Below are 48683 nucleotides of genomic sequence, written 5' to 3' on the forward strand. Positions count from 1 at the left end.
AATCAAATTAATTAACAATCGATTAACCTGGCTTTAAGGCTAAAGGGGCAGTGAGATTATTAAGATATGACGTTTGACTACAATACATGTTGGTAGACGAAATAGCAGCTAACGGGACACTCGCCATGGCGGATTTAAGCGGTTTTCACCTGCCCAGTATAGCTTGATTTTATTGCCTGAAGGGTCAAATAACACGGCTTCTCGCCACAGGTATCGTTGAACAGTTGGTAGCTGGGAAAATATAACGCCTTTTGCTTGTAAGTCAGCAACCCAGTTATCGAGCTGTGCATGTTCAAAATAAATCGTGGCGCCATTAACGGCATTTTCTTCAAGTGACAGCGAAAATGTTGATTCGCCCTCTGGGCAGGCAAAACGCGCATAATGCGGTGTATCGACAATAAGTTCAAAACCGAGCGTTTGGTAAAATGTAACGGCATCACTCATTTGCGTTACCGGTAATGTTACTTGGTTTAAGTTCATTTAAATCCTTAAACTAAACTGTAGGCATGCGCTTTCAACGCATGCCTACACGTTATTTATTTGTTCTCATTAACTAAAATAACTTTACGGTGAGGGAATGGAATTTCAATATTGGCATCATCAAGCGCTTTTTTAACTTGCTCGGGTACCGAATACAAAATATCGAAATAATGTTCACCGGAACAAAACGGACGTACTAAGAAATCGACCGAACTGTTGTTGAGGGTTTCAACTTCAACAAAGGGTTTAGGGTCATTCAAAATATGTGGGTGCGCGTCTAATACCTTATTAATAACTGTGCGAGCAGCGTCGATGTTCTCGTCATAGGCGATGCCAAAACGCATATCAACACCACGTATCTCATGGTGAGAGTGATTGACAATTTTATTGCCCCAAATATCGCTATTAGGAATGATAATACGCTGGTTATCAAAGGTTTGTAAAATGGTGGTGAACATGTCTATTTCAGCCACTTTGCCGAATTGGTCGCCCGTTTCAATAAAATCATCCACTTTATAAGGCCTAAATATAAGCAGCATTACACCCGCAGCAAGGTTCGATAAGGTGCCCTGCAGTGCTAAACCAACCGCAAGCCCAGCGGCACCTAGCAGTGCAATTATTGAGGCTGTTTGAACACCAAAACGGTTTAAGACCGCAATACCGACAAATGCCAAAATGGTGTATTTAGCGACACTGCCAAAAAACTTAAACAAGGTATCGTCTAGTTGTGCATGACGATTAGAGATTTTGATGATGGCTTTATTTACTTTGCCAGCAAGCCAAATACCAATAATTAAAATGGCGAAGGCAAGTAATAGGTTGGTTGCCCAATCAAGTGCTATTGGCAGATATTGATTGAGATCGAGCTGAGCGATAAATTCTTCCATATTTTGTTAACCTAACGTTAAAAGCTATACACTAGGCTATCTTAAACGGTGCTTCAAGCGTCATAGCGATAATTTATACACATAGAAAGTTTATTAAACATTAACTTGCGGTTTGCACTTTTACATCACATAGTTTGTAAAGTAGTTTTATTCTATGTTGCGTGTTTAAAGGAAGAGGTATGTCCTATTTAAAATTAGCAATACGCTTTCGTTTAGAGCCTGGGTGTTTAGGGCCAACGGGTACTGATTACATTGAAGATTTTTGCCGATTGATAAATCGGGTTGATTTTACCTATCCGTTTGTTACCCTTGATGTGGTCCCTCGCTATGATAAAACCTTACCTGAATGGGAGTTTTTACTGAACGGTAAGTTAATTTCAGAAGAGCAAGCCGAACGTGTGTTAAGCGTAAATGACTTTACTGTCGACAGCATGGAAGAGCAGGTAGAGCAATTCCTGACCTTAAAAGTAGAGCAGTTTATGTTGTCGCTTAAAAATAAGCGTTAACACATTTCGCCGTTAAGAATCACTCGCATTCAGTTAGTCGCTTCCGTATACTGCATTTTTATTTAAGAGCCTAGGAACTTTATGAATATCTGGGTCGATGCAGATGCATGCCCTGTTGCAATTAAAGAGATTTTATTTCGTGCAGCAGAGCGTACACAGATCAACACAACCTTTATTGCTAATCACAGTTTCCGCATTCCACCGTCTCGTTTTATCAAGCGATTACAGGTAGAAAAAGGATTTGATGTTGCCGATAACGAAATTGCTAAACGTGTAGTCGCGGGCGATTTAGTAATTACGCAAGATATTCCACTCGCCGATGAAGTGATCACTAAAGAAGCGATTGCGCTCACCCCGCGCGGCGAGTTATTAACTGCAAGTAACATTAAAGCGCGTTTAAATATGCGTGATTTTTTTGATACTTTGCGTGCCAGTGGCGTTGAAACAGGTGGCCCGAGCGCGTTATCAAACACTGATAAAAAAGCCTTTGCTGATGAGCTTGATAAAGCGCTTGCAAGGCTCGGTTAGCTTTATTGTTTAAAAGGAAAGTTGCGCAGTTATGCACGATCTTACGAAAGGAAGCATTCCAAAACACATTATTTCAATGGCAGTGCCAATCGCCATTGGTCTGCTTATTCAAACGCTGTATTTCTTAGTTGATTTGTATTTTGTTGGTCAACTAGGCAGTGCCGCGATTGCCGCTGTGAGTAATGCATCAAGTGTGTTTTTCTTTGTTATGGCATTAACGCAAGTACTCAATATTGGTTGTGCAACACTAGTATCGCATGCGGTCGGGCGCAAAAAACAGCGCCAAGCCAGTCACGTATTTAATCAAACGTTAGCGCTTGCCAATTGGGCCACCCTGTTTTGTGCAGCGATAGGCTATGCATTTGGTCACGTATTTTTTGCGTTTATGACCGCCGACATTGCCACACAGGCATTAGCCGAGAGTTACTTTTATTGGTTTTTACCGTCGTTACTGCTGCAGTTTGTATTTACCGCATTAAGTGCTGCGCTGCGCGGTACTGGTATTGTAAAACCGGTTATGTCGATTTCGGTGATTGGTATTATCGCTAACATTATTCTATCGCCTATTCTGATAACGGGGTGGGGGCTTGGCATTGAGCTCGGTGTCGTTGGTGCGGGTCTGGCGAGCAGTATTTCAATGTTGCTATCGTTTGTGCTTTTGGTGCGATATTTCAATAAACAAGAGCAATATCTTCAAGTGCGCTGGTTATCGTTTGCGTTAAAAGCGAAAACGATACGCAAAGTACTTAATATTGGTTTACCGTCGGGCGGCGAATTTTTACTGACCTTTTTGTACATGTCGTTAATTTATTGGGCGCTTAGTCGTGTATCTGCTGAAGCACAAGCCGGCTTTGGTTTAGGTGGGCGTATTATGCAATCGCTATTTTTACCGGTTATGGCTATTGCCTTTGCTGCGCCTGCTATCGCTGGACAAAATTTTGCAGCGCGGAAAATCTCACGCGTATACGAAACCTTTCACATCACCGCGTTTTTAACGTGCTCATTAATGGGCATGTTAATGGTCCTGTGTTTATGGGTACCTGAGCTATTTGTTACCGGTTTTAGTGACAATGTCAATGTGGTGTTAGTTGCAGCAACGTTCTTGAGTTTTGTTGGCCTTAATTTTGTTCCTGCTGGCTATGTATTTGCTATTTCAGGCATGTTTCAAGCGCTTGGAAATACGTGGCCCGCTTTACTGAGCACCTTTGTGCGCTTGTCACTGTTTGCGATTTCAGTTATTTATTTAGTGAATCAAGACGACTTTTACATTGAACAAATTTGGTATTGTTCAATTGTTACTGTGTTTATTCAAGCTTTGGTCAGCCACCTGTTAATTCGTCGTGAATTTAATAAAAAGCTGGTTAAAGCGCCAAGTAACACGCCAGAGCAAACTTGCGCCGTGGCAAAATAAATCAGTGGTATAGCTGAAAGGGGATGCTAACCGTTGTGCTCAGCGAGCAGCTCTTTAATCGTTAACGCATCAACGGGCTTGGCAAACCAATAGCCTTGAATTAGCGAGCAATCCGATGCGGTTAACCAGTGCATCTGCGCATTGAGCTCAACGCCTTCGGCAATTACTTCAAGTTTTAAGCTTTTACTCATCGCAATAATGGCTTTGGTAAGGGCTTGGCTTTCTGCGTTATGTTCAACGTCTTTGATGAAGCTTCTATCAATTTTGAGTTTATGCACCGGGAATTTCTTTAAATAGCTGAGCGATGAATAGCCAGTGCCAAAATCATCGATGGCTATTTTTACGCCTAAATTAGCTAACATAGTGAGTTGGGCAATGGTTTTTTTATCGTTTTCAATGAGTAAGCTTTCGGTAATCTCTAAAATTAGCTTATTGCTTGGCAAGCCACTAACTTCAAGCGTACTTTTTATTGTGGCAATAAAATCATCGCGTTGGAATTGAATAGTCGAAATGTTTACGCTGATACCAGGTGCATTTTTATATTCGTCTTGCCACTTTGCTGCGGTAACACAGGCCTGTTGTAAAACAAACTCACCAATATTGGCAATCACTCCAATTTCTTCAGCAAGTTCAATAAATTGGTCAGGTGAAACAAGACCTTTGGTGGGGTGATGCCAACGTACTAATGCTTCACACGCATAAATAATATTATGTTTAGCATCAAAAATTGGTTGGTAATCAATGAAAAACTGTTGGTTATCGATTGCGGTTCGTAATTCGCCTTCAAGAGTGCGCCTTTTTTGTGCTTTTTCGTCCATTTCGGCGGTAAAAAATTGAAAGTTATTTTTACCTTTTGCTTTCGCTTTATACATGGCGCTATCGGCTTTTCGCATCAGTGTTTCAACGTCTTTACCGTCATTCGGATAAGTTGTTATTCCGATGCTAGCAGAGACAAATCCTTGAGCGTTATCAAGTTGATAAGGGGCGGCTATTGCTGCTTGAATTTTATGGGCGACTCGGTCAACTTTAAACTGATTATTATCGCTTGCGATAAGCACCGCAAATTCATCTCCACCCAAACGAGAAATAGTATCTGATTTACGTAATGTACTACTCAGGCGCGTTGCGGTTTGCTGTAAAAGGGTATCGCCTTGTGAATGGCCAAGGGTATCGTTTACGTGTTTAAAGCCATCTAAGTCGATGAACAATAGCGCCAGAAATGAGTGCTCACGCTGTGCTTTATTTAGTGCTTGCTCAAAACGATCTGAGAATAAGTTGCGGTTAGCAAGTCCAGTAAGTGAGTCGAAGTTAGCTTGCTGGTAAATTTTATTTTCTGCTGTTTTCCGCTTTGTGATGTCGCTAAACAGTGCCACAAATGCATCAATCTCACCATTATTATCACGAAGGGCGGTGATTGAAAGCCATTCATAATAAAGCTCACCGTTTTTACGACGATTACAAATTTCACCTTGCCATTGGTTATTTTCATCAAGCTGATGTTGCATATTGGCGTAAAAAGGTTCAGTTTGCAGGTCGGAACTCAGTATATCAGGTGTCTTATTCAACACTTCGTCACTGTGATAGCCTGTGATTTCTGTAAAGGCTTCATTTACTGCTTGAATTCTATAATTTTTATCACAAATCATTACCGCTTCATTGGCGGTACGAAATACAGTAGAGCTGAGTCTAAGCTGTTTCTCATCCTGCTTTTGCTTTGAAATATCATTGAGAATAAGGACATAGCCGTCTTTTTTTTGCTGGTTATTAATAAGTGGATAAAGATGTACATGTAACCAGTGTTGCTCTTGTCCTAGATTAATACGGTCAACCCAAGGGGTATTGGTGCTAATAGCGTTATCAAATTCGTCGCGAAGTTGCGTTAAATCACGTAATTCATCAAATAAGCTTCGTTTACTTGATGATAATTTTGCAAAAAGTGCACTTTCAGAGTGCTTATTTTGATAATCAATGTAACCCTGTAGGTCAGTTGTGATAATTGCGGAAGGGCTTTGCTCTACTATTTGACTGAGTTTGATACTGTATTTTTGCGCTTTTCGGGTGATGCGTAGCAAATAGGTTAAAAACAGTGCAAGCGTAATTAGTACCACTAAACCTGCAATGTAAATGGCATGTATTTTATTGTTTTTGGTCTTAATAATCGCAACTTGGCTATCAACCATTTGTTCTAAGTTTTTTTGGTATTGCCAAATTTCGCTTTGATATTGTCGTTGTGTGGAAATATCTTTAATGACCGAATAAAGCAGCGTTGCACCATGAAACTCAATGGGTATTGAATAAACTTCAACGGTTTTAATGTCACCCGTTGCAGTTTGATGGCGAAAGATAAAATAGTTACGCTTTTGTCGGTGGGCGTTTTTACGCTCTTCTGCGACTTGCTCTGCGGTGAATAAGTTAATTTCTTGAATGGTTTTGCTTTGCAGTGTTTGCGAGCTGTAGCCATAAAAATCCGCCGCAGCCTGATTGGCTTTTACAATTTTCCCTGATTTTGGTTCAATCAACAGCATCACAGCAGTGTGATCATCAAAAATCTGCTCAAATTCGGTATTGGCATATAAGAAGAGCGGGAAAAATAACAAACAAGCAAATACTACGGGCATAATTAGTTAAATTTGACTAACGACGGTACATTATTCAACTATAGTCGTAATTATTGCAATAAGTTGATGTAATTAATCGTTAACAAAAGGGGGTACGATCACGTTTATCGCAAGTTTATTGCGCTACACATGATGTAACAGCACAAATATCAAACAGATGTTGCGCCTTTGCTGATTGTGATAATAAGATATTTATAAACAGGTAAGTTACGTGTGACTAGCACGAAGGGAATTCGATGAAACATATTTTACGGCTTTGCTGTGTTTTGAGCTTAATTGGCTGTCAGCATTTTCGCCAGGCTAAACAACAATCTCAATTACTCGATAGTGTTGCTGAAATAAATGGCCGAGTTGATTATCAATCTAATGCAGATGGTGGCGAACTCGTAGTTGCTGTATTAAGCCGTAACGACAACACCTTCTCTATTGAGAATCAGAAACTACTTGATAGCAGCGGGCAGTTTAAATTCTACCTAAAACCAGGCACTTATTACGTTGCTGTATACCAAGACAGTAATCACAATTTGACCTACGACGATAGTGAAACAGGCGTTGCTTATGTTGACTCGGTTGGCATGTTACAAGCAATTACGCTTAACGATAAAGCCAAATACAAAGCTAAATCAATTCACTTCGCAAAGCCTGTAAAAAAAGGGTATGCGGTTCAATACAGTGATAATTACAATATTAATAATATCGGCAAGTTAGCGAATTTAGAGCACGCTATGTTTGATGCCCATAATGTTGATATGGGATTTTGGCGGCCGCTTGATTTTCTTGCACAAGTGGAGTCTGGTTTATTTATGTTGTCTCCGTATAACGCTAAAAAAGAGCCGCTTATTCTAGTGCACGGCATGATGGGCAACCCGCGCGAATTTTCCGCTTTAGTTGCGGCGCTTGAAGATTCTAACTATCAAGTGTGGATATTGTATTACCCAAGTGGCGTAGGACTGCATTTGGTTAAAGACTATCTGCTAGAAAGCATTGAGGTTATGCAAAAACGTTACGGTTTTGATGCGGTTTCGGTGTTAGCACACAGCATGGGTGGGCTTATTACCCGAGGTTACGCACTAAGTCATCAAGGTCATGCACGTGACTATAAAATTAACCATTTCATTACGGTAAACAGTCCGTTGTTGGGTATGCAAAGTGCCCGAAAAGGGGTTGAAAGTTCGCCCCTTGTAATTAACTCATGGCGTGATGTTGCAACTAACAGTGACTATGTTAATCAGCTGCATACTCAGACACTGCAGCCAGAAATTAATTATGCTTTGGTATTTTCCTATCAAGACGGTGTAAGTGATGATGGCGTTGTGTCATTAGCCAGTCAAATCCCGCTTAATATTCAGCGTGAAGCAAATCAAATGATGGGCTTTAATGCATCACATGCAGGGGTGTTGAAAGAGCCAAGTTTTATTCATTTTATTATGAGTACGCTGTCAAATTCAGTATCCGCTAACTGAAACATGCTATTAACATGTCGTTAAATACAGTTATTTGAGTTAAAAATAGTCTAAAGTACGCATAAATTTAACATTCTTACGTTTTAGCATTGCTTCTTTAGCGCAGTTTTTTTATAGTTTCGCCTCATTTTCAAACAACATGGACGCACATCACATGAAAATGGTGCTCTCACATTTTAATTATTGGTGTAAAGCTAAGGACGAAGCACAGCTCGCCAACGCAAAAATTGAAATGTTTGATCCAATGAGCAAAAGCCCACAATTGGATTGGGTTCCAGCAATGCAGCGCCGACGACTTAGCCACTATGCAAAAATGGCGTTGTTTGTTGCAGCAAATAGCGCCGAGAAAAGTGGTGCAGAATCGATGCCCGTTGTATTTGCATCGCAACATGGCGACTTTCACCGTACATCAAGTATTTTAAAAGATTTAGCTCACCAAGAAGTGATCAGCCCAACATCGTTTGGCCTATCTGTTCATAATGCAGTCATTGGACTTTATTCGATTTTGACGAATAATCAACAGCCAATGAACAGTATCGCGGCTGGCGAGAACACCCTGCTGATGGCATTAATTGAAGCAAGCATTCAGTTAAATAACCCGAATATATCCGAAGTACTCGTTGTGTATTGCGATCAACCACTACCAGACGATTATGCACGATTTGACGATGTGAATAGTTGTGATTTGGCGTGTGCATTTGTCGTATCTAAAGACAATGAACAGGGTATTACGCTGTCGTTAACTCCTAGCGATACGCCTAACAATACACCGTTACAGGCAAAACAGTTTGTGGAATTTTTAGCGACAAACAAAACTAACGACACGCTTGTGCTCGGTAGTCAAAGTGCATGGCACTTGCATATTGATGAGGTAACGCCTTGTTAACTAAGCTAGGACGCTGCTGGCGCATTGTCGCAACCGGTTTTTGTTTTGCGGTGTTTGGTTTAGGTGGATTGCTAGTTCCGCTAATTGTATTGCCTATTCAGTACCTTATTTATCGTGATGAAGAAAAACGCCGAAAAGCAGCGCGCTATACAGTGCATTTGCTGTTTAAGTTTTTTGTTGGCTTAATGGGCGCATTAGGAATCTTTAAATTCACTATTGCTGATCGAACTAAATTTGCCAATTTAACAGGCAAGTTAGTACTTGCTAATCACCCGACCTTGATTGATGTTGTGGTACTTATTTCACTTATTCCCAATGCAGATTGTGTTGTTAAAGCACATTTATTTAGTAACCCATTTATGCGAGGTGTGATAAAATCCACCGGTTATATAAGCAATGAAAGCCCTGAGGGCTTACTAACGGATTGTGCAGCATCACTTGCTGCGGGAAATAACTTGATCGTGTTTCCCGAGGGCACTCGTACGACACCTGGTCAAGCGTTAAAATTTAAACGAGGCGCGGCAAATATCGCACTGCGCTGTCGTGCTGATATCGTTTCGGTGTTAATTCATGTTGCACCGTCAACGTTAACCAAGTCAGAAATGTGGTACGAAGTGGCGCCTACGCAGGCTAAATTTGATCTCGCAATGACGAAACAACAATTGCAATTACCCAGTTTTGAAGCGTCGAAATTGACGCAGCATGCGCGTAGTTTTACGCGCGATATGCAGGCATTTTTTCAAGGAGAATTAGATAGCTATGAGTGATTTAAAAATTAAAATCAAGAAGCTCATTATTGAATCATTAGATTTAGAAGATATTACCGTTGATGATATTAACGACAGCGAACCACTTTTTATTGATGGTTTGGGCCTTGATAGCATTGATGCGCTAGAGCTTGGCCTAGCGATTAAAAAAGAGTTTGATATTAAAATTGACGCAAACTCAGAAGAAACAAAGCAGCATTTTGCATCGGTTGATGCGTTAGCAGCGTTTATTGAACAAAACGCATAACAGCGGGTAGGGTATGAAAACACAACAAGAAATCTTCGCAGTATTAACTGATATCTTGGTGGAAGAATTTGAAATAGATCAAGACGATATTTCGCTTGAGGCAAACCTTTATCAAGATTTAGATCTCGACAGTATTGATGCCGTTGATCTGGTAGTGAAATTGCGTGAAATCACAGGGCAAAAGATTGATCCTGAAGCGTTTAAGCAAGTACGCACTGTAGAAGATGTGGTAAACGAAGTAAGCAAGTTGGTTTCAGCGTAAAACACATGATAAAAGCAATACTGAATACAGTATTCATTGTATTATTACTGGCCTACCCAGTGCTTATTTATTTTGGCCTGCAGTATGCGAGTATTTCCAGTATTGCACCTGTTTTACTCATCGCCATTGTTGGTCGCTATGTATTTACACGGGCGGCCAGTAGCACCATGCCATGGCTTTTACCGGCAACGGTATTAGGCAGCGTATGTGTTGCATTGGCGTGGTTACTTGATAACAGCAAGGTTACTTTGTTTTACCCTGTGCTTATATCAGGCACTATGCTTGTCACGTTTGCGTATTCATTGTTCAAAGGGCCTACGGTGATAGAAACCTTTGCGCTACTCGATGAAAAACGTAAAAGCAAAGACAAGCAAAATGTAACATTACCAGAACATGTTATTGCTTATACGCGAAATGTCACCAAAGTGTGGTGCCTATTCTTTAGCATTAATATTGCACTTGCATGTTACACCATATACCTTGGAGATATTGCGCTTTGGACGCTATACAACGGATTGATTGCGTACATTTTAATGGGCGTACTAATGGCAGGTGAGTTACTTGTTCGTCATGTTGTAAAGCAGCGTCATGAGCTTGAGCATTAAATTAGTATGCATACAACCAGCCCTTCGATTTTAGATAGAGATATCTGTGCTAATGCGGTAACGGCACTTGCCAATCAATTACGCTTGTTTAAACAGCAAACCGGTGCGCAGTCTTTGGTGTTATACCATGCTGCAAGTGATGTGTTTTTGGTACGTTTGCTCGCGGCCGCACATGCAGGTTTTGATGTTATATTTCCAGCCAACGGACAGCCAGAGAATATCCAGATCGCCAGTGAAAATGCTGACTATGTGTTGGTAGATGAATTTAGTGGCGACAAACACCTTTCGCTTGACTCCCTTAGTTTCACGGAATCGTTACAGCAATCTGCCAATGCGTTAATGCTGCCAGAATCTGGAAAACTTACATTTTATACGTCGGGCTCAACAGGTTACGGTAAGCCTGTGGTAAAGTCTTGGCAGCATATTAATGCTGAGCTTACAAATTTGTGTAATACCTTTGAATTTGATTCTGATTGCCAAATCGTTGCGACGGTATCTCATCAGCACATTTATGGACTGCTATTTAAATTATTTTGGCCGTTACGTGCTAATTACACAGTAAACCTCACATTTGTTGAATTTCCTGAACAATTACGCGCGTTAGTCGCGACACAGCCTTCGGTTATTATTACCAGTCCCGCATTTATTGACCGCCTTATACGCGACAATGTATGTGTTTCAGTTAAACACAATATTGCGGGAGTATTTTCATCAGGCGGACCGCTTAGCGACAACAGTGCAGTGACCTTGTTTCAGCAATTGGGCGTTGCGGCGACGCAAATATATGGCAGCACTGAAACGGGCGGCATTGCGTATCGCCAAGTCTCTGAGTTTAAAACTGAACCATGGCAGTGCTTTGACGGTATAACGGTATCAAAGCATCAGCAGCAGCTGGCAGTTAAATCGCCTTATTTTGATGATGCAATGTTTGTCACTCAAGATTGTGGTGAGATTTTAGAAGACGGGCGCTTTAGTTTGTCAGGCCGCTTAGACCGCACCATTAAACTTGAAGAAAAACGCGTTAATTTAGATGCACTTGAGCGTGTATTAAGCGAGGATAGTGCGATTACCCAGTGTAAAGTGGTTTTGTTAACGCAAGGATTTCGCCAGCAACTTGGATTAGTTGCACAATTGTCTGCCGCTGGGCTTGGCGAATTGAATAAAAACGGTAAACTAGCGCTCAATAAGCGCTTAAAGCAAGTACTTGCTGGGCAGTTTGAGGCGGTGTGCATGCCACGTAAATTTCGTTATGTGGATGAGTTGCCAGTTAACAGCCAAGGTAAATACGTATTTGCAGAATTGGAGAAGTTATTTGACTAAGTTACAAGAATCATTACCAGAAGTACGCGCCGTTGAAGAGCAAGACGATACGGTAAAACTCACTCTTTGGGTTGACGGTAGTTTAGATTATTTTAACGGTCACTTTCCACAAGCACCGATTTTAGCCGGTGTTGTACAGTTAGATTGGGCAGTAAAATACGCACAGCAATACTTTTCGCTAAGTTCTGCGCTGGTTGATTCTGTAGAAGTATTGAAGTTTCAAGTGGTGATTGTTGCAAATTCAGAGGTTGAGCTGACTCTCACCAAGAAAAACGACAACAAATTTACCTTTAGTTTTCACTCAGAACATGGTCAGCATTCATCTGGCCGCGTAGTGGTGCACAGCTAACATTATGCACGCGTGTATTGTTATTCCAAATTATAATCATGTTGCTGTGATTGAATCGGTTCTAACGGAGTTAAGTGCCCTCGATTTACCGATTATTATGGTAAATGACGGTTCAACAGCGGATGCGAGCGCTGTCATGCGTCAATGTGAGTCTCAGTTTCCGTTATTAACGTTGATTGAACACAGTGAAAATCAGGGCAAAGGTGGCGCGGTACAAACGGGTTTACTAACCGCCGATAAATTGGGTTATAGCCACGCAATACAAGTTGATGCCGACGGTCAACACGACCTAACCGATATTCAAACCTTAATCTACCTTGGCAAAAAGTATCCCGACAGCGTCATAAGCGGCCAGCCCATATATGATGAATCTGTACCGAAAGTGCGTTTATACAGTCGTTACATTACTCATTTTTGGGTGTGGATTGAAACCTTATCGTTCAGTATAAAAGATTCAATGTGTGGCTTTCGCTGTTATCCAGTGAAAGAAACGGCGGCACTGCTGCGTGATAAGCAGCTTGGCAAGCGCATGGATTTTGATATTGAAATCATGGTGCGCCTATTCTGGCGTGGTATGCCAAGTCGGTTTATGCCAACGAAAGTTATCTACCCAGAAGGCGGTAGCTCACACTTTCGCGCATTTGAAGATAACGTGCTAATCAGCTGGATGCACACACGCTTGTTTTTCGGCATGTTACCACGCATTCCATTACTGCTTTGGAGAAAACTGCGTGGCTAAACATTGGTCGACAATGCAAGAGCGTGGTACCTTGCTTGGCATGCGCATTTTACTGGGCTTTTATCGCTTGGTTGGGCGTCGTGTATTGTGGTTAATGTTGTTTCCCGTGGTGTTTTATTTTTACTGCACAGGTAAAACGCAACGTGCGGCGAGCATCGCGTTTTTAAACCAAGTGGCTCAGCATAACAATCAGCCAGTCAAAGCTGGTTTTTGGCAAGGGTTAAAACATTTTTGCAAATTTGCTGATTCAGCGTTTGATAAAATTGACGCGTGGCTTGGCAAAATCTCACTCGACGCCATTCAATATCAAAATCATGAAGAATTTGCTGAATTACAAAAAAGTAAGCAAGGCGCCATTTTCATTGGCTCTCATTTAGGTAATTTGGAAGTATGTAGGGCGCTCAGTCAAGGCCGTTACGCAGTAACTATAAACGTTTTAGTGTTTACCCATCATGCAGTTGAATTTAATAAGGTGCTGCAACAAATCAATGCCGATGCCAAAGTAAATCTCATCCAAGTTACGGACATGAGCCCAACCTTGGCGATTTTACTGAAACAAAAAATTGATGATGGCGAAGTAATAGTGATTGTTGGTGACCGCACTAGCTCAAGCGTCGCTGGCAGGGTAAACTATTGTAATTTCATGGGTAAACCAGCACCGTTTTCACAAGGGCCATTTATTCTTGCGAGTTTACTCGAATGCCCGGTGTATTATTTATTTTGTTTAAAAGCGCATAACCGCTATTTAGTTATTTTTGAAAAAGTTGCGGATAAGTTAAAGTTTAGCCGTAAAACACGACAGCAGGATCTACAAACAACAATTCAGCATTTTTCAGATCGTCTGAGTTTTTTTGCGAGTCAGTATCCTTACCAATGGTTTAATTTTTATGATTTTTGGACTGACGACAGTAAAGTCAGCCGAGATTAGTTCGGAGTAAGAAGTGATTAATCAACAGCAAACAGGGCCACTGACATTCGGCCAAGGACCGCTTTCAATTGAAGATATTGTCGCGATAGCAAAAGGACACACACAGGCTAAGCTGTCGAATGATACCGGATTTACTCAACGCATTGACGCAGGCGTTGCCTTTTTAGATAAATTACTCGCAGAAGACGGAGTAATTTACGGTGTAACAACTGGATACGGCGATTCCGTAACGCGCGCCGTACCCCTATCGCTAGTAAATGAATTACCACTGCATTTAACGCGTTTTCACGGCTGTGGTTTAGGCGATGTATTTTCGAAAGAGCAGGGCCGCGCAATACTCGCGACCCGATTAAACTCTTTAGCACAAGGTTACTCGGGTGTTAGCTGGGATATGCTGACGCTGTTAAAAGAATACCTAAACCACGATGTTGTGCCTGTTATTCCACAAGAAGGTTCAGTGGGCGCAAGTGGTGATTTAACCCCACTTTCATACGTTGCCGGTGCCTTAGTTGGCGAACGCGATGTGTATTTTAATGGTGAAGTGGCAAATAGTGGCGATGTGATGAAAGCCCTCAACCTAACGCCGCTTACGTTAAGACCTAAAGAAGGCTTGGCGATTATGAATGGTACGGCGGTGATGACAGCTCTTGCATGTCTTGCTTACGACCGCGCCGAATACCTTGTCAAACTTGCGACTCGCCTTACGTCACTTGCGAGCTTAGGGTTAATGGGAAATTCACACCATTTCGATGATATTTTATTCTCGGTAAAACCGCATGCAGGGCAACAACAAGTGGCGGCTTGGATCCGTGACGACCTAAATTATCATACTCACCCGCGCAATGCCGACCGTCTACAAGACCGTTATTCTATTCGCTGTGCGCCGCACATTATTGGCGTGCTAGCAGATACCTTACCTTGGTTACGTCAGTTAATTGAAAACGAGCTAAACTCGGCAAACGATAACCCAATTATTGATGGTATTGGTGAACACGTGTTGCACGGAGGTCATTTTTACGGTGGCCATATTGCAATGGCAATGGATACGCTGAAAACGGCGGTTGCTAACTTAGCTGATTTAGCCGACCGTCAAATTGCGTCATTAGTTGATAGTAAGTTTAACAATGGCTTGCCAAGTAACTTATCAAATGGCGACCCAGAGCGTCAGTACATTAACCATGGTTTTAAAGCTGTGCAAATTGGCGCATCTGCATATACTGCTGAAGCGTTAAAACTAACAATGCCGGCAAGTGTATTCTCTCGTTCTACTGAATGTCATAACCAAGATAAAGTGAGCATGGGCACCATTGCAGCGCGTGACGCACTGCGCGTTATTCAATTAACAGAGCAAGTATTAGCAAGTACGTTGTTAGCGTCAATTCAAGCATTACGTATTCGTAAAGAGCGCGGCGAAGTTGATGCCGACAGTCTTGCCAATGGATTAACCGAAATGTATCAAGACATTACTGGTTATTTCCCGAATCTTGATGAAGACCGCCCGCTTGAGCGTACTTTGCGTGACACAGTCGATGCAATTCAACAGCAGAAATGGAAGTTATATGAATAGTCGAGATGCGCTATTAACTACGCAGGTTGAAATTGATGTACCGTTCCACGATTGCGACCCAATGCAAGTGGTGTGGCATGGTAACTATGCCCGTTACTTTGAGGTAGCACGTTGTGAACTGTTGCGCTTGTTTGATTACGATTATGATGAAATGGCAGCCTCTGGCTTTATGTGGCCGATCATCGATATGCGTTGTAAATACATCAAACCTGCGCGTTTTCGCCAAGTGATTGTAGTAACTGCGTATTTAAAAGAATACGAAAACCGCATAAAAATTGATTATGTGATCAGCTGTAAAGAAACTGGCGAAAAGCTTACAAAAGGTTATTCGGTTCAGGTTGCGGTGGGCATTAGTGATGGTGAAATGCAGTATGTGAGCCCGCCAGCACTGATTGAAAAACTATCAAAGGTGTTAGATGCGTAGCGCATTGTTAGTTTGTATTGCGTTTGTGGCGTTTTTTGCAAACGCAAATACCACGCTTGTTGATGCGTTTAGTGAGCTAAAGCTTGTTAATCAGAGCAAGGTTAGTGGACAATTTGAGCAACACAAAAAAATTAAAGTGTTAAAAAACAGTATTGTTTCCGCTGGTAGCTTTAGTGCCGATCAAAGCGGCTTTGTGTGGCAGCAAAAAACACCGATTGCTTCAACAATCCGCATGGATGAACAAGGCATTTACAGCAAAGATCATCGCGGAAATGAAAGCCAAATGACGAATGCTGATCTTTATATTCCGCTGCTACAAGCCTTGTTATTGCAAGATCCGGTTAAGTTGTCTGACTATTTACAGGTTCAATCGGTGGCAGATAATTGCATAAACTTGTCGGCAAATGAGCCGCTTGACCAAGTGTTTAGTGCGGTAAAACTGTGTGGAACAGGCACCATCTCGCGAATTGTGCTCAGTGAGCAAGCGGGGCATACCACTGAGATCAATTTAACCTATGCCGCGGCTAATTAAGTTGAATTCTCACAGAATTTCCATCACGCTTGCCTTTGTTGTGATTGCTGCGTTGTTTTGTGCAATTATCGCAAAGCAGTTTACCAGCGGCGACACACAGTTTAGCAGTGATATTTTAGCAGTGGTGCCACAATCTGATGTAATTACGTCTCCTGCGATTACGCAAGCGAAGGCAATTATACAGCAGCGCTCATCAGGGCAGCTGGTGTTTAGTAGTGGCAACAAACACGCGTTACTGGCGTTTAAGCAAAGGCTAGAGAAAAATGCTGCGCTGACTTACATACCACCACCTGATATTAAGCTCGACGAAGTGGTGGCGTTTTACTCCCGTTATCCAGGCAGTTTAATGTCGAGCAGTTATCCTAGCCAACTGTCAGAACCCAGTGAATTACTCAATTACACTTTGGCAGAATTAACCAAGCCAGACAGTACTTTAAGTGCAAGCTCGCTATCGAGCGACCCAACATTAGCATTGGCAAGTTTTCTAAATGGCGTGTCGCATACGGGCAGTATGGGGCAGCAAGATGGCTTGTTTAAAGTTCAGCTGTCACGGTCGCAACAACAGATTTTTGCCGCGGATGACGCGCACAAAACCTTTTATCTTGCGCGTTTTATGCTAACTGAAAACGGCGCAGACTTTTCGCAAAATATCGCATTAACGCAACAAATTACCGGTTTAATTAGCCAGTTTGAGGCTGAATATAACAGCCGGATTTATTTCTCAGGCTTTGCCTTTCATGGCAGTGAAAATGCGCAACAAGCAGAATACGAAATTTCGACATTTGGCATTATTAGCTTGGTTGCAGTGGTGTTGCTTGTACTCGTATTTTTTAGAAATTTAATTGTTATTGGGCTGATGCTGGTGACAATTTCAAACGCCTGCATTTGGGGTATGGCCGCGCTGGTATTAGTATTCGATAACATTGAATTGATTGGTTTAGTGTTTTCAGTGACCTTAATTGGCGTCGCCATAGATTACTTATTCCATGTGCTGTGCGCGGAAAAAAACACTATTACAACGAGCTTGGTTCTTGGCTTTGTAACAACTGCCGCAGGTTATGCACTTTATAGCTTTTCACCAATGGCCTTATTACAACAAGTCGCAGTGTTTATGATTTTTGGTCTGCTTGGTGCGCTTGTGTTTTCTCTTTTTTGTCAGTATGCGCTTGATCTTAAGCTTAAAAAACCGCGTATTGCTTGGGCGAATGTGTTAATGCTATTGAACCGTGAAAAAGCGAAGTTATTGGCAGTATTAGTTGTATTTTTCTCCCTTGGCTTTTTAGTAAAACCGATTGTGCATCAAGATGACGTGGCTGTTTTGAGTAATACAAGTGAGACACTTAAACATAATGAAATGTTTAACCTCACTTTACTTGGCCAAAGTAATAAGCACCACTTTTTATTGACTGCTGACTCCATGCAGTCGGCGCTTGAAAAACAAGAGACGGTAGTTAAATGGTTGGAAAAAAACGCCAATCAGGTTGAAGTAAACAGTTTGGCAAATTACTTGCCGTCACTAAATGCGCAGCAAACTACCTACACCTTACTACAAAATAAAGTAGTGGCGGGTCACTATACTGAGGTGAGTAATTCGCTTGGTATTAATGTGGGGGTTGAGCAATATTCGCCATTAACGGTGAGCGAATTTAAACAGTCGCCACTTAAGCAGCTGTTACCGCTTCATTTAGTGTTTGAAGATGTGCACAATGCGGTGCTTTGGTTTAATGTTGACACATTAACGAGTGATACCCTGAATGAATTATTAAACGAACATGGAGATTTCTTGCATTTACTTGATAAACGTCAAGAAATTTCAGATGCATTAGGTCATTATCGCTCTACAGTAATGGGACTTATGGCATTAAGTGCAGTGGTTGCAATGCTCGTTATGGCACTGCGTTTTGACTTGGTTACGGCGTTATTGTCAGGGCTAATCATTGGTTTAGTGACGCTGTGTGCATTGTTACTCTCGAGTTGGATACAAGGTGCGGTGAATTTATTTAATTACCTCGCAACAATTTTAATTTTAGCGCTGGCAATTGATTATCTAATTTTTTATCGTAGTAAAGGCTTGTGCCAAAGTAACTTGCAGGCAATAAGTTTATCATTATGTTCATCATGTTTGGTGTTTGGCATATTAATATTGAGTAAAACACCGGCTGTTTTTAGTTTTGGTTTAACCTTAGTTATCGGGTTAGTGAGCCTTTACCTATTGGCTCCCTGTATTGTCAAGGAAAGGAAATGAAGGTAGAAAAAGTTGATGTAGTTGTAATTGGTGCAGGTCCTTCAGGCGCAGTTGCAAGTAGTTTATTAAATAAACAAGGAAAAAAGGTTGTCGTGCTTGAGCGTGAAACATTCCCACGCTTTTCAATTGGCGAGAGCTTATTACCTCAGTGCATGACCTATTTAGCTGAAGCTGGCTTAGTTGATAGTTTAAATTCACAAGCGGATGCACTTGGCTTTCAGTTTAAAAATGGTGCCGCATTTGAAAAATCAGGCGAACACACCTTTTTCGACTTTACCGATAAATTTACCGAAGGACCGGGTACTACGTTTCAAGTAAAACGTGCAGACTTTGATAAATTACTTGCCGATGGTGCAGCGCAGCAAGGGGTTACAATTCGTTATCGTCATACTGTAATTGAAGTGACTGAACACGCAGATTTTATGCGTTTAATTGTGATTGACCAAAGCGGTGAAACCTACACGGTTGAGGCAAAATTTGTATTAGACGCAAGCGGCTTTGGTCGCGTGTTACCGCGTTTACTCGATTTAGAAAAACCGTCAAAATTCCCGGTGCGCAGTTCTTATTTCACGCATGTTGAAGACAATATTGATGATGCTAACTTTGATCGCAATAAAATTCTAATTACTGTTCATCCAGAGCATTCAGATGTGTGGTATTGGTTAATTCCATTTTCAGATGGTACGGCAAGTATTGGTGTAGTAATTGAGCCTGAAAAAGTTGTGGCAGCTGAGCGCGAACACCAAGAGATTTTGTTTGATTATATCAATCAAGTACCCAACTTATCTCAATTACTAAAAAATGCCAAAGCGATTGCACCTGCGCGCCAAATTAAAGGCTATTCAGCGGACGTAACACGTTTACATGGCGAGCGTTTTGCACTGTTAGGCAATGCTGGTGAGTTCCTAGATCCTGTATTTTCAAGTGGCGTAACCATTGCACTTCGCTCTGCGTGTTTAATTGCACCTGTGGTAAATGATTTGCTCGATGGCAAAGAAGTAGATCTTGCTACACAATATGCAGATCCGCTTAAGCAAGGTGTTGATTGCTTTAAAACCTTTGTTACCGCGTGGTATGACGGTCGTTTCCAAGACGTTATCTTCCATAAAGAGCAAGATCCGCAAATCAGACAAATGGTATGCTCAATTCTTGCTGGTTATGCGTGGGATACAAGTAATCCATACGTTGCGCATAGCGAGCGTCGTTTAGATGTATTAGCGAAGTTATGCAAAGAGTATCAGTAACCTTACTAATACTGTGTTTATTGGTAGTAGGTTGTTCAAGTGCACACCGTATTGATACGGTGTCGCTTGATCACGAAATTCACTATAAATTACAAGCAGTACCTGAAAGTTGGCCAAAAATGTCTGCATTGCAATTGGTCACAGTAACACGGGGTGATGAGGAAAATACCTTGTTGTTACAAAGCGAACGTTCCGAGCAGCAACTCAATTTAGTTGCGCTAACAGCGCAAGGAATAAGTTTATTCTCATTATCGCTGTTCAAAGACGGTAATTATCACGTTGAAAACCATTTACCCGGCATTAATTTGTACCCAAGCCATATGCTAGCCGATATGCAATTGGCAACATGGCCGCTTACAAATGTAAAGCAAGGGCTACTTGGTGCATCCATTACGCAGCAGCAAGACGCACGCATTATTAGCGACCTAAATGGCGAGGTAATGCGCATTCGCTACACAGACACCACTACGACAATTACCCACATGCGTCGTCACTACACAATCACTATCGAAGAGATAAACTAATATGGCAATCGGTTTAAATGACTTAGGGCTTGTTTGTAGCCTAGGCGACAGTAAGCAAAGTGTGATGGCAGCACTGTCAAACAGTGAATTATCACCGCCGCAATTACTGACCAAATTTGATAAACCGGGCAATGACGGAACTGAATTTTTTGTCGGTGCTGTAAGCGCAACGTTACCAGAAATTTGCGAACCACATTTTAATACGCGCAATAATCAATTGTTGTTAACCGCGTTCAAACAAATTGAGCAAACATTTTCAGCGCTAACAAAACAATTTGAAAAACAACGTATTGCCATTGTTTTAGGCACCAGCACTAGCGCTATTAGTGAAGGCGAAAGCGCCTATCAGCAATTTACAGATGCGGGTGATTACCCAGCGCATTTTAATTATCGTCAGCAAGAATTACACGCGCCAAGTGAATATTTAGCGCATATTACGGGTGCGAGTGGCCCTTGTTACACCATTTCAACAGCCTGTAGCTCAAGCGGTAAAGCATTAGTCAGTGCGCGCGGTTTAATTGAATCGGGTATCGCAGATGTGGTGCTTTGTGGCGGCGTAGATAGTTTATGTAAAATGACCTTAAATGGTTTTAAAGCGCTTGAATCGACCGCAGCTGAATACTGTAAACCGTTTCACAGCGAGCGTGATGGTATTAATATTGGCGAGGCAGCGGCACTTTTTGTGATGAGTAAACAGCCTGCTACTGTGCGTTTATGTGGTGCAGGTGAAAGCTCTGATGCGTATCATGTTTCAGCGCCTGAACCGTCTGGCCGTGGTGCGATTGCAAGCATGACGAAAGCCTTGCAAGACGCAGGTATCGATGCCAAAGAGATTGGTTACATTAACGCCCATGGTACCGGCACACCGAAAAACGATGAAATGGAAGCGAATGCCATTCATACTCTTGGTTTTGATTGTTTAGTGAGTTCAACCAAAGGTGTTACCGGTCATACGCTTGGTGCGGCTGGGGCATTGGAAGCGGGGATCTGTTGGTTGCTACTAAGTGATTTCAATAAAGGCGAGATTATTCCTGCCAATTACCCCGTAGCGGAACTGGATGAAAAACTTTCGCCAATTAGACTCGCAGCATCGAATTCTTCTGGTAAAATACGCTTTTGTTTATCCAACTCGTTTGCGTTTGGTGGCAATAATGTGTCACTTGTTTTTGGTAATTAGCGCATCAACGGAAAAACACCGAATTAAAAATGTAACGCTAGGCACCTGTGCTAATTACTAAGTGCCAGCGCAAGTAAACTCGATTAAGTGCTCACGCCCTATTTGGGCGTTGTTTATTTTGCACCCTTAATCCGAAACTTAGGTTAATTCATGACACATTATTCGATTGAAGCGGTGCTTCCTCACGCCGACCCAATGATCTTACTCACTCGCTTGGTGAGCTATGATCAAGACTCTGCAGTTTGCGAGGTCGATATCTCTGCACAATCAGCGTTTTTTAACGAACAAACTCAATCAGTTGCAAGTTACATTGGTACTGAATATATGGCACAATCTATCGCAGCATACGCAGGTGCTTTAGCACTCGATGACAATGCTGCGGTTAAAATTGGATTTTTAATTGGTTCGCGTAAATATAAGACATTTACTCCTGAGTTTACGCTAGGGCAGACGTTAGCTGTTTCGGTTAAAAAACTGTTTCAAGAAGAAACAGGATTAAGTGTATTTGAATGCCAAATTCTGCATGCAGATACGGTTCTTGCTGAAGCTAAAATCAATGTCTTTCAACCAGAAGATCCTGTGCAGTTTTTAAAGGAACAACAATGACAAAACGTGTATTAGTAACTGGCTCAAGTCGCGGAATTGGCAAGGCCATCGCATTAAGATTGGCCGAAGACGGATTCGATATTACGCTTCATTGCCGCAGTGGCATTGACGCGGCAATGCAAGTAAAAGAACAAATAGAAGCACTTGGCCGTCACGTTAGCCTTGTTCAATTTGACGTATGTGACCGTAAAAAAACGCAGCAAGCATTGCTTGCGGATGTCGAAGCCCATGGAGCGTATTATGGCGTTGTCTGCAATGCCGGTGTAACACGCGATACTGCCTTTCCTGCAATGACAGGTGAAGAGTGGGATGAAGTATTAACCACAGGATTAGATGGTTTTTACAACGTAGTGCAACCTTTGGTGATGCCGATGATCCAAACTCGTAAAGGCGGCCGCATTATCACTATGGCGTCGGTATCGGGCATTGCAGGTAACCGTGGTCAGGTTAACTATAGCGCAGCAAAAGCGGGTTTAATTGGTGCAACTAAGGCACTGGCGCTGGAAGTCGCAAAACGTAAAATTACAGTAAATTGCGTCGCACCGGGTTTAGTTGCAACCGATATGGTTGATGATTTACCAGTCGATGAGATTTTAAAAATGGTACCTATGCGCCGTATGGCAGAGCCAAAAGAAGTGGCGGGTACAGTGGCATTTTTAATGTCAGATGACGCTGCCTATATTACGCGTCAGGTTATTTCGGTAAATGGTGGGTTAGTTTAGTGAAACGCGTTGTTGTAACAGGAATGTCTGCGATTACTGCACTAGGCGATGATTGGCAAACGTTTAAAAGTGCCTTAAAAACAGGTGAAAACGCAGTAGAGACAATGCCAGATTGGACATTTATTAATGGCTTAAATACCAATTTGGGCGCGCCAGTGAAGCATTTTGAAAAGCCTAAGCATTATTCACGCAAAAAGATCCGTTCAATGGGACGGGTATCACTTATGGCAACGCGCGCAACAGAATTAGCTTTAGAACAAGCTGGCCTTTTAGAGCACCCATCGTTAACGAATGGCGATACAGGTATCGCGTACGGCTCATCAATTGGCTCTACTGCGCCGCTTATTCCATTTGGCCGCATGATGGACAGTGGCGAAATGACGGGTGTGACAGCAACGAGTTATATTCAAATGATGGCCCATACCGCGCCAGTTAACGTGGGCGTATTTTTTGGTTTAAAAGGCCGTGTTATTACGACAAGCTCGGCATGTACATCAGGCTCACAAGGTTTGGGCTATGCTTTTGAGGCGATTAAATTTGGTCGTCAAAAGCTAATGGTGGCAGGTGGCGCAGAAGAGCTGTGTGTAACCGAAGCCGCAGTATTTGATACCTTGTACGCAACCAGCTGCAAAAATGACACGCCAAAACAAACCCCACGCCCGTTTGATAAAGATCGTGATGGCCTAGTGATTGGTGAAGGTGCATGTACCTTTATTTTAGAAGAGTTAGAACACGCACAAGCGCGTGGCGCACATATTATTGCCGAAATTGTTGGCTTTGGCTGTAATTCAGACGGGCAACATGTAACCCAACCAACCAGCGAAACCATGCAAGTGGCGATTGAGCAAGCAATTGCTGAGGCAGGTATAGAAAAATCTCAAATTGGTTATGTGAATGCTCACGGCACATCAACTGACCGTGGTGACATTGCTGAATCTCACGCAACTTTCAATGCGTTAGGTAAGGTGCCGATTAGTTCGTTAAAGAGTTATTTAGGACACACCTTAGGTGCGTGCGGTGCTATTGAAGCGTGGGCGAGCATTCATATGATGCAAGACAATTGGTTTGGTGGCACGACGAACTTAGATAATGTCGACCCAGAATGTGCGCCACTCGATTACTTAAGTGTAGAGGGGCGAGAAATTAACACCGATTACGTGATGAGTAACAACTTTGCGTTTGGTGGGATCAATACCTCGTTAATCTTCAAACGCTGGTCGTAAATCATGTTGATGCGATGGATTGCACTTAGCTTACTGTTTATCTCAACACACAGTGTTGCCGATGAAGTCACGTTTGGTATTGGCGCGTTTTATTCATCGCTCCCGCATTATTTAGGCGCGGAACAAAACGAAAGTTATGTGGTGCCGCTGCCGTACATTCACATTGAGAAAGAACACTATAAAGTAGAGCGCAACGAATTCGAATCATTTTATGAAGTTGCACCTAATCATTATATTAGTGTCAGTGCAGGTGGTGCGATTGCCGTATCAAGTAAAGATAATCGTGCCCGCGAAGGCATGGACGACCTTGCCTGGGTAGGCGAAATAGGCCCAAGTTATCAATATTTTAGTTTTGGTAATCCTACCTCAGACGACTATTTATATATTTCACCTTTTATTCGAAAAGCGTACGCATTTGATGGCGGAGATATTGACGATATCGGCAGTGTGTATGGCGTTATGCTAGAGGCGGGGCAGCAGATTTATCAAGATGGTCAGCATCAGGTAAACCTTACTGGACGTTTTAGTACTCGTTTTGGCAGCCATGCCTACAACAGCTACTTTTATCATGTTGCTGAACAATTTCAAACAATTGACCGTTTGTCTTTTGATGCGGATGCGGGTTATCTTGCATCGGTATTTAGTTTAGGATTAACTTACGATAACGATTGGCTTTGGGCCGGCGGTTTTCTTCGTTATTATAATTATTCACACAGTGCAAATCAGCAAAGTCCCCTGTTGCGTGATAATCACAACGTTGCACTTGGTTTTGGCTTTGCATGGAAGTTCTATTCATTAAAAAATTAGGGAGAAGTAATGAAAAAATTAATTCTTGGTGTTTCGCTTGCACTTGCTGCAAGTACTGCAACGGCGCGTGATGATATTGGTCGTTACTCGGTTGAAGAGCTACTAAGCACAGCAAAAGCTGAGCAAGCGCTTGATCCAAACATTAAACTATTTTTTGGTAAGCAAAAAGCGGGCGAAGTAAAGTCAACTTACGGTGAAGTGCAAACCAATAAAAAAACCAATGCGTTCAACAAAAGCGATAAAGAAGCGTGCCAATGGGTAATGCTTAGCGCATTGAAATCATTACAAGAGCGCGCGCGTAGAGAAGGCATGAATGCCGTAATGAACATCAGTTCGTACTACAAAAAACGCGAATTTGTAAGTGATACTGAATTTGAATGTGGCGCAGGTTTTGTAATGGCCGGTGTGACATTAAAAGGTGATTTGGTTAAACTATAAGAGTTCAACCATTCTTTAAAAAAAGCCCGTTTAGGGCTTTTTTAATATTTAAGGCAGCAAAAATGCAAAACCAACCAAATAACCCATTACATGGCTTAACGTTAGAGAAAATTGTGACACAATTGGTCGAAGAGTATGGTTGGGATGGTCTTTACCGCGAGATTAAAATTAACTGTTTTTCAAACGATCCTTCAATCAAATCATCGCTAAAATTTTTACGTCGTACCCAATGGGCACGTGATAAAGTTGAAGCACTTTACCTTGATACGTTCCGCTAACTGATCTAAACGTCCAGTAACTCACTATAATTAAGTAACAATTTGAGAAATCAGGGAGTGCTTAATTATGAAAAACGAGCTAGACGCCAAACTATTATTGAAAGTATTCGACCTTATCTACCAAAAAGGCGAAGACTTTGAAGACGGTAAACTCTATCAAGGGATCACCGCGTTTTCTGATATTGACGGCTACACCATTTACCTGAAAGGAAATGGTGTATTGCTACGTTTTGGCTTTCACAACACCTATCATCTTGATTATGAACACAGTAAATTAAAAGACGTGTTTATGAGCAAACTCGAATCTTTGGTTAAAGAAGTAGAATAGCGCGTTCCCTTAGCTACCTAACTTAAATCTAAAAATTTAATTTAAAAAACGATACGCGCGAGGAGCTTATGAGACAGATAGTTATTGTAATTCTTTTACTGTTAGTTACCGGATGCACAACGCATTATCCAAACCAAGATATTGAAGGTAAACGGTTTCCAAATGTCACAGGCACGAGTTTAGAAAAGCAAACAGTGAGTTTACCAGCGCATGTTGCTGGCAAGCCGAGTGTATATTTAATTGGCTATAAACAAGATTCGCAATTTGATATTGATCGCTGGTTAATTGGACTTGATATGAAAGAAGTGGACGTGGTTGCTTTTGAATTACCTACTATTGCAGGCATGTTTCCGCGTATGTTTAGCACGCAAATAGACGAGGGTATGCGGCGCGGCATTCCAAAAGAGTTATGGGGTGGGGTAATTACAATTTATGAGGACGGTGAGCGTATTCAGGCTTTTACCGGCAATGAAAAACCAAACAACGCAAGGGTTTTGTTGCTAGATGAAAAGGGTAACGTTGTTTATTTTTATGACAGCGGTTTTAGCGTTGCTGCGCTCAATGAGCTAATTACCCGTTTGGCAGAGCTAGGTTAATTTAATTTAGGTAAAAGAAAAGGCGCAATGTGCGCCTTTTTACTTTTATGCGTTTAAATATTGCAGGTTACAGCGAGAATGTTCTTGAAATAGAGAACACTAAGCGCTCATCTGCAGTGTCCCAATCAAGGTTCGTGTTTTCTGCCGCAAGCTCTAGGTTAAAACCTTTAAAGCTGGTTTGATAGGCTAATCGATAGTGATGGTATGACGAATTATTGCCATCCCATAACCACTTATCGCCATCAAGTGAGTTTGATACATCAAAACTTGCACGTAGTGTATGATTTGGCGCGATTTCATAAGAATGCGCTAGCATCGCAATAGTGTGGCCTGCACCTGTGCCAAAGTAATCCCAGCTGTACCAGAAGTTAAACTCGGTGTTACCCAAGGCTGATGAATAGCCAAATTTTGCGTAAGCTTCAGGGTAGTTACCATCATCTGAATAGCTTGCGCCGTGGTAGGTGTAATACGCGATACCATAATCAAGGCTTAACGCATCGTTAAGGCTGATATAGTGACCAGCGTAAAAATCCCACTCAATGTTAGTGTCGTCACCAAAATCTACATTTGATGCCCAACTACCCGCGTAAAAGCCATTTTCAAATGATTTGTCGAGACTAACCTGTAGCGCAGGGTCGTTCATGGTTTGGCTAACACCGTTGAAAGTGTAGTCAGATGCTCCAGTTACCGTTGTACTCCAATCGGCATGCGCCACGCTTGTCATTACTGCAACCGGGATTAGTGATAATTTAATTAAATTTTTCATATGATTAGCTTATTGTCTCTATTTTATTAAAATCAATTGCGTTTTCTTTTGGAGAACTTTGAATTGTCTTAACTGTTTTGAATTTATTAACCAAAATAAAACCAAAACCAGCAAAGAAAATCGCAATAACAATGGCACCAACCCATTGGATTTGTAGAAAGTTCAGTTTAAATAATAGTGTTAAAAGTGAAAGTGCAACAATATTTAGCAACAGATAATTGCGCTTACCTAAACGGGCGACGGTTAGGTTAAGGTTATCTGTGTATAAGCGGATCAGTGAATCTAGTGAATTGATCACAAACACAATACCAACAAATACCATTGCAAAATTCACTAGGCCATCGGTAGCAATACCAGCATCATGGTAGTGATACAGCACGGCAAACCAAGCGGCAATTGGAATTGATGGGAAAATTAACATCGCTGCGAGTACTTGGTAGGTTTTTAGTCCACCAACAAAACGAGAGGTGAATTGACCTATCATAATGCTCCACGCAAACCACCAGAATAAATAGAATTCATGATAATCGTTAAGCGGCAATACAAAGTGGTGAATATTCACAAAGTAGTCGCCAATCAGTGCTAAGTTATTTGTATAGGCACTCATTTCGCTGTCGCCAAATACAAAGGCGCCTGCCCACATCGCAACAATTAACGCGATAAATACCCAGGTTGTTGTAATACTTAAAAAGCGTACATAACGAATACTGGTACTTGAATAAGCAGCAAAACAAATTGCAGCAAATACAATTAAGTAAAATGTTGGCACAATTGATTCGCCATCACCTACCGCAGGTAGGTACCATGGCAAGTTACTCAATAACAAAAAGGCTGTAAACGCACATGTGCCGATAATCACCACGTTGTTAACCAATTTTACCAGTGGAATTTCGAAAAATTTCACTTTAGGTTCAATTACACAGAAATAAAAACAGGTCAAAAAGTAGAAACCCCAAATTAAGAATCCCCAAAAACCAAACTCAATTGCGAGTGGGTTTGTGAAGCCATATTCTGGGCTTGCTTTTATGTCTGCATAACCGGCAAACTCGGTTAGCGGAAACATGATAAGGCCAACGTCGAGGCCAGATGTAAACAGAATTGCAATAAAGGTAAATGTTTTAACAGGGGTGACACCCACTACTTGCATATTGCCCCATTTATATAAAATAAAGGCGATTGAAAGTAAGGTGAACAAAATGCCAGCACTAAGCCATAAGGTCATTGTCACCCTCCCAGTATAAGTAAAAATAGTCCATAGTTTTCCTATTTGTTGTTGTCATAGTTAATTAATAGCGAGTTGCTATTTGTTGAAAATAACGATGAAAGTTGTGATGCTTTCATCGCTACTACCAATTTTTAGCGCTGTTGCTGCTGCCAATCTGGCTTAATGCCAACAGGCACAGTAGTTGAGTTAAGCGCTGGCTTTGCCAAAATGATGTCTGCCGCTTTTTCTGCAACCATAATGGTTGGCGCATTTAAATTGCCATTCGGTATGGTTGGGAAAATAGAAGAGTCCACCACGCGTAAATTGCTTATTCCGCGCACTTGCGTATTTGAATTTACTACCGCCATATCGTCTTCACCCATTTTGCATGAGCAACTTGGGTGATAAGCACTTTCAACGGCATCACGCACAAAGGCATCAATTTCTTCATCAGTTTGAATTTGTTCGCCAGGTTGAATTTCACCGTCGCGGTAATCATCAAACGCAGGCTGTGCGATAATTTCGCGAGTTAAACGCACGCAAGCGCGGAACCCTTCAATATCGTCAGGGTGCTGTAAGTAATTAAACTGAATCTTTGGTGCAATACTCGGATCAGACGATTGAATTGTCACTGCACCACGGCTTTTCGGTTTGTTGTGGCCTACATGTACCTGAAAACCATGGCCATCAAATGCCGATTTACCATCGTAACGAATCGCCGCAGGTAAAAAGTGATATTGAATATCAGGCCATTCAACGCCCGCTTTTGAGCGAATAAACGCACAGGATTCAAAGTGGTTAGTAACTCCAAGACCTGATTTTGCAAACAACCATTGTGCGCCAATTAAGCCTTTTGAAATCAGCCCTAACTTGCCATTTAACGTAATTGGCTTTTTACACTTGTACTGAAAATAAAACTCTAGATGATCTTGTAAGTTTTGACCGACACCCGGTAACTCGTGCTGCACTTTTACGCCGGCTTGTTCAAGCACGTCGCGTGGTCCAATGCCCGATAACTGCAATATATGGGGTGAGCCAATCGGCCCCGCGCTTAAAATAACCTCTTTATTAGCAATGGCACGATGCGCTTTCCCTTTAATGGTGTAGTTTACACCCGTGGCTTTTTTGCCTTCCAAACGCACTTTAGTTACCAGTGCATTGGTTACTATAGTTAAATTTTTGCGGTGCTTTATTGGATCTAAATAAGCGCGACTTGCCGAGCAGCGAATGCCGTTTTTAACGGTCATATGCATTGGGCCAAAACCTTCTTGGTTTTCACCATTGTAGTCGTGGGTATGGTCATAACCTGCTTGTTTACCCGCTTCGATAAACGCGCGGTACAAAGGGTTAGCCATTTCATTACCGTTATTAACGCCAAGTTCACCATCGCCGCCGCGATAATTATCTTCACCTAAATACCAGCTTTCGGCTTTTTTAAAGTAAGGTAAACACGCTTGGTAATCCCAGTTTTCTGCGCCGTGTTCGGCCCATTCGTCAAAATCTTTTGCATGACCACGTACGTACACCATGCCATTAATTGACGAAGAGCCACCCAATACCTTGCCGCGCGGGCAGTGCATATTGCGATTATTAAGGTAAGGCTCTTTTTCAGTATGAAATTGCCATGCGTATTTATCGCCATTCATTGGAATTGATAACGCCGTTGGCATTTGAATAAAAATACTTTTATCCGAACCACCGGTTTCCAGTAAAAGTACCGAATGTTCAGGATTTTCAGATAAACGGTTGGCGAGCACACACCCAGCTGAGCCTGCGCCGACAATAATATAATCGTACTGCATAAAATTACTCGCTAAAATGGGCTTTCAATTTGGCTCATGCCAACATAAATTGATTTGGTTTGGGTGTAGCTATTTAGTGTTTCTACACCGTTTTCGCGGCCGATACCCGAGCGCTTGTATCCGCCAACGGGCATTTCAGCAGGCGAATTGCCATAGCTGTTTATCCAACAAATACCGGCATTTAATTGATGAATCACGCGGTGAGCACGTTTAATATTTTGACTAAAGACACCCGCGGCTAAACCAAGTTCTGTGTTATTAGCGCGTTTAATCACGTCGTCTTCATCGTCAAACGGCAGTACACACATCACTGGGCCAAAAATTTCTTCTTTGACTATGGTCATGTCGTCATTGCAATCGACAAAAATAGTTGGCGCAACGAAGTTACCGTTAGGTGCAGATTCTGGCGTTGCCTGATAACCCCCAGTTAAAACAGTGGCACCTTGCTGCTTACCAAGCTCGATGTAGTTTAAAACTAAGGCTAAGTGTTTTTTCGAAATTAGCGCGCCTAAATTAACATTTGGATCGAGTGGATCGCCCATTACAATGTTATTCTCGGTGCGGCTTTTTAACTCTTCGATAAACGCATCGTAAACATTTTTTTGAACATAAACACGAGTACAGTTGGTACACACTTCACCTTGGGTATAGAAGTTACCAAGCATTGCAGCGCTTACCGCTTCGGTGATTTCGGCATCATCGAACACGATTAGCGGCGATTTACCACCCAGTTCCATGGTCACTTCTTTTAAGTTACTGGCCGCACTTTGCATCACTTTTTGGCCTGTACCCACTTCGCCAGTGAACGAGACTTTTTCAATATCTGAGTGTGTTGTTAACCATTGACCAACTTCGCCTGCGCCGTGTACCACGTTGAACACACCTGCTGGCATGCCAGCTTCAATAAATATTTTGGCAAGTTCAACCGCACCGCGTGGTGTTTCTTCAGATGGTTTGAAAATTAAAACGTTACCTGCCGCAAGTGCCGGGCCCGATTTCCAACAGGCAATTTGAAGTGGATAGTTCCACGCGCCAATGCCGGCGCAAATGCCTAAAGGTTCTTTTCGCGTATAGAAAAAGTCATTACCAACCGTTTGCTGCGAACCCAGTTGTGTTGGTGCAAGGCCTGCAAAATATTCAATAACATCGGCACCCGTTTCAATATCCACACAATCGGCTTCTTGAATTGGCTTACCTGTATCCAGTACTTCAATTTTTGCCAAATCGTCGTTGCGCTCACGCAATAGGGCAACCGTTTTTAATAAAATTCGGCTACGTTCTACAGCGCTCATTGCTGACCAAGTGGCAAAACCTTGCTTGGCACTTTCAATGGCTTGCTCTTTAATAAAATCGTCTGCGATTTCAGTTTGGTAAATAACCTCGTTTGTAGCGGGATTGATAACATCAAACGACTGACCTGATTTGTTTTCAAGCAGTTCGCCATGAATAAAGTTGAGCATTTTAGGAAGAGACATAATTAATCCTGACACACGGGAATTAGAGAGTTAACGTAGTTTTTAGCAAGCAATTCGGCATTGCTAAATTCGGCTTCGTTTGCTTTGGTTAATACGGCACGTAACCAAAGGCCGTCGATCATCGCTGCGCTAAGAGTTGCAGCTTGTAATGCTTGTTCATAAGGCAATAACGTTTTGAACGAATAAAGTAAATTGCTGTACAGACGTTTTGCGTTAACCGCTTGCAAGCGGTGTAATTGTTCGTCGTGCATTGATTCTGCCCAAAAACTCAGCCACGTTTTGGTGACATGAGCCTGCTTTTGTACAACTGAGAAATTTGCTTCGACGATTAACATAAGGCGTTGTTGCTGACTTATGTTTTTGTCGATTTTTGAGATTAAGCTGGATTTTAAACTAGTTAGTAAGTAGCGCACGGTCGCTTCAATTAACCCATTCTTACTGCCAAAGTAGTGACTGATAATGCCCGAGGACAATCCAGCACGTTTGCTAATGGTATTAATCGTTGTCGCTTTTAATCCTAGCTCGGCAACTGAGTTTAATGTGGCGTCAATCAGCTGTTGACGACGTATGGGTTCGTATCCAACTTTAGGCATATTTTTATTAATTGATCGTTCAATAAAAATAAATTCTAATGAACTCTAACTAATATTTCAAATCTAAAGCGGCGTTTATGTTTGTGTTTATGTACGTTTTTGTAATGATGTTAAGCTTTAAGTTGCTGAATTTATTTGTTTAATTTCTTTGTTGAAATTATTTAAAAATAATTCGTTTTGTTGTCATATTATTACAATTAAAACTATTACTACTGTAAGTAAATTGGTATTCCGAGAAATGCGGGGCAGTTTTTAGCTGGCGTTAAATTAAGAAATGGCTCTCAAAAAGAGGCAGTTTGGTTAATGCTGTTTATGTGGATGCATAGGGTGCTAAGGCAACAATACCAATTCACTTAAGTAGCTGCTCATTCTAGCGGACTAAACATCATGCTAACTGCGTTAGAATTTATCAATGTAGAACAATTACATAAGTAAAATTCCGCATTGTTATCAGTTCATTTATCCAGCGCTATTCTTGTTCTCATAGTTAACGGAATTGGCATAATAAAAAAGAGTAGTGGGAAGTTTTTTTGAGATGGGTAAACAGGGTAACTAACCTTTAATTCCGGTAAGTTACCCTTATTTTAGTGTTAAGCAATGAGTTGCTTTACTACAGCAAGTTGTTGTTCGCTTGTGGTGGCTTTCGCAAGTTGTGCGGCCAAATTGCTGCCATTTATGTCAGACAGTAATTTTGCTAATGCATGTTTTGATAACGTTACGTCAAAATAATCATTAAGCTCATGGCCTCCAAACCAAATAAGTCCGGCTTTTTCTAGCCAATCAATAGCGGCGCTAATTTCTATTGCTAAATCGAGCGGCGAATCGCAATTAAATCCACCTTGATTAATTAACATGTGCGCTAACGTAGAGCATGAAATGTCTATTTTATTGGGAAATGCCGTTTGAGTTTGTTTCATTACATGGCATACCACAGCCTGAAACAAGGGCATATTAGGCAGGTCTTTACTGATTGAATCGTTCATATTTTTCTTTAACCACTTGCTGTTGCGGCACTTTTTACTATTCTTAAAACATACATTTTGTAAGTATCATACACTAATAATAATGCCAATATTGCCTTTTCGTTGTGTAACACTGCTGCCGTTTGCGCTTATGCTAAGTGTGTCTGAACATACTTTTAGTGCAACAAATTCCGATCTCTTCGCGCTCGATTTGTATCAGCTGAGTGAAATTGAAGTCACCATTGCCAGTAATACACTGGAAACAAAAGCAACGGTTCCCTCTACTATTACGGTGTTTGATGAAAAGCAGCTCACAGCCTTAGGTGTAAACAATGCGTTTGATGTATTGAATTATGTGCCTGGAATGCAAATGGCTCGTGGAGATTGGGTAGGTGCTGTGCCAAAAGAGCATGCCAGAGGGGTAAGGTTAGACAATGGCTATTTGTTAATTTTACTTGATGGTGTGCGTTTAAACGAAACATCGTTTGGTAAAGCCACGGTTTATACTCCCTATATTGCGGCGTCTGTGCTTGAAAAAGTTGAAATTATTCGTGGCCCTGGTTCGGCCCTTTACGGCAGTAATGCGTTTTTAGGTGTGGTTAATTTTATTACTAAAAAAGCACATAAAAGGTTTGAAGTTGCGATTGGCGACCACGGTTATAAAGCACTCGGTGGCAGCTACGCAAATACACAGGAGCAAATGAGCTTCAGTGCGAATGCGTCGTTACAACACAGTGATGGGCAATCATACGATGTAGGGGAGCAATTAACGGTTAGCGACCCTTTAAAGCATGTATTTGTAAACGCACAATTAGACTACCAAAATAGCGAATTGCGTTTTCATTTTATTGAAAATCAACTGGATGAGTTTATAAACCTCGGTGGTTTTAGTAAACAAAATGTACATACCAGTCAGTCTGCCAGTATTAGTTTGCAGCATCAAATATGGCAAAATGATCATCATGAAATTGACGCGCTGGCAAGCTACGCTAATTTTCAAATCGATTCTTCTGGCATGGTGTTACCAACAGAAGCGGGTATTGTAAGTAATGATTTTCTCACTGGGCCAAACTGGCGAACGCAGTGGAGCAAATTAAAGTTTACCCATAACTACAAGTTATCAAGTGATAAGCAATTAAACTCAGGTTTTGAATACCGTCATGCCAGCCAATATCAAGCGGGTGTTACCACCAATTTTTATGATTTTGAAAGTCAGTTAATAATTCCAAACGATGCGTTTTATTTAGGCGAGTTACAACGGATTAAGAACATTCCTGAATTTGCAGCACTACGCGCTTCGCATGATTTTTATGGCGCATACAGCCAATTAAAGTGGCAGTTAAATCCAAGCTGGTTGTTTTTTATTGGTGCGCGATACGATGATATTAAAGACCTAGATAGTAAATTATCACCACGTTTTTCAGCGATTTGGCATGCATTTGATAATCAAACTATTAAGCTTCAATACGGCGAGTCATTTAGAACTCCGGTTAATAATGAGCTTTACTCAAGCGACAGTGTTACCAAAGGTAACCCTAACTTAACGTCTGAATACGTTAAAACAACTGAGCTGGCGTGGCTATACAATGGCAAAAGTACATCACTTGAAGCTGTGCTATTTAACAATCAATTAAGGGATTTTATTAATTTAGTGCCAACCGCCGGAACCAGTTTTTTTACCTTTGAAAACAGTGTTAATGAGAATATGTCTGGGGTGGAATTATCCGCTAAAAAGCTCTATCAAAAGTTACAAATAACCGCTAACTACACGCAGTTATTTGACGAGCCAATTAATCAAAGCTTTAAGCGTTTTGCTAATCTACAGTTGAGTTATCCAACCGATTTTATCGATATTCATATCAATGCCTTATGGCGTGATAAAATTGAAGCTGAGCGCAGTGATGATTTTCGCTATTATCAACCGAGGTACACGTTAGTAAACATAAAATTAGCGCGTAGTTTTGAGCGGCATACGCTGTCACTAACAGGTGAAAACCTATTTGATAAAGACTATAGCATTTTTGATCCGCGAGTTTGGGATGGCGCGGTGCCAGGAAAAGGCAGGCAACTGGTGTTAAGTTACCAATATGCCTTTAACTAACACATAAACGATTGCTTCGCTCTCGTTTAAATTACGCTTTAGTTTAGTTCTAAGAGAGCCCTAATCAGGCATTGCTTCAATGCTGACAATCGCAGAGCGGTTTAAGGTAATTTTATAGCGTTTAGCTGTTTTTGTGCCATTAGCCGAATAGGTAACCACTAAGTTTATCTGATAACGTCTTTCTACCGATTGACCCGATACTTTGCTGCCATCCAAACTGTAGAGTTTGCCTGCACCTTTTTTTAAGTATCTGACAAATGGGGTTAAGTTAAAAAACACTTGCTGCTGAATTTCTTCATAGCCCGGTAAAAACGCTTTAGCAATCACTTTACTATCACAGCGATAATGAATTAAGTGTGCCGCTTGCTTATTCTGCTGACGTCGTTTTTTAAATAAATTCTCGACATCATCGGGTAGTGCTTTTCGACGAATATGCTCAAGCCATACAGTTTGGGTATGAATGGTTTTATTATCTGCACTGCTCTTAAATATATGTCGCCATTTGGGGCGCCCTTGCCTTATTTTGCGCCAAATTACGCGGGTTAAATCTTCTTTGAATGTTTCACGTAGGCCATAAATAACCCCCAACATGGCAATCAGCGCTAATGTAACTTCTTGGAAATTTGAACGCGCATTAAGAACTAAAAACATCACAAACGCCATCATAACCGCTGTGACGGTGCCACGTACCAAACGCTGCAGGTTTAAGTTAAGGTTTTTGGTTTCTTTACTAAACACCACACCATATTCGATTAGCCTTTGCAGTAAGCGCATTTTGTTGGTGATGCGATTGGGGTCCTCTAGGGTTTGTTTAGAATTGTACTCACGCTCTTCACGGTAGGCACTTTCACTGCGACAAAAATCACGCAATGTATCACGCGCTTTTGCAAACTCACTGCTTTTCGGACCTTTTGACAACAGCTTTAAAAACATTTGTTCACAGTGCCAACTTAAGTAGTTATCGGCGTTGTCGAAATAAGATTTTAGTTTTTTATCTGGTGGTGTGTAGCGGCGTAATTTCTTCAATAGCACGCCTGCTTGTTCAACCAATTCAGTGGCTGCCGGGTAAAACACCTCGGCATCCTTAATGTTTAACGTGTGTTTAATATCAGCCTCAAGTGCCAAGCGAATTTGGTATGAGTACAGATTTAAATTCAAGCGATAGTCGGATTTTTCACCTTTTGACTGACTAATAAAACGGCTGCGCACTAAGGGTAAATGTAATTGCTCAGAATAATAGGCACTGTGGCTTTTCACATGGGCGTGAAAATAGTCTTCTTCGTTTAAGGTGCTGGTGTTGATGCCCATTTCTACGGGCAAAGAAAAATACAGGTCGAGGCGCTGCGTTTCTTTGGGAAGCAATAAATAGCTTAACTTAATTGATAAGCTTTCATCTTGACTGAGTTTTACGTCTCTGTCGATATTGAGCACTCCTTTTCTGCTTTAGTTATCGCTATTAAGCATAGCATAAATCTACTTTAATAACATGATGTTAAATTATAAAGCGCGTTTAAACCCGTCAATATGCAATCTATCTTAGGCATGTTGCAAAAATGAATTGAGTTGCTACATTGCCTAAGCAACCAATAAAAATGGACCCTTTTTTATGAGTAAAATAATAAAAACGACGCTGTTAGCAGGATTAGTCAGTTTAAGCGCAGGCCCGGCAATTGCCAGTGATAATGCAACTTGGCAATATGAAGATGTGTTTAACATTGAATATGCAGCATCACCTCAAGTTAGCCCAAGTGGTGACAGTATTGTTTATGAGCGTCGTAGCATGGACATTATGAGTGACAGTACACGCATCAACTTGTGGCAGTATAATCTCAGCAGCAATGCCCACACGCCGCTACTTTCAGGTAAGGCTCAGTATCGCATGGCGCGTTTTTCACCGGATGGAAAAAAGCTGGCGTATATTTCAAATGAAGAGGGCGACAATCAACTTTATGTGCGTTGGTTGCAAAGTGGCGACACGGCTCGCGTAACGAATGTGGAGCATGGCGTAAGTAGTATAAGTTGGTCACCAAATGGTCAATGGATCGCGTTTTCTATGTTTAAACCACAAGAGGCGAAAGGTATTTTTAGCGAAATGCCGAAAAAACCAAAAGGGGCTAATTGGGCCGGTACTGCAAAGTATATTGATCAAATGAGTTATCGTAGCGACGGACGTGGATTTTTACCCCATGGCTATCGCCATATTTATATTGTGCCAGCAGAAGGCGGCACGCCTCGTCAAATCACTACAGGCGATTTCCATCATGACGGCAATATCGCGTGGAGCCAAGATGGTGAGCAGATATTTATTAGTGGCGACCGTCACCCTGATTGGCAAGACAGACCACGTGAGTCAGACATTTATCAAATTAATGTTGCTTCGGGCGAAACCACTAATGTGACCAAGCGCGAAGGCCCTGATGCTGCGCCAGTGATATCGCCAAATGGTAAAAAGATTGCGTATTTGCGTTTTGATGATAAAAAACTATCGAGCCAAAATAACGACATTTTTATTATGAACAATGACGGTTCTGATGTTGAAAATTTAACTGCGAAACTCGATAGACCAATAGGCAACCCTAAGTGGGATACAAAAGGTCGTGGTCTTTACTTTAGCTACGACGATTTTGGCCAAAAATATGTAGGCTATGTAAACCTGAAAGGAAAAATCACAGAGAAAATTGCCAAACTGGGCGGTCAGTCTTTAGGGCGTCCGTATACTTCGGGTGAATTTGCGGTAGTAGATACTAATGAACTGGTTGTGACACTAGCCAATGCTAATCGACCTGCTGACCTTGCGATGGTTAAAAAGGGAAAAACGCGTAAAGTCACCTCTTTAAATGAAGATTTACTCGCCCATAAAACAACCGCTGAAATGGGTGAAATAACTGTTAAATCAACGGTTGATGGTCGTGATATTCAAGCTTGGTATGCGCTGCCACCTAATTTTGATAAAAATAAAAAGTATCCGCTGATTTTAGAAATTCACGGAGGCCCACATACTGCTTATGGTCCAAATTTTAGTACCGAAGTGCAGTTAATGGCTGCAAAAGGCTATGTTGTTGTGTGGGCGAATCCGCGCGGCAGTACGTCTTATGGTGAAGATTTCGCGAATCTTATCCATCACAATTATCCTTCGCAAGATTACAACGATTTAATGGATGTTGTTGATGGCATGGTTGCGAAACCGTATATTGATAGTAATAACTTGTTTGTTACGGGTGGCTCTGGTGGTGGTGTTTTAACTGCTTGGATTGTGGGTAAAACTGATCGCTTTAAGGCCGCGGTAGTGGCAAAGCCTGTGATTAACTGGCTTAGCTTTGCTCTGACCGCTGATGGTTACTCGTATTTTACAAAATATTGGATGCCAGGCATGCCATGGGATCACGTTGAACATTTATGGGCACGTTCGCCACTCTCGCTGGTGGGCAATGTCACTACACCAACAATGCTATTAACTGGCGAAGAAGATGTGCGTACGCCGATGAGTGAAACTGAGCAGTATTATCAAGCATTACAACTGCGTAAAGTAGATTCGGCAATGGTGCGTATTCCTAAAGCAAGTCATGGTATTGCGGCAAGGCCAAGTAACTTGATCCAGAAAGTTGGCAATATAATGGCGTGGTTTGAAAAATATCGCACCCAATAAAGTGTGTTTTAGATAATAAAAAGCCCCGAATTATCGGGGCTTTTTATTATCTAACTAACTGGGAGTAACACATTAAGTTTGTTTATTAGCGAGTGTTTGAATACGCGTTTCGGCCCCTGAAACAACATCGTTCATTATTTGTTGTACCGACTTAACCTCATGAATAACCCCTTGCGATTGACCGATAAATTGCACACCGTTTTCTAAATCGCCATCGATGGTTGCAGCTTCAAGTTTTTCGGTAGCGGCACCAAATAATGACAACATTTTTATTTTATCAAACTGGGCTACTAAGCCGATAAGCAGTTTCCACATTGGCATATCGACCATTTTTGCTGCTTTAAAGGACTTAATGGTGGCGATTAAAAAGTTCATTGGCTTTTTAGTGGCTTTTTGTGCTGCCGGTGTTTTCATTACGCGCGCATAAAGACCATCAAAATTCTTAGAATAAATAGTATCTGCGACGCGCTTTTCTATCACCGCATTTTTAACATTTTGGTGCACCGGGCTCTCAAGACTGGTTGCAAAACGAGAGCCCATTGCGACTGCGTCTGCGCCAAGGGCGAGAGCTGCCACTAAACCTCGACTGTCGGCAAAACCACCTGCAGCGATTACAGGAATATCCACAATATCGACAATATTGGGTACTAAACATAGCGATGTAACTTCGCCGCCATGAGCGGCGGCTTCATGTCCGGTCACTAGCAGTGCGTCGACCCCTGATTTTTGTGCGGCAAGGGCATGTTTCTCTGTCACCACTGTGGCGATTACTTTACCGCCATATTGTTTCGCGCCTTCGACAAGCCAATCACCTTTACCAAGTGAAAAGTTAATCACAGGTACTTGTAGCTCGAGTGCGATTTTGGCGTTTTGCTTCGCGCCAGGCATCATTAACGTAATGCCAATGCCAAATGGCTTATCGGTAAGCGAGCGGATTGTTGCAATTGCATCTCGGGTTTGTTGTTGGCTAAGTGGACCTGACGCCAAAATACCTAAACCGCCAGCATTACACACTGCCGCGACTAATTCTGGGGTTGAAATCCAGCTCATGCCGGGTAATACGATAGGGTGTTCAATGCCAAAAAATTCGGTAATGCGCGTTTGCATAGGTATTGCCTATTTAACTGGTCAGATGTGTTAGAGTTTACAAACTATTAACCCAAGATGGAATAGTTTTCGGCAATAAAAAGGCCTGCAATTGCAGGCCTTTAATAAGCTGACTCAACGAGTGTTATTTACACACACCATTTGCATTGGTGATACGGAAGCGAAGCTGCGTATCATTATAGTCGCCATCACCACCGGTATCGTCACAGTTTATGTAACCTGTGTTATTGCTACCTAAAACGGTGTTACAGCTACCATACTTCCAAGTACGGTTATGTTCTTTAAACTTGTACGTTATCGAGAATGTATTGCCACCTGTTAGTGTTGCGCGTTCTACCCAACTGCTAGTATTCTCTGGGTATTGCCAATTGGATATCGCAGTACCATTAGAGAGCACTTTATACGCTTGTTGATAATCGGCACTACGTTTGTGGGCAAATGCAATACTGGTACCTGGTGCAAATGTTAAACCATTGCCAGATTCTGTAATACATTGGGCTAATGCTTTAGTTACATTGATATTCACTTGGCTTGAAGCGGTGCCACCTTTGCCATCACTAATACCGTATGTAACGACTACTAGACCCTCATAATTTTCAGGTGCTTGATAACGCACTGTACCGTTACTGTTAATTGTTGCACTACCATGGCTGGCACTAACACTGGTTACGGTTAGAGTATCGCCATCAGGGTCGTTGTCGTTACCGAGTACATTAATTGACGATAAACGCTCACCTTGCGTTACCGATGCTGAATCTGGGTTCGCAACGGGTGCTTGGTTAGTCGAAAGTACTGTCACTTCAAGTACCGCTTGTGCAGTACCGTTTGTTTTACCATCGCTCACAGTGTAAGTAATACGTGCTTTACCAACCCAGTTTGCAGGTGGCGTAAAGGTAATGGTTTTATCACTGTTTACCTGTGCTACGCCAACGTTTGCAACAGCGTTTGTAACGCTAAGGGCATCGGAGTCTTGGTCGCTATCGTTTGCAAGTACATTGAAGCGTGTTAGCGACGTATCTTGATCAATTGTTGCAACATCGTTATTTGCTGACGGTGCGTTGTTTTGTTTAACACGTACATCTACTAAAGCACTGTCAGTTAAACCTTCAGGATCTTTGATGGTGTATGTAATCCAATCTTGACCATGGAAGCCAACATCTGGTGTGTAGGTCAGGTTTTGGTTGCTATCAATTACCACGGTACCGTGATTAGCAACCGCAGAAATCAGCGTTAAATCATCACCGTTAAGATCTGAGTCGTTCCAAAGTACATCAACGTTGTAAAGTGGCGTGTCTTGGAATGCTTGAATGCCATCATCTACAGCCAGCGGTGGTTGATTTACCGAGTTTACTACCACAGTAATGGAGCCGGTTACTGAACCACCGTTACCATCTGACACTGTGACATCAATTTTCGCCGTTCCAACAAAGTCTTTGGTTGGCGTAAAGTAAATAATCCCATTGCCATCTACTGAAACGATACCGTCATCAGTTGATACTGAAACCGGTTTAGCGTTGTCACCATCTTTATCTTCAATTTTATCGAGAATATTAATCGCGTTATTTTTTGAGTTTTCATCAACGGCAACTGATACTGGTTGCATGGTAGGCGCATCGTTAACAGGCATTACATCAATTGTAATGTAGCCAGTTGATTGATATTCGCCATCAGTAATGGTGTACTCAATGCCGACTTCGCCATTAAAATCAGCATCTGGTTTGTAATTAATAAGATTACCGTTAACCGTTACTTTGCCTTTTGCAGTTGTTGCAGAGACCAATGAAATTGATTGACCGTCTGGGTCTTCATCATTTTTTAGTGCATCAAAGCCAGTAACTGATTCATCTTCATTGATTGAAAGGTAATCACTACGTGTAATTGGCGCATCATCAAGTGGTTTTACGGTTACTTTTACAACACCTTCTGCTGTGCCACCTTTACCATCTTCAACTTGGTAAGTGATGGTATCGTCACCGTAGTAATTTAGGTTTGGTGTATAACGCAAGCTACCGTCTGATTTTACTTCTACGCTACCGTGTAACGCAGTAGCCGATACTGCTTTTGCAGGGTCTTCATCAACATCTGAAATATGTTGAGTTAAATCAACGACATTATTTTTAGAGTCTTCATCCACTTCAATGATTTTTTCAGTTGTTGTTGGATCGTCGTTTACCGCATTTACCGTAACAACAACCACTGCACTGTCACTTAATTCACCATCGTTAATGGTGTAGCGAATAGTATCTTTACCGAAGAAGTTATCGTTTGGCTGGTAACTTAGCGTGCCATTAGCGTTGATAGTAACAACACCGTGGTCAGACTCTGCTTGAGTTACTGTTAATGTATCGTTGTCAGGATCACTATCGTTTGCTAGCACATCAATCACATCGATTTTCTGGTCTTCATCGGTTTGTGCTTCATCGTTATTTGCGTTTGGTGCATCCGTTTCACCTGTTACCAGTACATTGATAATACCGACTACCGAACCACCGTTACCATCGACTACCGTGTAGCTAATCTGATCGCTACCAGCATAATTTTCTTTTGGCGAATAGCTTAGTGTGCCATCAGGGTTAACGCTTACTTCACCGTGGTTAGCTGTGGCATTCGTTACCGTTAAGGTATCACCATCTACATCATGGGTATAAGGGCTGGTATCAACAATCTCGTTTTTGCTGTCTTCTGCAACCGTTAGCGAAGCAGTTTCTGCGGTAGGTAGATCATTAACTGGTGTCACTGTAACGGCAATCTTTGCGTTTAATTCGGTTTCACCATCACTTACCACGAAAAGGATTTCATCGTCACCAAAGTAATTTTCATTTGGTTTGTAAGTGAACTGTCCGTTACCGGCATCAATTAATTGGCCGTTTGTTGCAACTGGGTTGCCAATAATTGAAAGTGCTTCACCTTCTGGATCAGTTACGCCTTCTAGCAAGTTAATATTGGTAATCTCAACATCTTCTTTTGTTGTAAGCGTGCGTTCTGTTTGACGTGGTTCATCATTTACAGCCGCAATTTCAACGGTAACTTGGCTTGTTGCTACGCCACCACGACCATCGCTAATGCTATAAATGATAATATCTTTACCATTGTAATCAGCTTTTGGTTGATAGTTGATACTGTTGTCGTCGTTTACAGTCACTACGCCGTGTAATGATGTAGGCGTACCTAAAATAACCAGCGGATCGAAGTTTGGATCTTCGTCGTTTGCGATAATCGCAATTGATTCAGCGAACTCATCTTCATTGATTTCAAGGGTATCTGGGTTTGCGATCGGCTCGGCATTGTCATCGTCATTAATAAATACATTGCCAACCACGTTATCTACCACTAACGCAAAGCTTTCAGACTGCTCAAACTCGTCATTCGTAAGTGTTGCTACTTTAACAAGTACAGTATCTGTGTTTTCAGGTAACGTAATATCTTGTGTTGAAGCAAGTAAAACGGTTTGCCAGCTCTGGCCTAAGTCAAAGCTGACCTCAACGGTTGTATCGTAATCTTCTTGTGCAAGCGCATTACCGTCAACTAACTGGAACGGGAAGCTAATTTCGCGTTCTACTTTGCTATCTAACGTAACCTCAAATGTGGTTGTAGCACCTTCTGACACAGGATCTGGCATTGCTATAACCGACATTACTTGTGGTTTTGGTGCTGTGCCGTCAGTTACTGATACTGCTTTAGCGTGTTTGCTGGTTTCTTCAAACCATGCCGATAGCTCATAAGCTTCATTTTCTTCAACCCTATCATCAACTAAAGAGGTTACTTTAATTAATACATTTTGAATTTCAGCTGGTACGTTAACCGATTTATTTTCAACCAGCGACATTTCTTGCCAGGTAACGCCGTTATCAAGTGAAACGTATCCTGAATTTAAGAAGTCGTCATTGGTAGTATCATTTAAACCAATCACATTGAAGCTGAGTGATTGTGATTTCTCTAACTTACGGTCAAACACAACATTGAAAGTGACTTCTTCACCTTCCATCATTGGATTTTTATCAGTGCTGATAAAATCAATTACCGCATTTTTAGGCGTCGCATCAATAAGTAATACTGGCGCTTCAATTAAATCGAGTTGCTCTTGCTGAGTCCATGCATGTAATTGCAGGGTTTCAATTTCTTCGTCTGCGTGTTGATCTTTAATAATCGATACGCGAACAAGGAAATCTTGCGTATCTTTTTCAAGCAAGAATGAATTCGCTGCGCTAAGGTCGATTGTCTGCCAGAAAGCGCCATCGTCAAATGAGAATTCAGCTTGAGAATCAAAGTCGTCATTTGCTGTTGCGTCGTCTGACTTTAATTCTACAAATACGTTTTGTGTCGTGAATACTTGTTTATCTAAACTTAACTCAAATACCGCGTAGTTGCCTTCAGCAACTTCATACTCTCGCGGTGCATTTTCGATTAAGCGTGCCGGTATAGAATTTGGGTTATCCAGAATTTGCGCTGCAATAGTGTCTTCATTCACGCTGAAGTTATATGTTTCGGTGTCTTCAGCTTCTTCGTCTGCTAATGTTGCAACCTTAACCTTAAACTGATTAATTCCCTCTGGAATAGTGATTTCCAACTCATTGGTAATCGTTGTGGTTGTCCACGTGCTACCGTTATCAGTACTGTAGTTTACCTCGGTAGCATAGTCTTTATTTTGTATTGCAGAGTCATCTTTCAACGCCAGCTTATAAACAGCAGGTGCACTGGTAGCTTCCGCTAATACCACCGTAAATAAGTGTGGTTCACCCTCGATTACTTGTTTTGTATCAAGAAAAATGCCAGCTACTTCTGGTGCAGTGTGCTGAACTTCATTTTCGATGATAAGCGCCTGCGCTTTACGGTCGATACCGTCGTCTTTACCCCAAGCTGCAATTACTAGCTGCTCTTGTTGTTCGTCAAGAGTGTCGTTAGCAGTTGTCACTTTTACATCAAAACAACGCAATCCTTGTGGCACTGCAACCGTGGCAGTATTCGATAGGTCAATTTGAGTGTTAAATGTGATACCTTGATCGAAGCTGATATATGCAACAGGGTCAATGTCGGCAAGCACCGCAGTGTCAGGATTTACTTCTAAATAATAGTCTTGTGTTTGTGTAGTGGTACCGTCTAGGCACACATTGAATAGTGCTGAGTTACCTTCAGATACTTTAAATGGCGTTGCCGTAATGCTACTTACTTCAGGGAAGTCATCGCTATTTTCGGTGCGATCTGAAATGGTAACTGTTGTTGTTTGTGTATCCGTGCCACCGCTAATTAAATAGGCAGCTAGATTGAAATCTTCGCTGTTTTCTACTTCATCGTCGCGCAAAGTATGCACGCGAACATCTACATATTCAGTGCCTTCAGGAATAAGAGGGCGTTGTTTTGATGATAAATCGTATTCCATTGGCCACGTAATGCCGCCATCAAGCGAGATTTCTGCATTTGGATTGTAATCTCGTTGCGCGGTTGCTGCGCCATCATTTAAACGCAAACGTAGTTTTGCATCATCATTAAGTGGTTGATTAAACAGAACTCTAAAGGTTACAAATTCACCTTCTTCTACATTACTATCGAGCGCAAAAACCGAATGCACCGCGTCTTTTGCTAATTCAAGATCTGCGTCTTCGTCATGAATGCGGATAATTTCAAATTCATGATCAGATTGGTCAGCACGGTGCCATGCATTAAGTTTTAATGCTTCAAAACCTTCGTCAATATCATCTTCATAAGATTCAAATTGGATATCAACATAGCGACCACCTGGTGGTACCAAAATTTCTTTGCGCGAAGATAAGTCAACGTTTTGTACAAAGGTTTCACCACGGTCGAATGAAATATTCGCGTTGGCTGAAAAGTCATCGCCCATCGTTGCCGAAAGTGCGTCAAGCTCAAGGTTTAGTAGAGTTGGCAGTACTAAATCTTTATTGAACTTCAAACGGAATTTAATAGTGCGGCCTTCTTCAACAAGGTCATCAGTATGACGTGAATAAACTGCGTTGACGCGAAGATCACCTTGGTTACTTGATGGGTCGAGAATATCTTGATTGAGTGTTAGGCGATCCGACAGTGTATCTCTGTGCCATGCTTCGAGTGTGAAGTATTCTGTATCTTCATCTTTGCCGTCATCATTTAAATCAAGCAAAATATCGATATGACGACCACCTGGCGGTACCGAGATCTTTTGTGGGCTCGCTAAGTCCACTAAATACGGATAGCTTTCGCCACGGTTAAATGAAATAAACGCTGTGGTATTAAAATCTTGCCCTTTTTGTGCGGTACCGCTGCTTAATTTTAAGTTTAAATCTTTGTCATCATCGAGGATTTTGTTGAATTTCACGCGGATGTGCGCTTCATCACCTTCTTCAGGGCTTTTATCTAGGCTGTAAATTGCACTGATTTTATAGTAGCTGTCTTCACCACCAGATTGGTCTGAACCATCGCTGCCACAGTTAGCCGATGCTAAATCGGTAAAACGATGAGTACTGGTTGATAAATAGCTGAGTGATGATTTACCCATGTCGTAAGCGAAAAATTCAGAGCCACCTAAATTATCCTGACGTGAGAAAATTAATTCGCCTACCTGGTTTTTAGCGGCCCCTGTCGCTAATGCTAGGTTATGCTGGTTAACAATCTCAACGGTTAACGCTGTTGTATCAATGCGATACAAACTGTTTTTACTGACTAAATATAAGTCGTCGCCAATAAAGGTTAAATCACCCCAGTTTTTATCTTGTTCATTGCGAAAGCCTGTAAGCTCTCCATAAATTGCGACATAACCTGTCGTTGGATCTATGGTAAATAAGGTATCGTCGTGTGCGGCCCACAGTAAATTTTGGCTCGGATCGCTTACCAAGCGGTAAGTGAATTTAGTTTTACCAACCTGATGATGTGAACCCGAGTTAATATCATAATATGCAAGGTAACTGTGGCCATTATTTTGTGGAACTGAAACATAATATAAACGCTGTGACGCTTTATCGAGTGCGATTGCGGCAGAATCATAAAGTGCGATTGAGTTTGACAGGCTTTGACCTGTGTATTCATCTAGCTTATGAATAACACCTTGGCCTGCATCACTGGCAATACCATAAATCGGGCTGTGGCATTGTGAATAGGCTGAAAAACCTGACGTAGCAAGGGCTGCACATACAAGTGTTCTGACAGCGTTTAGTTTCATAGGGGGCTCCAACTGGCTAACAGAGTAAAATATAAAGAAATTTTTTCCGAGATTTTACGTTAAGTTGAAACGTAATGAAAATGTTTGTCGTAAAAAATGATTAGAAAATTATTACACTTTATAACAGCTAAAATTATTCTAAGCACTTTAGATACTTGAGACCAAAGCCAGTAAGCTTAGGGGAAGTAGGGAAAGTGCGTGCTTAACAGTAGCTGTTTATAAAGATGTTTTGCATTGATCTATCGCAAAAATGTAAATAATAAAATACAGAAACCTTAATTTCTATATGGATATTTTTAATTGCTAATTTCTTGATTAGTTGCATGTTATCGAGCAAGCAGGGGAATACTAGGGTCTGTTGATCTTTGCTGTTCTATTTTTGTTTTCAGCCCTAAACCACCTACTTCAGTAGGTGGTTATCATTTAAAGGGCTTTGCCTGTAAATGCTACTCATGTTAAATCCAAAGTGATTTTTAGCGAAGTCATAGAGGATAAAACATGAGTAGATATGAACAAGCATCGCATGTATTTTGGCGGTGTCAATATCATGTAGTTTGGACTCCGAAATATAGGTTTCGGATTTTGAAAAATAAGCTTGGTAAGGATGTTTATCGTAGTATTTACGTTTATTGTAAGCAGTTAGGGTGTATTGTTTTAGAGTTAAATGTACAAGTTGACCATGTCCATTTAGTAGTGAAAGTTCCTCCGAAGCTTTCAATTTCTCAGTTAATGGGAGCTCTGAAAGGAAAAATAGCCTTAAAGTTATTCAATAAATATCCGCATTTACGGAAAAACAAGTTATGGGGTAATCACTTTTGGCAAAGAGGTTACTTTGTTGATTCAGTAGGGATTAATGAAGAAATAATAAGACGTTATGTTAGGCACCAAGAAACACGTGAACGCCAGGAAGAAGATTCACAAATGCGGTTAATGGATTGAAAGCCCCCTTTTAGGGGGGCAACACAAAGCCACCTTCTTTAGAAGGTGGATGTTTTACTCTGTTTGAGCGTGCTTTTATCGCGGCGCTCGATGTGTGGCCTAGTAATCTAAGCGAATATCGAGCAAAGCTTCCGCGTCCTGCTCACGCCCCTTACCTACATCCATATAGGCAACAATGAGAAAAGTGCGCTCAAAAGAACCGTTCGGCAGCGCTTGATTGGCTTTTCTACT

Annotated in this window: 43 protein-coding genes; 31 read left to right on the forward strand and 12 right to left on the reverse strand. The window is 41.6% G+C overall.

Translation table 11 applies throughout. The features are described 5' to 3' along the window. Positions 1-108: 108 nt before the first annotated feature. Both ACHSBP_RS08920 and ACHSBP_RS08925 read right to left on the reverse strand, forming a co-directional pair. Positions 109-480 carry a VOC family protein gene (locus ACHSBP_RS08920; RefSeq protein ID WP_010559431.1) on the reverse strand — a complete coding sequence of 124 codons (372 nt, stop codon included), beginning with the start codon at positions 478-480 and terminating at the stop codon, positions 109-111. 56 nt (positions 481-536) lie between these two features. Beyond that, positions 537-1367, reverse strand: coding sequence for a mechanosensitive ion channel family protein (locus ACHSBP_RS08925; RefSeq protein ID WP_395388635.1), 831 nt, complete (start codon positions 1365-1367; stop codon positions 537-539). A 179-nt stretch (positions 1368-1546) separates the two neighbouring features. On the opposite strand from ACHSBP_RS08925, the gene ACHSBP_RS08930 reads away from it, so the two are divergent. From ACHSBP_RS08930 to ACHSBP_RS08940, 3 genes are all read left to right on the forward strand, one after another. Continuing rightward, a complete protein-coding gene (locus ACHSBP_RS08930; protein WP_395388636.1) occupies positions 1547-1873 on the forward strand; it encodes a hypothetical protein in 327 nt (108 codons plus the stop codon). Between the two features lie 81 nt (positions 1874-1954). Further along, on the forward strand, positions 1955-2401 hold the full coding sequence (locus tag ACHSBP_RS08935) for a YaiI/YqxD family protein (protein WP_054980777.1): 447 nt from the start codon (positions 1955-1957) through the stop codon (positions 2399-2401). Between the two features lie 31 nt (positions 2402-2432). Then, the gene (locus ACHSBP_RS08940) at positions 2433-3812 is read left to right on the forward strand and encodes an MATE family efflux transporter (RefSeq protein WP_395388637.1); all 1380 of its coding nucleotides are present in this window, start codon (positions 2433-2435) and stop codon (positions 3810-3812) included. Positions 3813-3838: 26 nt separating this feature from the next. Here ACHSBP_RS08940 and ACHSBP_RS08945 read toward each other — a convergent pair whose 3' ends face one another. Further along, positions 3839-6430 (reverse strand): EAL domain-containing protein, encoded by a 2592-nt coding sequence (locus tag ACHSBP_RS08945; protein ID WP_395388638.1) that lies wholly within the window; start codon positions 6428-6430, stop codon positions 3839-3841. Between the two features lie 236 nt (positions 6431-6666). On the opposite strand from ACHSBP_RS08945, the gene ACHSBP_RS08950 reads away from it, so the two are divergent. The 25 genes from ACHSBP_RS08950 to ACHSBP_RS09070 all read left to right on the forward strand — a co-directional run bounded on the left by ACHSBP_RS08950 (position 6667) and on the right by ACHSBP_RS09070 (position 26707). Next, positions 6667-7893, forward strand: a complete 1227-nt coding sequence (locus ACHSBP_RS08950; protein WP_395388639.1) for a lipase family alpha/beta hydrolase — start codon at positions 6667-6669, stop codon at positions 7891-7893. A 154-nt stretch (positions 7894-8047) separates the two neighbouring features. Next, a complete protein-coding gene (locus tag ACHSBP_RS08955) occupies positions 8048-8779 on the forward strand; it encodes a beta-ketoacyl synthase chain length factor (protein ID WP_395388640.1) in 732 nt (243 codons plus the stop codon). Then, complete coding sequence (locus ACHSBP_RS08960; RefSeq protein ID WP_010559423.1) at positions 8773-9546, forward strand: 1-acyl-sn-glycerol-3-phosphate acyltransferase; 774 nt, start codon at positions 8773-8775, stop codon at positions 9544-9546. The genes ACHSBP_RS08955 and ACHSBP_RS08960 overlap by 7 nt, the downstream gene beginning before the upstream one ends. Next, the gene (locus ACHSBP_RS08965; protein ID WP_010559422.1) at positions 9539-9793 is read left to right on the forward strand and encodes a phosphopantetheine-binding protein; all 255 of its coding nucleotides are present in this window, start codon (positions 9539-9541) and stop codon (positions 9791-9793) included. Before ACHSBP_RS08960 ends, ACHSBP_RS08965 begins: the two co-directional genes overlap by 8 nt. 13 nt (positions 9794-9806) lie before the next feature. Continuing rightward, entirely contained in the window at positions 9807-10055 is a 249-nt protein-coding gene (locus ACHSBP_RS08970; protein WP_010559421.1) for an acyl carrier protein, read from the forward strand. A gap of 5 nt (positions 10056-10060) precedes the next feature. Then, on the forward strand, positions 10061-10660 hold the full coding sequence (locus ACHSBP_RS08975) for a hypothetical protein (protein WP_100914961.1): 600 nt from the start codon (positions 10061-10063) through the stop codon (positions 10658-10660). Positions 10661-10666: 6 nt separating this feature from the next. After that, on the forward strand, positions 10667-11980 hold the full coding sequence (locus ACHSBP_RS08980; protein ID WP_395388643.1) for an AMP-binding protein: 1314 nt from the start codon (positions 10667-10669) through the stop codon (positions 11978-11980). Beyond that, a complete protein-coding gene (locus ACHSBP_RS08985; RefSeq protein ID WP_138628465.1) occupies positions 11973-12329 on the forward strand; it encodes a thioester dehydrase in 357 nt (118 codons plus the stop codon). The genes ACHSBP_RS08980 and ACHSBP_RS08985 overlap by 8 nt, the downstream gene beginning before the upstream one ends. Positions 12330-12333: 4 nt before the next feature. Beyond that, positions 12334-13068 (forward strand): glycosyltransferase family 2 protein, encoded by a 735-nt coding sequence (locus ACHSBP_RS08990; RefSeq protein ID WP_395388645.1) that lies wholly within the window; start codon positions 12334-12336, stop codon positions 13066-13068. 13 nt (positions 13069-13081) lie between these two features. Beyond that, the gene (locus ACHSBP_RS08995) at positions 13082-13996 is read left to right on the forward strand and encodes an acyltransferase (RefSeq protein WP_040641709.1); all 915 of its coding nucleotides are present in this window, start codon (positions 13082-13084) and stop codon (positions 13994-13996) included. 13 nt (positions 13997-14009) lie between these two features. Next, on the forward strand, positions 14010-15563 hold the full coding sequence (gene hutH / locus ACHSBP_RS09000) for a histidine ammonia-lyase (RefSeq protein WP_010559415.1): 1554 nt from the start codon (positions 14010-14012) through the stop codon (positions 15561-15563). Next, positions 15556-15987, forward strand: a complete 432-nt coding sequence (locus ACHSBP_RS09005) for a thioesterase family protein (protein ID WP_010559414.1) — start codon at positions 15556-15558, stop codon at positions 15985-15987. The genes hutH and ACHSBP_RS09005 overlap by 8 nt, the downstream gene beginning before the upstream one ends. Next, positions 15980-16519, forward strand: a complete 540-nt coding sequence (locus ACHSBP_RS09010) for an outer membrane lipoprotein carrier protein LolA (RefSeq protein WP_010559413.1) — start codon at positions 15980-15982, stop codon at positions 16517-16519. Before ACHSBP_RS09005 ends, ACHSBP_RS09010 begins: the two co-directional genes overlap by 8 nt. A 1-nt stretch (position 16520) precedes the next feature. After that, on the forward strand, positions 16521-18764 hold the full coding sequence (locus ACHSBP_RS09015) for an MMPL family transporter (RefSeq protein WP_395388647.1): 2244 nt from the start codon (positions 16521-16523) through the stop codon (positions 18762-18764). Then, positions 18761-20008 carry an NAD(P)/FAD-dependent oxidoreductase gene (locus ACHSBP_RS09020; protein ID WP_010559411.1) on the forward strand — a complete coding sequence of 416 codons (1248 nt, stop codon included), beginning with the start codon at positions 18761-18763 and terminating at the stop codon, positions 20006-20008. Before ACHSBP_RS09015 ends, ACHSBP_RS09020 begins: the two co-directional genes overlap by 4 nt. Continuing rightward, positions 19990-20532 (forward strand): DUF3261 domain-containing protein, encoded by a 543-nt coding sequence (locus ACHSBP_RS09025; protein ID WP_010559410.1) that lies wholly within the window; start codon positions 19990-19992, stop codon positions 20530-20532. The genes ACHSBP_RS09020 and ACHSBP_RS09025 overlap by 19 nt, the downstream gene beginning before the upstream one ends. Before the next feature lies 1 nt (position 20533). Further along, positions 20534-21709: a beta-ketoacyl-ACP synthase gene (locus ACHSBP_RS09030; protein WP_010559409.1), complete on the forward strand. Its 1176-nt coding sequence runs from the start codon at positions 20534-20536 to the stop codon at positions 21707-21709. Between the two features lie 150 nt (positions 21710-21859). Continuing rightward, complete coding sequence (locus ACHSBP_RS09035; protein WP_395388649.1) at positions 21860-22315, forward strand: 3-hydroxylacyl-ACP dehydratase; 456 nt, start codon at positions 21860-21862, stop codon at positions 22313-22315. Next, complete coding sequence (gene fabG, locus ACHSBP_RS09040) at positions 22312-23037, forward strand: 3-oxoacyl-ACP reductase FabG (protein WP_010559407.1); 726 nt, start codon at positions 22312-22314, stop codon at positions 23035-23037. The genes ACHSBP_RS09035 and fabG overlap by 4 nt, the downstream gene beginning before the upstream one ends. Further along, a complete protein-coding gene (locus tag ACHSBP_RS09045) occupies positions 23037-24260 on the forward strand; it encodes a beta-ketoacyl-ACP synthase (protein ID WP_395388650.1) in 1224 nt (407 codons plus the stop codon). Before fabG ends, ACHSBP_RS09045 begins: the two co-directional genes overlap by 1 nt. Before the next feature lie 3 nt (positions 24261-24263). Beyond that, complete coding sequence (locus ACHSBP_RS09050; RefSeq protein ID WP_100914972.1) at positions 24264-25067, forward strand: MipA/OmpV family protein; 804 nt, start codon at positions 24264-24266, stop codon at positions 25065-25067. Between the two features lie 9 nt (positions 25068-25076). Next, positions 25077-25505 carry a hypothetical protein gene (locus ACHSBP_RS09055; protein ID WP_010559404.1) on the forward strand — a complete coding sequence of 143 codons (429 nt, stop codon included), beginning with the start codon at positions 25077-25079 and terminating at the stop codon, positions 25503-25505. Positions 25506-25567: 62 nt separating this feature from the next. After that, complete coding sequence (locus ACHSBP_RS09060) at positions 25568-25783, forward strand: VF530 family DNA-binding protein (protein WP_010559403.1); 216 nt, start codon at positions 25568-25570, stop codon at positions 25781-25783. 67 nt (positions 25784-25850) lie between these two features. Then, positions 25851-26111: a DUF3081 family protein gene (locus ACHSBP_RS09065; RefSeq protein ID WP_010559402.1), complete on the forward strand. Its 261-nt coding sequence runs from the start codon at positions 25851-25853 to the stop codon at positions 26109-26111. Between the two features lie 68 nt (positions 26112-26179). Further along, positions 26180-26707, forward strand: coding sequence for a hypothetical protein (locus tag ACHSBP_RS09070; protein ID WP_395388653.1), 528 nt, complete (start codon positions 26180-26182; stop codon positions 26705-26707). Positions 26708-26774: 67 nt separating this feature from the next. On the opposite strand, the gene ACHSBP_RS09075 is transcribed toward ACHSBP_RS09070, so the two are convergent. The 6 genes from ACHSBP_RS09075 to ACHSBP_RS09100 all read right to left on the reverse strand — a co-directional run bounded on the left by ACHSBP_RS09075 (position 26775) and on the right by ACHSBP_RS09100 (position 33530). Then, complete coding sequence (locus ACHSBP_RS09075) at positions 26775-27473, reverse strand: TorF family putative porin (protein WP_105171932.1); 699 nt, start codon at positions 27471-27473, stop codon at positions 26775-26777. Positions 27474-27477: 4 nt separating this feature from the next. Next, on the reverse strand, positions 27478-28695 hold the full coding sequence (locus tag ACHSBP_RS09080; protein WP_395388655.1) for a BCCT family transporter: 1218 nt from the start codon (positions 28693-28695) through the stop codon (positions 27478-27480). 134 nt (positions 28696-28829) lie between these two features. Then, a complete protein-coding gene (gene betA / locus ACHSBP_RS09085; RefSeq protein ID WP_395388657.1) occupies positions 28830-30479 on the reverse strand; it encodes a choline dehydrogenase in 1650 nt (549 codons plus the stop codon). An 11-nt stretch (positions 30480-30490) separates the two neighbouring features. Further along, positions 30491-31954: a betaine-aldehyde dehydrogenase gene (gene betB, locus ACHSBP_RS09090; protein WP_395388658.1), complete on the reverse strand. Its 1464-nt coding sequence runs from the start codon at positions 31952-31954 to the stop codon at positions 30491-30493. 2 nt (positions 31955-31956) lie between these two features. Beyond that, the gene (betI, locus tag ACHSBP_RS09095; RefSeq protein WP_138628488.1) at positions 31957-32547 is read right to left on the reverse strand and encodes a transcriptional regulator BetI; all 591 of its coding nucleotides are present in this window, start codon (positions 32545-32547) and stop codon (positions 31957-31959) included. 590 nt (positions 32548-33137) lie between these two features. Next, complete coding sequence (locus tag ACHSBP_RS09100; protein ID WP_395388660.1) at positions 33138-33530, reverse strand: hypothetical protein; 393 nt, start codon at positions 33528-33530, stop codon at positions 33138-33140. A gap of 139 nt (positions 33531-33669) precedes the next feature. Between ACHSBP_RS09100 and ACHSBP_RS09105 the strand changes: the two genes are divergently transcribed. Continuing rightward, a complete protein-coding gene (locus ACHSBP_RS09105; protein WP_395388661.1) occupies positions 33670-35610 on the forward strand; it encodes a TonB-dependent receptor plug domain-containing protein in 1941 nt (646 codons plus the stop codon). A 60-nt stretch (positions 35611-35670) separates the two neighbouring features. Here ACHSBP_RS09105 and ACHSBP_RS09110 read toward each other — a convergent pair whose 3' ends face one another. Beyond that, positions 35671-37041 carry a hypothetical protein gene (locus tag ACHSBP_RS09110; protein ID WP_010559393.1) on the reverse strand — a complete coding sequence of 457 codons (1371 nt, stop codon included), beginning with the start codon at positions 37039-37041 and terminating at the stop codon, positions 35671-35673. A gap of 175 nt (positions 37042-37216) precedes the next feature. Between ACHSBP_RS09110 and ACHSBP_RS09115 the strand changes: the two genes are divergently transcribed. Further along, on the forward strand, positions 37217-39256 hold the full coding sequence (locus tag ACHSBP_RS09115) for a S9 family peptidase (RefSeq protein ID WP_395388662.1): 2040 nt from the start codon (positions 37217-37219) through the stop codon (positions 39254-39256). Positions 39257-39328: 72 nt separating this feature from the next. On the opposite strand, the gene ACHSBP_RS09120 is transcribed toward ACHSBP_RS09115, so the two are convergent. Further along, a complete protein-coding gene (locus ACHSBP_RS09120; RefSeq protein ID WP_395388663.1) occupies positions 39329-40363 on the reverse strand; it encodes an NAD(P)H-dependent flavin oxidoreductase in 1035 nt (344 codons plus the stop codon). 124 nt (positions 40364-40487) lie between these two features. Beyond that, positions 40488-47513, reverse strand: coding sequence for an Ig-like domain-containing protein (locus tag ACHSBP_RS09125; protein ID WP_395388665.1), 7026 nt, complete (start codon positions 47511-47513; stop codon positions 40488-40490). A 498-nt stretch (positions 47514-48011) separates the two neighbouring features. Here ACHSBP_RS09125 and tnpA point away from each other — a divergent pair, with 498 nt between their 5' ends. Then, positions 48012-48452 (forward strand): IS200/IS605 family transposase, encoded by a 441-nt coding sequence (gene tnpA / locus ACHSBP_RS09130; protein WP_010559389.1) that lies wholly within the window; start codon positions 48012-48014, stop codon positions 48450-48452. Positions 48453-48683: the final 231 nt, after the last annotated feature.

The sequence above is a fragment of the Pseudoalteromonas sp. XMcav1-K genome (assembly GCF_044005875.1).
Taxonomy (GTDB): domain Bacteria; phylum Pseudomonadota; class Gammaproteobacteria; order Enterobacterales; family Alteromonadaceae; genus Pseudoalteromonas; species Pseudoalteromonas spongiae.

Coding starts and splice junctions, on each gene's coding strand:
- ACHSBP_RS08920 (WP_010559431.1), bottom strand. CDS start 480: ATGAACTTAAACCAAGTAACATTACCGGTAACGCAAATGAGTGATGCC.
- ACHSBP_RS08925 (WP_395388635.1), bottom strand. CDS start 1,367: ATGGAAGAATTTATCGCTCAGCTCGATCTCAATCAATATCTGCCAATA.
- ACHSBP_RS08930 (WP_395388636.1), top strand. CDS start 1,547: ATGTCCTATTTAAAATTAGCAATACGCTTTCGTTTAGAGCCTGGGTGT.
- ACHSBP_RS08935 (WP_054980777.1), top strand. CDS start 1,955: ATGAATATCTGGGTCGATGCAGATGCATGCCCTGTTGCAATTAAAGAG.
- ACHSBP_RS08940 (WP_395388637.1), top strand. CDS start 2,433: ATGCACGATCTTACGAAAGGAAGCATTCCAAAACACATTATTTCAATG.
- ACHSBP_RS08945 (WP_395388638.1), bottom strand. CDS start 6,430: ATGCCCGTAGTATTTGCTTGTTTGTTATTTTTCCCGCTCTTCTTATAT.
- ACHSBP_RS08950 (WP_395388639.1), top strand. CDS start 6,667: ATGAAACATATTTTACGGCTTTGCTGTGTTTTGAGCTTAATTGGCTGT.
- ACHSBP_RS08955 (WP_395388640.1), top strand. CDS start 8,048: ATGAAAATGGTGCTCTCACATTTTAATTATTGGTGTAAAGCTAAGGAC.
- ACHSBP_RS08965 (WP_010559422.1), top strand. CDS start 9,539: ATGAGTGATTTAAAAATTAAAATCAAGAAGCTCATTATTGAATCATTA.
- ACHSBP_RS08970 (WP_010559421.1), top strand. CDS start 9,807: ATGAAAACACAACAAGAAATCTTCGCAGTATTAACTGATATCTTGGTG.
- ACHSBP_RS08975 (WP_100914961.1), top strand. CDS start 10,061: ATGATAAAAGCAATACTGAATACAGTATTCATTGTATTATTACTGGCC.
- ACHSBP_RS08980 (WP_395388643.1), top strand. CDS start 10,667: ATGCATACAACCAGCCCTTCGATTTTAGATAGAGATATCTGTGCTAAT.
- ACHSBP_RS08990 (WP_395388645.1), top strand. CDS start 12,334: ATGCACGCGTGTATTGTTATTCCAAATTATAATCATGTTGCTGTGATT.
- ACHSBP_RS08995 (WP_040641709.1), top strand. CDS start 13,082: ATGCAAGAGCGTGGTACCTTGCTTGGCATGCGCATTTTACTGGGCTTT.
- ACHSBP_RS09005 (WP_010559414.1), top strand. CDS start 15,556: ATGAATAGTCGAGATGCGCTATTAACTACGCAGGTTGAAATTGATGTA.
- ACHSBP_RS09010 (WP_010559413.1), top strand. CDS start 15,980: ATGCGTAGCGCATTGTTAGTTTGTATTGCGTTTGTGGCGTTTTTTGCA.
- ACHSBP_RS09020 (WP_010559411.1), top strand. CDS start 18,761: ATGAAGGTAGAAAAAGTTGATGTAGTTGTAATTGGTGCAGGTCCTTCA.
- ACHSBP_RS09025 (WP_010559410.1), top strand. CDS start 19,990: ATGCAAAGAGTATCAGTAACCTTACTAATACTGTGTTTATTGGTAGTA.
- ACHSBP_RS09030 (WP_010559409.1), top strand. CDS start 20,534: ATGGCAATCGGTTTAAATGACTTAGGGCTTGTTTGTAGCCTAGGCGAC.
- ACHSBP_RS09035 (WP_395388649.1), top strand. CDS start 21,860: ATGACACATTATTCGATTGAAGCGGTGCTTCCTCACGCCGACCCAATG.
- fabG (WP_010559407.1), top strand. CDS start 22,312: ATGACAAAACGTGTATTAGTAACTGGCTCAAGTCGCGGAATTGGCAAG.
- ACHSBP_RS09050 (WP_100914972.1), top strand. CDS start 24,264: ATGTTGATGCGATGGATTGCACTTAGCTTACTGTTTATCTCAACACAC.
- ACHSBP_RS09055 (WP_010559404.1), top strand. CDS start 25,077: ATGAAAAAATTAATTCTTGGTGTTTCGCTTGCACTTGCTGCAAGTACT.
- ACHSBP_RS09060 (WP_010559403.1), top strand. CDS start 25,568: ATGCAAAACCAACCAAATAACCCATTACATGGCTTAACGTTAGAGAAA.
- ACHSBP_RS09065 (WP_010559402.1), top strand. CDS start 25,851: ATGAAAAACGAGCTAGACGCCAAACTATTATTGAAAGTATTCGACCTT.
- ACHSBP_RS09070 (WP_395388653.1), top strand. CDS start 26,180: ATGAGACAGATAGTTATTGTAATTCTTTTACTGTTAGTTACCGGATGC.
- ACHSBP_RS09075 (WP_105171932.1), bottom strand. CDS start 27,473: ATGAAAAATTTAATTAAATTATCACTAATCCCGGTTGCAGTAATGACA.
- ACHSBP_RS09080 (WP_395388655.1), bottom strand. CDS start 28,695: ATGACCTTATGGCTTAGTGCTGGCATTTTGTTCACCTTACTTTCAATC.
- betA (WP_395388657.1), bottom strand. CDS start 30,479: ATGCAGTACGATTATATTATTGTCGGCGCAGGCTCAGCTGGGTGTGTG.
- betB (WP_395388658.1), bottom strand. CDS start 31,954: ATGTCTCTTCCTAAAATGCTCAACTTTATTCATGGCGAACTGCTTGAA.
- betI (WP_138628488.1), bottom strand. CDS start 32,547: ATGCCTAAAGTTGGATACGAACCCATACGTCGTCAACAGCTGATTGAC.
- ACHSBP_RS09100 (WP_395388660.1), bottom strand. CDS start 33,530: ATGAACGATTCAATCAGTAAAGACCTGCCTAATATGCCCTTGTTTCAG.
- ACHSBP_RS09115 (WP_395388662.1), top strand. CDS start 37,217: ATGAGTAAAATAATAAAAACGACGCTGTTAGCAGGATTAGTCAGTTTA.
- ACHSBP_RS09120 (WP_395388663.1), bottom strand. CDS start 40,363: ATGCAAACGCGCATTACCGAATTTTTTGGCATTGAACACCCTATCGTA.
- ACHSBP_RS09125 (WP_395388665.1), bottom strand. CDS start 47,513: ATGAAACTAAACGCTGTCAGAACACTTGTATGTGCAGCCCTTGCTACG.
- tnpA (WP_010559389.1), top strand. CDS start 48,012: ATGAGTAGATATGAACAAGCATCGCATGTATTTTGGCGGTGTCAATAT.